Genomic DNA, 57671 nt, shown 5'->3' on the forward strand with positions numbered 1-57671 from the left:
CCCCCCCCCCCCCCCCCCCCCCCCCCCCCCACTACCGGTGCATTCAAAGTGGTGTGAAACGAATGGCTTGCCCACCGCCTGGTGCCAGCACCAGCGTCAGTGCATCGGCGCTGGTCACTTCGCGGGTTTCGCGCATGAACGCGAACGGATTGCTGCGGAAGTCCGCGCCCTCGCCATCGCGGTAGACGTCGGCGCGGTAGCGCACGCCCGGTTCCAGGAAGCCCAGCGATACCGGCAGCACACGGCCGTGCTCGTCGGTGATGCTGCCGAGGAACCAGTCGCGGCTGTTGCGGTCGCGGCGCACGATTGTCACGTAGTCACCCACTTCGCCATCGAGCACGCGGCTCTGCTCCCAGTCCACCGCCACGTCCTCGATGAAGCGGAACGCCTCGCGATGCTGCAGGTAGTGCTCGGGCAGGTCGGCGGCCATCTGGATCGGGCTGTACAGCACCACGTACAGCGCCAGCTGCCGTGCCAGCGTGCTGGGAATGGCCTGGCCGTGGCGGCCCTTCAGGCTGAGGATGCCGGGGGTGTAATCCATCGGCCCGGCCAGCATGCGGGTGAACACCAGGTTGACCTCGTGCTCCGGTGGGTTGGGCGGCTGGCCCCAGGCGTTGTACTCCATGCCGCGTGCGCCTTCGCGCGAGATCCAGTTGGGGTAGGTGCGGCGCAGGCCGGTGTCCTTGATCGGCTCATGCGGGTTCACCGACAGGTGCCGGCGCGCGGCCTCCTGCACCACCTTCAGGTGGTGGCGGGCCATGAATTGGCCGTCGTGCCACTCGCGCCACAGCGGGCCACCGGCCGGATTGCGGCGGTCGACCTGGCCGTCGTCGCAGACGTAGCCGGTCTTGAACTGGTCCACGCCCAGCCGCGCATACAGGTCCAGTGCGGCACCCAGCTGGTCATCGTAATGCTCGATGGCACAGCCGGTCTCGTGGTGGCCGATCAGATGCACACCCTTCTTCAGGCCATACGCTGACAGCGCTTCGATATCGAAGTCCGGCGTGGCGCGGGTGAAGTCGAAGTCGTAGCCGTTGCCGACCCAGTTGCCATCCCAGCCCGGGTTCCAGCCTTCCACCAGCACGCCACGGAAGCCATGCGCGGCGGCGAAGTCGATCACCCTCTTCGTTTTGGCGGTGGTGGCCGCATGCTTCGGCCCGGTCGCCCAGCTTTCGTTGTCCAGGTGCATCGACCACCACACGCCGAGGTACTTGGCCGGCTTCACCCAGCTCACATCGCCCAGCGCATTGGGTTCGTTGAGGTTGAGGATCAGGTCCGATTCGACCAGGCCACCGGCACGGTCGGCGATCTGCAGCGTGCGCCACGGCGTGGCGAAGGGCAGGGTGCGGCGCACCTTCCAGCCTTCGGCCGAGGGTGACAGCTGTGCGCGCAGGCGTTGTCCTTCTGTGCGCCGCAGCCACATGCCGGCGTAGTCCACCAGTGCGGCCTCGTGGATCGCCACGTGCAGGCCATCGCGGCTGCGCAGGGTCATCGGCGTATGCACCAGCGGCACCTCGCGCAGTGGCGTGCGCTGGTACAGGTATTCGTAGTGGATCGGTTCGCCGGCGGGAATCCACCAGGCGGTGGAATCCTGCGCGATGGCGAACTCGGTCAGTTCGTCATCGATGATGGCTTCGCGCAGGTTCGGCTGCTCGGGGAACACATAGCGGAAGCCAACGCCATCGTCGTAGACGCGGAACACCACATCCAGCCGGCGCTTGCTGCCGGTGGTCTCGGCCAGCTGCACGGTCAGCTCGTTGAAGTGGTTGCGGGTGAGCCGGCGCTCGCCCCACGGCTGCTCCCAACTGTCGTCGACGCTGCGCCGCTGCTGGCCAAGCACGGCGAAATCGCGGTCCAGGCGGCCATCGCGCAGGGCGAAGCCGAGCTTCGAATCCTCCACCACGGGCTCGCCGAAACGCTCGAGGCGGTAGCGGGCGGTGCCGCCGTCCAGCACGAGGCTGACCTTGAGCACCTTGCCCGGTGATTCGACGCTGGCGACCTGTGGCGCGGCCTGTGCCAGCGTGGCCCAGGCCAGCAGGGCCAGGCCGAGCAGGTGCGCGATTGCCGCGCGTACAGCAGTGGGTGACATCGGCAGTTCCCCTCCCAAGGCGCCGTTGGCAGACCCGGACCATAAGCCAGCGCAGCCGGCGCGCTACCGCACAGCGCCATGAATACGTATGCAGATGGACGCAGCCGACAGCCCCGCGTCTACCATGGGGCCAAGGCACCTTGAGGGAGGGGCCGCGCCCGTCCACCGGCAATGGTGGTGCGGACCTACAACGCGTGCAGAGAGGGAGGGAGGCCGACGGGCGCAAGCCGGTCCGCCGCTTCGATGCTGAAGATCATTTGCCTGACCGCTGCCCTGGGGGCAGCGCTGGGATCGACCGCGCAGGCGGCCGACCTGCAATTCGACGGCCGTCATGCGCGTGCCGAAGCCGCTGCCAAGGGCAGCTTCGTGCTGCATGCGCCGAAAGGTGAGGTGCATATCGCGCCCATGCCGATGCGCAGCCAGAGCGGCAGCGTGATGTTCGATGCGTTGTTCGCGCTGGCCCAGCAGGAGATGGACCAGGACCGCGTGGACGCGATCCGCGATCCGTCGTTTGACGAAGGCCGGCCGGTGCCGTGCGAATGCTTCCAGACCGGCGCGCGCTGGCCCTACGTGTGGACCCGCGATGTCAGCTTCGCCGCCGATCTGGCGCTGGCGCGGCTGGACCCGCAACGCACGCGGCAGTCGCTGCAGTTCAAGCTGTCGGCGGCGCGCGACGGGCACACGCCCGGCTTGTTCGTGGCGCAGGACACTGGTTCCGGTGGCAGCTGGCCGATCAGCAGCGACCGCGTGGTGTGGTTCCTGGCGGCGCGTCACCTGCTGGAGGATCGCGCGTTTTCCGATCAGGTCTGGCAGGCACTGCAGGGCACGCTGGCGCAGGATCGCGCGATGGTCTTCGATGAGCAGATGGGCCTCTATCGCGGCGAGACCTCGTTCCTGGACTGGCGCGAGCAGACCTATCCGGACTGGACCCGTGAGGACGTGCGCTTCATCGGCGATTCCTACGCACTATCCACCAACGTGCTGCACTATCAGGCACTGCGCCTGGCCGAACGCCTGGCAGGCCAGCGCGGCGATGCCCGCGTGGCCGACTACAAGGCATGGGCCGATGCGTTGGCACGGCAGATCGACGCGCGCTTCTGGCGCGAGGACATCGGTCAGTACATGAGCTACATCGGCGAAGCGGCGCACCCGGTGCCGTATGCCAAGGTCGATCTGCTCGGCCTGTCGCTGGGCGTACTGGCCGAGGTGCTGCCCCCGGAACGCGCGCGCCGTGCGCTGGCCGCCTACCCGATGGGACCGGCCGGCAGCCCGGTGGTCTGGCCGCAGGAGGCGCAACAGCCGATCTACCACAATCGCGCGATCTGGCCGTTCGTCAGTGCGTACTCGCTGCGCGCGGCGCGGCAGCTGGATGATGCGCCGCGCATCGCCGCCGAAATCCGCTCGTTGATGCAGGGCGCCGCGCTGGCCGGCTCCAACATGGAGAACTACGAGCTGGTCAGCCAGGCCGTGCATGTGGAGGAGGGCGCACTGAGCGGCCCGGTGGTCAATTCCGAACGCCAGCTGTGGTCGGTGGCTGGCTATCTGTCGATGGTGGTCGAAGGCGTATTCGGCGTGCAGGACGATGGCCGCGTGCAGCCCAAGCTGCCGGCCGTACTGGTGCCGGAACTGTTCGGCACGCACCCCCGCATCACTTTGGAAGCCAACGGCAAGCGCTATGTGCTGGAGCGCCCGCAGAACCTGGGCGATGGCCTGCTGGTGGCCGGCAGAACCACCACGCGTGGCGCGACCACCACGGTGCAGCTGGTCGCGGCCCCGGCAGCAGCCGGTTTCGCTGCCACGACTGCGGATGCCAACGCGCGTGCGCCGGCAACACCGGCGGCGCCGCAGGCCCTGCGCAATGGCGCGGGCTGGAACGTTCCAGTGGCAGCCGAGCAGGTGCTGTGGATGGACGGCACGGTTGTCGCCGCCAGCAACGGCCAGGCGCACATCAGTGACGATGGCCTGCAGCATTGCCTCAGCCTGACCCGGCGCGACAGCGCATTGGAATCGCTGCACAGCCCGACGGTCTGCGTCGGTCCGCAGCAGGTGCTGAAGGGCGAGGATCGCTGGCAGTTCACCTCGGCCAAGGCCGGGCAGGTGCGCCTGCGCCTGCAATACAGCAACCCGAATGGGCCGATCAACACCGGCGTCACCGCTTCGGTGAAGCAGCTGGTGCTGCAGTGCCCGGGCCAGCCGTTGCAGCGGCATACGGTTACGCTGCCGCACAGCGTGGCGGTGCAGGACTCGACCTCGGCAACGTTCGCTGTGCCCAAGGGCCGGTGCACGGTCGCGCTTGAAGAAGGCTTCAACATGAGCGCGCTGCAGCACTTCGCGCACTACACCGGGGGCAAGGGCGGGCGCGATGGCGTGCTCAACCAGGCCCAGGTGCAGGCGCTGACGGTAGCACCCGTGGCGATGGCAGAGGGCGCACGATGAATCGCACGGCAAAACCGCAGCTGTCGTTCTGGCAGATCTGGAACATGTGCTTCGGCTTCCTCGGCATCCAGTTCGGATTCGCCCTGCAGAACGCCAATGCCAGCCGCATCTTCGAGACACTGGGCGCGGACATCGACGCGGTACCAGGATTGTGGATCGCCGCGCCGCTGACCGGCCTGCTGGTGCAGCCGGTAATCGGCTACCTGTCCGACCGCACCTGGACGCGCTGGGGGCGCCGCCGTCCGTACTTCATGATCGGTGCGGTGCTGACCACGCTGGCGCTGCTGGTGATGCCGAATTCGCCGACGCTGTGGATCGCGGCCGGCACGCTGTGGGTACTGGATGCCTCGATCAACGTATCGATGGAGCCGTTCCGTGCCTTCGTCGGTGACCAGCTGGCGCCACGCCAGCGTCCGGCCGGCTACGCGATGCAGAGCTTCTTCATCGGCGTGGGCGCCATCGTCGCCAGCTTCCTGCCCTTCATCCTGGCCCACTTCGGGGTCGCCAATACGGCCGCCGCAGGTGAAGTCCCGGACACCGTGCGCTATGCGTTCTACTTCGGCGCGGTGGTGCTGCTGGCCGCGATCACCTGGACCGTAGTCAGCACCCGCGAGTACTCACCGGTGGAACTGGCCGGCTTCGATGATGCAGAGCCGCCGGCGCATCACGCGGCGGCCGCGATCAACGGCCCGGCACCGTGGGCGCAGGTGGCCGTATGGCTGGGGCTGGGCGTGCTGCTGGCGCTGCTGATCGCGTGGCGGCAGGGCGACCGGATGCTGTACGTGCTGGCCGGCCTGTGCGCCGGCTACGGCCTGCTGCTGGCGGCCGCGCGCGCGCTACCGGCCACGCATATGCTGGCCGCCATCGTCGGCGACCTGCGCGCGATGCCGGTCACCATGCGCCGCCTGGCGTGGGTGCAGTTCTTCTCGTGGTTCGCGCTGTTCGCCATGTGGATCTACACCACCGCTGCGGTGGCCGGTACCCACTTCGGTTCGACCGATCCACAGTCGGCCGCCTACAACGAAGGTGCCAACTGGGTGGGCGTGCTGTTTGGCGCCTACAACGGCTTCGCTGCGCTGGCGGCGGTGCTGATTCCGCCGATGGTGCGTGCGATCGGCCTGCGCTGGAGCCACCTGGTCAACCTGTGGCTGGGCGGCGCCGGCCTGGTCTCGCTGATGTTCATCCGCGACCCGCACTGGCTGCTGCTGTCGATGGTTGGTGTGGGCTTTGCCTGGGCTTCGATCCTGTCGTTGCCGTATGCACTGCTGTCCGACAGCGTGCCGGCGTCGAAGATGGGTGTGTACATGGGCATCTTCAATTTCTTCATCGTGATCCCGCAGCTGGTGGCGGCCAGTGCGCTTGGCTTTGCCCTGCGCGCATGGCTGGGTGGCCAGCCGATGCATGTGCTGGTGCTGGGCGGCTGCAGCCTGTTCCTGGCCGGCCTGTGCGTGCTGCGGGTTCCGTCCCGTCCGGAGGTGGTGTGATGCGCGGTGTGCTGTCTGTTGCTGTTTCCCTGGTACTGCTGGCCGGCCATGCGGCGGCCGCGCCACGCCCGGACTATGTGGGTACCACCGAACCGTTCGCCAGCGATGCGGTGTACTTCGTGGTCACCGACCGCTTCGTCAACGGCGATCCGTCCAACGATCACCGCGACCAGGGCGGCAAGCACCGTACCTTCGACATCCCGGTGCCGTGCCCGGACAAGGTGGACGGCAACATCGGCTACCTCGGTGGTGATTTCCGCGGCGTGCTCGATAACGCGCAGTACATCCGCAACCTCGGTTTCGGCGCGGTATGGATCACGCCGATCGTGGACAATCCGGACGAGGCGTTCACCGGCAGCAAGCCGATCAGCTGCACCAGCACACTGACCGACCGCGGCAAGACCGGCTACCACGGGTACTGGGGTATCAACTTCTACAAACTTGATGAGCACCTGCCCAGCAAAGACCTGGATTTCGCCGGGTTGACCAAGGGCCTGCACGGTGCTGGCTTGAAGGTGGTGCTGGATATCGTGGGCAACCACGGCTCGCCGGCCTGGACCATGCCGACGCGACAGCCGCAGTTCGGCCAGATCTTCGACAAGGACGGAAAACTGATCGCCGACCACCAGAACCTGCCGCCGCAGAAACTGGATCCGAAGCACAACCCGCTGCACGCGTTCTACAACAACATTGGACCGGTCGACAGCAAGGATGGCTCGATCTTCGATGGCAACCTGGCTGAGCTGTCCGACTTCAACCAGGACAATCCGGCGGTGATGGACTACCTGGTCGGTGCCTACCTGCAATGGACCGCGCAGGGCGTGGACGCGTTGCGCATCGACACCATCGGCTGGCTGCCGCACCCGTGGTGGCATGCCTTCGTCAAGCGCATCCGTGCCGAGCACCCGGGCATGTTCATGTTTGGCGAAGCGTTCGACTACGATGCCGCGCGCATCGCCGAGCACACCTTGCCCGCCAACGCCAATGTCAGCGTGCTCGATTTCCCATTGCGCGGCGCGCTGGAGCAGACCTTCGGCACCGCCGGCAAGGGCTTTGAGACACTGGCCGAGCCGCTGCACCTGAGCGGCGGACCGTACGCCAACCCGTACGAGCTGATGAGCTTCTACGACAACCACGACATGCCGCGCCTGCAGGCCAGCGACGATGGCTTCATCGATGCGCACAACTGGCTGTTCACCGCGCGCGGCATTCCGGTGGTCTATTACGGTTCGGAGACGGGCTTCATGCGTGGCCGTGCCGAGCATGCCGGCAATCGCGCGTACTTCGGCCAGCCACGTGTGGATGCTGCGCCGAAGAGTCCGATCTTCGCGCCGCTGCAGCGTATCGCCCGGTTGCGTGAAGCCACCCCGGCGCTGCAGCGGGGCCTGCAGGTGAACGAGCGCCTGCAGGGTGACGAGGCGGCGTTCTTCCGCGTGCTGCAGCACGGCGACGTGGCGCAGACCGCGCTGGTGCTGCTGAACAAAGGTGACCAGGCGAGGACCTTCACCGTGGCGCGTTACGTCCAGTCCGGCCGCTGGCGCGATGCACTGGACGGCGGTTCGTTGCAGGTGGATGCCTCCCTGAAGGCCGAAGTGCCCGCGCACGGGGTGAAGGTGTATGTGCTGGATGCCGCCGTGCAGCAGCCGGCGCTGCAGGCCGAGCTGAACAAGGCGATGGCTGACCAGAGGGTGCGGGACCAGCGTCTGGGGCGCTGAGGGCGCCGCCGGGCATGGCCCGGCGCTTCCGCTCTGGTGGGTGCCAACCTTGGTTGGCACTCCCGCTCTGGTAGGTGCCAACCTTGGTTGGCACGCTCTTCGAGCAGTCGAGCAAGCTCGACTCTACAATAGGCACCCCTCACGCCCTGCCGTACCCCTATGACCGACCTCGCCCCGCAGACCCCGATCGAAACCCTGCTGAAGGCGGCGATGGACGGGGCGGTGCCGATCCGCGCTTTCATGGAGGCCTTCGTCGCCTCCGAGGTGGTGCTGCTGACCGGCAGCCTGGTCACCCCCGACGGCAGTGGCTTCGACCCGCTGCTGTTCGACAAGCAGGGCACCCTGCACGTGGCCGTGTTCACCGACCCGTCGCGGGTGGGCGTCTACAGCCAGCAGGCCGAACACCAGATCCGCTGGCTGATGCTGGACGTGCTGCGCCGCGTGCCGGGTGGCTACGGTGTCGTGATCAACCCGGGTACGCCACTGGGCTTCGAGATCTCGCCCAGCGGCGTCGGCGAGATCCTGAAGGACTTCGCGCAGGGCTGAGTTGCCGCCTGCGGTTCCTGTAGAGTCGAGCCATGCTCGACTGCCTTTCGCGCATGGCCTGATGAGTCGAGCATGGCTCGACTCCACAGAGGGCTTCCCTTCGAGCGCCGTCCGTGATCCTCTTGGGCAATCTCGGGATCAAGGCATTGCCATGGAATTCAAGGTATTACCCGCTGGCGCACCGGAACGGCAGCAACTGGCCGAGTGGTACCACGCACAATGGGGCCAGGACGCGGGCCTGTCGCTGGAACAGGAACTGCAGCGGCTCAATCCGCCGCAGGACGCCGGAGGTTTCCCGCACCTGATCGCCGCCTTCGATGGAGACCAGTTGGTTGGTGCCGTGCAGCTCAAGCGCAGGGAGATGCAGGCATTCCCGCAGTATGAGCACTGGCTGGGCAGCGTGTTCGTGGCCGATAGCCATCGGGGCCGCGGGCTGGCCAGTGGGCTGGTCGAGCAGGCAGCGGCGCAGGCGGTTCGGATGGGCGTTTCCGAGTTGTATCTACAGACCGAAGCGCTGGATGGCGGCCTGTACGCTCGGCTGGGCTGGAAGCCACTGCAGGAAGCCGACAACCGCAGCTATCGCGTGTTGGTGATGGTGCGCAGGTTGGCCGCATGAACGCATCCACATCGCGTCATTCCCACTCTGCGCTGATCTTCCTGATCGCGGCGATCGTTGCCGCGCTGGTGTCCATGCCCGTGCTGCGCGCGGTGGGCATGGTGCTGTGGCCGGTGTTCGTCGTTGCCTGGCTGATCAACCTGGGCGCGGCTTGGCATCTGGCCCAGTGGGCACGCCAGCAGGGCCGGTCAGCGTGGGCATTCGGGTTGCCGGCAGCGCTTGGCACCGTCGCCTCGATCGTGGTCTATGTGCTGCTGGCGTTGCTGGGGCCTAAGGCCCCCGTGCGCTGAACCTTCGCGGCTGTCGTGGACAATGTGCCGAGCATGGCTCGGCATTACAGTAGGGCGAGCCAAGCCAACCCTGCACGTGTTGCGTGGAGCGCCGGCGCATAGGCCGGCGCCCCGTTACCTCACATCGTCACCTTGCGCCTGTTGTCATCGCTCACCCGGTCGATCAGCTTGTTGTAGGGATCGAAGCCTGCTTCGTCCGGCTTTTCATCCACCGCCACCGTGATCTCCGGATCGGCGCTGGTGATGTGGTGGCGCTGCAGGTACAGCACCTTCTGGTCGCGCTCCTTGCCCGACGGCCCATTGGCGAACACGCCGATCTCCACCCAGTCATCCATCTTGCCGGCGGTCTCCTTGCCCTTGCCATCGGCATACTGCTTGCTGGCATGCAGGTCCAGGGTCACGTCGTAGCGACCGTCAGCACGCTTGCGGGCGCTGGCGGCCATCACGCGGTTGTCGTAGAAGCTGATCTTCTCGAACAGGTCAGTGACCAGCTGCTGGCGGTCGGCCGGGGTCTCGGCACGGATGTAGCCCAGCAGTTCGCGTGAGGTGGTGTACGGCGGCTGCTGGTAGCCCTTGTCCTGCAGGAAGCGCTTCAACGCACGGTTCAGGGCCACTTCGCCGATCTCTTCACGCAGCCGGTAGAACACCAGCGAACCCTTCTGGTAGTGGATGTACTGCTGGTTTTCCACGCGCTCCAGCGGCTGTTCCTCGATGGCCTCGCCGCCGCGGCCGGACAGGTAGCCGTCCAGTTCGCGCTTGAGGAACTGACGCATGTGCTGGCGGCCGTACTCCTGCTCCATCACCATCAGTGCCGAATACTGCGACAACGATTCGGACAGCACCGTGGTGCCCTGCACGTTGGCACCGATCACCTGGTGCGCCCACCACTGGTGCGCGATCTCGTGCGCGGTCACGTAGAACACGTAGTCCACCTTGTCCGGGTCACGCAGGTCGGCGATGAAACCGATGGCCTCGGAGTAGGGGATGGTATTGGCGAACGACTGCGCGAAGCGGGCATAGCCCGGGAACTCGATGATGCGTACCTGCCGGTGCTGGTAGGGCGTGAAGTTCGCTTCGTAGTAGGCCAGCGACTTCTGCACCGCTTCGATCATCCGGTCCACGTTGTAGCCGTGCGCCGGATCGAAGTAGACCTCGATCGGGATGTCCTTGTACTTTGCCTTGCGCACCTCCCAGCGCGCCGACAGATAGGCGTAGAAGTTCAGCATCGGTCGATCCATGGCATAGCTGAAGCAGCGCCGGCCATTGACCGTGCTCTCATGCTGCAGATAGCCCGGGGCCAGCGCCACCTGGTCGGGTGCCGTGCAGATCGTGGTGCGGAAGTCGAGCCAGTCGGCATCGTTGGCTATGTACGTGTTGGCACGCGCGGCTTCGTCTTCCAGCTTGGGCATGCGCCGCGGCTCACCCACGTCGCGCTTGCGCCGCTCGTTGCGGTCGGTGATCTCCGCGCCCTCGTTGTAGCCGAACGACGGCAGTACGCGGCTGTTGAAGAACGTGCCGTTGCCCACGATGTTGCTCGGCGCCTGGCCGGCGGTGATGCCATTGGATTTCTGCACCACCCGGAAATGGACACGTCGGCTTTCGCCCGGTTGCAGAGGCTTGTCCAGCCGGTAGATGCGATACCCCAGGTCCTTGTCATGGAAGGCCATCGTCTGTCCGCCAAGATCGGCGGCTACCAGCTGTTTGTCATCACCCATCGAGACATGCAGTTCCGGGATCGGCTGCGCGTGGAGATTGCGGATCGTCCAGTTCGCATCGATCACCATCGACTGCGATTCGGGGGACAGGTCCACGCGGTTGTCCACCGCCACGATGCGGGGCTGCGGCAGGTTGCGGTACTTCGACAGCTCGCGCTCGTAGCGGGCCTGCAGGTCCAGCTGCTGGTCGGGCGAGACGAACTCGTTGCGGATGTTGGTGCTCCAGTACAGCCAGCCGCCCACGGCGACAAAGGCCAGGGCGGCCACTGCGGCGAAGGCACCGGTCGGGCCGCGCAGGCGACGGCCGGCCAAGGCCAGGCGCTGGCGCAGGCCTTGGCTGACACCTCGTACCCAGAAGGCCGACGCCAGGCACATCAAAGTCAGCAGGAACAGCGCCCAGTAGCCCTGGAACGCCAGTTGCCCGGTGAGGAAGTGGCCGTAGCCGTTCATGTCCGAATAGGGCGCGTTGGGCCAGCTGCCGAAGTTGTACAGGTTCTGCGTGTAGTCGAGCAGGCCGAGCACGCCCTGGCCGATCATCACCACGATCAGCAGCGCATAACCGACGAACTTGTTGTTGGTGAGCACCTGCAGCACCAGCGCCAGGCCGCCCATCAGGATGTAGACCACCGAATCCAGCGCCAGGCTGCGCAGGTACAGCAGCGGCTCCAGATGCGTGTAGCCCTTGGCCAGCTGCACGCCCATTGCCGCCAGCGCGCCGGCCGCCTGGAAGCAGACGATCACCGCCAGCAGTGCGGTGAACTTGGCCAGCAGCGGCACCCAGTTCGGCACCGGCATGGCATCGGTCACTTCATTGATGCGCGCACTGCGTTCCTTCCAGACCAGCTCACCGGCGAAGAACAGCACAATGATCACCAGCAGCCAGCTGAAGGCACCCTGCAGGCCCATGATCATCTGCGAGGTGACCGGCCAGATCGAGGTGCCGTACAGGGTCTGCCGGAACAGCGCGCTGGGCAGGAAGTTGGCCAGGCCCAGCACCAGCAGCACGATGAACGGCACGCTGCGCAGGACGCCGCGTGTATCGAAGCGGACCTGGCGCAGGAACTGCTGCCACGCGGTAGTGGCGGTGAATGCCGGAATCACGCGCGGCAGTGTTGCGCGGCTCGGGCGGACGCCGGTGGCATCGGCAACCGGTTGCACCTGCCTGCGGCCCCAGCGCCGACGACCGCTGCCGCTGCGTTCGGTGCGGAACAGCGCGAAGGTGGCGGCGAACAGCGCGGCAGCTACGCCCAACCACAGGGCGCGATTGGCCAGCAGGTAACCGGCCAGCTCGGGAATCCCGTTGTTGCGTTCGGCGGTGGACCAGTAGCGGATGGTACGGCCGAGTGCGCGCATGCCCAGCGGTTCGCTCAGCACCGCGATCCACGTATTGTCGATGTCGCGCAGCAGGGCCGCGCTGGCGCCGTACAAGACCAGGTAGGCCACCAGGCCGATGTAGACCCACAGGATCGAGCGGGTCAGCGCTGCCAGCAGCGACAGCAGTGCGGTGGTGAACAACAGGTTCGGAATGATGATGACCGCGAACGTCCACGCATAGCCCTGCCAGCTGATCGGGCCCATGCGTTCGGGATCGACCCAGGGCATGAACGGCGCCAGCCATAGGCCAAACGCGATCAGCACGTAGACCAGCAGGCCGGCCGCCAGGGCGGCAGCGATGCGCCCGGCCAGATAGTCGCGGCGCTTCACCGGGCTGGCGAAGATCAGTTCGGCGGTGCCGAGCTCGAAGTCACGCAGCAGCGCATTGCTGACGAACAGCGCGGTGACCAGCATGCCGAGCAGGGTGAAGATGCCCAGCATCTGCGCGATCACGGTGGGCGCGTTGCTGTGCACGTTGCCGGCGCCGCCACCGATCTGCACGGCGTCGCTGGAGGCGGCGGCGAAGGCAAGCAGGGCGAACAGCCCGGCCAGCAGCCACAGCAGTGGGGAACGCAGCTGCTCGCGCAGCTCGAAGCGGAAGAAGTTGAGGATCATGGGGTGCTCCGCTCAGGCCGCCGCGCGGGCACGGGCCTGCAGGCGCAGGCGCTGGAAGTACACGTCCTCGAGGTCGGGAGCCACGGCCGCGAAGCCGTCGCCGGGGTCGTTGGCGCTGTGCACGTGGATCACCGGGCGGCCACCGACCAGGCGGGTGGACAGCACCACGTAGCGTGCCTCGTGGTCGGCCAGTTCCGAAGGATCGACCTGCTTGCGCCAGACCTGGTGCTGCAGGGCGTCGATCGCTTCGCTGGGGCGGCCGGTCAGCAGCACCTGGCCCTTGTTCATGATCGCCATCGTCGGGCACAGATCGGTCACGTCCTCGACGATGTGGGTGGACAGGATCACCGCCACGTTCTCGCCGATGGCCGCCAGCAGGTTGAGGAAGCGGTTGCGTTCTTCCGGGTCGAGGCCGGCGGTGGGCTCATCGACGATCACCAGCCGCGGGTCTCCCAGCAGCGCCTGGGCGATGCCGAAGCGCTGGCGCATGCCCCCGGAGTAGGTGCCCAGCTTGCGCTTGCGGGCGTCCCACAGGTTCACCTGCTGCAGCAGCCCATCGACCACCTCGCGGCGCTGCGCGCGCTGGGTCAGGCCCTTGAGTGCGGCGAAGTGTTCCAGCAGGTCCAGCGCGCTGACTTTCGGGTACACGCCGAAATCCTGCGGCAGGTAGCCCAGCCGGCGGCGCACCGCGTCCTTGTCGCGCAGCACGTCGATCGGCGCCTCGCTTGGAATGCTGAGCGTCGCCGTGCCGCTGTCGGCTTCCTGCAGGGTGGACAGCGTGCGCATCAGCGACGACTTGCCGGCGCCGTTGGGGCCGAGCAGGCCGAACATGCCCCGCGGGATGTCCAGGTTGACGTTGTTGAGGGCATGCACGCCGTTGGCGTACGTCTTGGACAGCGAATCGATCTTCAGCATGCGACGTACACCTTTCCATGGGCGATGTCTGCGCGTTATCCGCGCATCGGCTTCCGTGCGCATCCGCCGTTGGTCATGGGGGAAGAATTCCGCCGTCGCACGTTGAGGCGTGGCGTAAGGCCTGGTGGCGCTTACCGGCGCAGCGACGATTCCCGCACCACCAGCTTCACCGGGATGCTCTGGCTCTGCACCGGCTGTCGGCCGATCAACGCCAGCAGGCGCTCCACCAGCAGCTGGCCGGCCTGCTTGGTGTCCTGCTGCACCGTGGTCAGCGCCGGGGACACCGAGGCCGCCAGCGGGATGTCGTCGAAGCCGGTCACCGCCACGTCCTGCGGCACCCGTAGCCCGGCCTCGCGCAGGGCGCGCATCGCACCGATTGCGATCAGGTCGCTGGCGGCGCAGATCGCATCGATCGGCTCGCCACGCGCCAGCAGCGCCTGGCAGGCCTCCTGGCCGGAAGCCTCGGTGGTGATCGCATCGTGCTGCAGCGCCGGTTCGGCGGCCAGGCCGTGGTCCTGCAGGGCCGCGACGTGGCCGCGGTAGCGTTCCTGGAATTCGGGGTAATGGCTGGAGGCATGGCCGAGGAAGGCGATGCGGCGGCAGCCCTGCTGCAGCAGGTGGGTGGTGATGTCATGCCCGCCCTGGAAGTTGTCGCTGCCGATCGACACGCCCGGCTGGCCGGGCAGGGCGGCGCCCCAGCGCACGAAGTGCGTGCCCTGTTCGACCAGCCGCTGCAGGCGGTCGCGCGATTCGTGGTAGTCGCCGTAGCCGAGCAGGATGATGCCGTCGGCCTTGTTGCTGTCCTCGTAATCGGCCTGCCAGTCGGTGGACAGCTGCTGGAACGAGACCAGCAGGTCCTGCCCATGCAGGGCGCAGGCACGGGTGATCGAGCCCAGCATCGAGTGGAAGAACGGGTTGATCAGCGAGTCGTCGTTGGTCGGGTCCTCGAAGAACAGCAGGGCCAGCGTGCCGGCGTTGCGCAGGCGCAGGCTGGAGGCGTTCTTGTCGACCTTGTAGTTCAGTTCGCGGGCGATGCGCAGGATGCGCTCGCGGGTCTCGGCGTTGACCATCGGGCTGCCCCGCAGGGCCCGCGACACGGTCGGCTGGGAGACCCCGGCCAGGTGGGCGATGTCCAGGGAGGTGGCTTTGCCTTTGATCGTCATGGGCACGCGGAGGGGGCAGGGGAAAGGTGCCCGGGCATGATGCCATGGGTAGACGCGAATGCCCCTCCGGATGTCCACCGAAGCGAGGGTAAGTCATTGCCGGACAAGGAAATCAGTTCAATCCTCCAGCGCGGCCGGGGTCTTCTGGCCGGGCGGATGGCGGCGGCAATGCTAAGATGCATCGTTCTCGCATTCCCCCAAATTTCAACAGGGGCGGCCCCGCCTACTGCACCCCCGCCCGGGGCTGTGCTATCACTGGCGGTCTGCCCTTGGACAACGGACGAAGGTACCTATGGCGCGCGGCATCAACAAAGTCATCCTGGTCGGCAATCTCGGCAACGACCCGGACGTGAAGTACACCCAGGGCGGCATGGCGATCACCCGCATCAGCCTGGCCACCACCAGCGTCCGCAAGGACAAGGATGGCAACCAGCAGGAGCGCACCGAATGGCACCGCGTGGTGTTCTTCGGCAAGCTCGGCGAGATCGCCGGCGAGTACCTGCGCAAGGGCAGCTCGGTCTACGTTGAAGGCAGCCTGCGCTATGACAAGTACACCGGCCAGGACGGCGTGGAGAAGTACTCCACCGACATCATCGCCGATGAAATGCAGATGCTGGGCGGCCGCGGTGAAGGCGGCGGTGGCGGTGGCGGCAACTACGGCGGCGATCGCCCGCAGCGCCAGCAGGCTCCGCGCCAGGAGTACGGCGGCGGTGGCGGCGGCCAGCGTGGCGGCCAGGGCGGTGGCTATGGCAACCAGGGCGGCAACCAGGGCGGTGGTTACGGCAACCAGGGTGGCAACCAGCGTCCGCAGCCGCAGCAGGCTCCGCCGATGGACGACTTCGCTGACGACGATATTCCGTTCTAAGCCACGATCCCGATCTGCTTGTGCATCTACCCGATGGCAGGGAACTCCGGTTCCCTGCCATTTTTCTGCCCGCAGTGCGTTGATGGAAACCCGTTGGGCACTCGCGCGTATCGCTTGACGGCCTTCCGCAGGATGCTCGATCCCGCTTCAACGGTGGCTTCGGCAGCGGCTGGATTCCGCCCTCCTGAACACTCTTGACAAGGGCATTGGCCCCCCCCCAATCTCCCGCTCCGGGGATGCGCTCAACGGAAGCAGCGCACGGGAACGTTATGCCACAGGGAGACGCGGCACCTATGGTGCCGGGGGACGAAGGGGCGCACGAACACCAGGACCTTGCACTGCGGGGGCTGGTGCTGCTTGCTCAATTCCATGGCATTGCCGCTGACGCGGGTCAGCTGGCGCATGATGCTGGAGTGGGCAGTGCGGCAATGGACGAGACGACGCTGGTCCTCGCCGCGCGCAAGCTGGGCCTGAAGGCCAGAGTGAGTTCGACAGCGCTGGCTCGCCTGGCGATGACCAGCCTTCCGGCGCTGGCATTGGGTGACAACGGCGACGCCTTCATCATTGCCCGAATCACCGGCGACCAGGCGCTGATCCACGACCTTACCCAGCGGCGTCCACGCACCATCGACATGCCCGCGCTGCAGCAGCGCTATCGCGGGCGACTTCTGCAGGTGGCCTCGCGGGCGTCGGTGCTTGGCGAACTGGCCCGCTTTGATTTCAGCTGGTTCATTCCTGCGGTCATCAAGTACCGGAAGATGCTGCTGGAGGTCTTTGTCGTCTCCTTCTTCATCCAGCTGTTTGCCCTGGTAACTCCCCTGTTCTACCAGGTGGTGATGGACAAGGTGCTGGTGCATCAAGGCCTTACCACGCTGGACGTGATCGCGATCGGCCTGGTGTCGATCGCCGTATTCGACGTTGTCCTGAGCGGACTGCGTACCTATGTATTCGCCCACACCACCAGCAAGATCGATGTCGAACTTGGTGCGCGCCTGTTCCGCCATGTGCTGGCATTGCCGCTGGCCTATTTCGAGTCCCGCCGCGTGGGTGACACCATCGCCCGCGTGCGCGAACTGGAGAACATACGCAGTTTCCTGACCGGGCAGGCCCTGACATCGGTACTCGACCTGTTCTTTACCGTGGTCTTCCTCGCCGTGATGTTCTACTACAGCGGTTGGCTGACACTGATCGTGGTGATGTCACTGCCGGTCTACGCGCTGATTTCCGCCGGTATCACGCCGGTGCTGCGCAAGCGGCTGGACGAGAAGTTCGCACGCGGTGCCGACAACCAGTCCTTCCTTGTCGAGACGATCAGCGGTATCGGTACGGTCAAGGCCAGCGCGGTCGATCCGCGGGTGACGCGCACCTGGGACAATCAGTTGGCCGGCTATGTGAATGCCGGTTTCGCGGTCACCCGGATTGCCACTGTTGGCCAGCAGAGCGTGCAGCTGGTGCAGAAGCTGGTCAGTGTCGCCATCCTGTTCTGGGGCGCGAAGCTGGTGATCGACGGCAGGCTGTCACTGGGCCAGCTTATCGCGTTCAACATGCTGTCCGGGCAGGTGGCTGCACCGATCATCCGGCTGGCACAGTTGTGGCAGGAGTTCCAGCAGGTCGGCATCTCGGTCCAGCGCCTGGGCGACATTCTCAACACGCGTACCGAACTGCCGGGCAGCCGCATGGCACTGCCGCCGATCCGGGGTGACATCACGTTTGAACAGGTCGGATTCCGCTATCGAACGGATACACCCGAGATCCTGGCTGGCATTGACCTGCACATCCCGGCCGGGCAGGTCATCGGCATCGTCGGGCGTTCCGGCTCAGGCAAGAGCACACTGACCAAGCTGGTCCAGCGCCTGTACACGCCCGAGCGCGGCCGTGTGCTGGTGGATGGGCATGACCTGGCCCTGGCCGACCCCGCCTGGCTGCGGCGGCAGCTGGGCGTGGTGCTGCAGGAGAATTTCCTGTTCAACCGCAGCGTGCGCGACAACATCGCGCTGAGCGATCCCGGCATGCCGCTGGATCGGGTGATCCAAGCAGCCACCCTTGCGGGTGCGCATGAGTTCATCTCCGCACTGCCCGAAGGCTATGACACGCGGGTGGGAGAGCATGGTGCTGGTCTTTCCGGCGGACAGCGGCAGCGGGTGGCGATCGCGCGTGCGCTCATCACCGATCCGCGCATCCTGATCCTGGACGAAGCGACCAGCGCGCTCGACTACGAGTCCGAACATGCGGTGATGGCCAACATGCGCCAGATCTGCAAGGGTCGCACCGTCATCATCATCGCCCATCGCCTGTCCACCGTGCGCAGGGCCAACCGCATCGTCGTGGTCGATCGCGGCCGCATTGTCGAAAGTGGAACCCATGAGGAGCTGCTGGCCGGGGCCGGTGGCCACTATGCCCAGCTGCACCGCCTGCAGCAGGGGGCCGCATGAAGCACATCCGCGACGGCCTGGGTGATTTCGCCACACGCTATGTCGCTGTGTTAAAGGCGGCCTGGCGCAATCGCCACGCACTGGATCCGCTGCCGCGCGATGCCGATGAGCGTGCGTTTCTGCCTGCGCACCTGGAGCTGGTCGAAACGCCGACCTCGCCGGCCGCACGCTGGACCCTGCGCATCATCATGGCGCTGTTCTGCGTGGCGTTGCTCTGGTCCACCCTCGGCAAGCTCGATATTGTCGCGGTAGCGCCAGGCAGGACCGTCATCGACTCGCGCACCAAGGTGGTGCAGCCGGTGGAAACCGGCGTGGTGCGGCGCATCCTGGTGCGCGACGGGCAGGTGGTGAAGGCAGGGCAGGTGCTGATCGAGCTTGACCCGACCGCAACGGCGGCCGATGTGGTCAAATCCGGCGACGCCTTGCTGAATGCACGGATGACCGCGATGCGCCTGCGGGCACTGGACATGGCCGTGCAGGCGGGTGAAGTGCCAGTGATCCGTGCGGAGCCGGACCTGCCGGCCGACCGCGTCCTGGCCGAGCAGATGCTGGCGCGTAGCCAGTACGAGGCACTGCAGGCCAAGCAGCATAATCTGCAGGCTGTGATCTCACAGCGTCGCGCCGAATGGAAAACCGCCCAGGCCGCGGTCAAGCCATTGGCGGAGTCGGCACGAATCTCTACGTTGCGGGCGGATGACTATCGCCGCCTGCTGGAAGGCAACTACGTCGGCCGCCATGACTATCTGCTTCGCGAGCAGGAGCGCATCGCGGGCGAGCGTGACCTGCTGGCGCAACGCAACCGCCTGCGGGAGATCCGGTCCGCCCAGCAGGCTGCCGAGGAAGAGTTGCGCGTGCTGATGGCGGATTTCCGCCAACAGACGCTGGACGGCCTGCGCGCCGCGCAGGAGCAGGTCGGCCAGATGACACCCGAAGTCTCGCGCACGGGCCAGCGTGACCAGCAGAAGATCCTGCGCGCCCCGGTCGATGGCACCGTGCAGCAGTTGGCCGTGCATACCGTGGGCGGCGTGGTCACTCCGGCGCAGCCGCTATTGGCCGTGGTGCCCAGCGGGGAAGCGCTGGAAGTGGAGGCCAGCATCCTCAACAAGGATGTCGGTTTTGTCCGCAATGGCCAGCCGGTGACTGTGAAAGTCGAGAGCTTCCCGTACACGCGCTATGGATACCTGACGGGCAGGGTGGTGAGCGTTTCGCATGACGCCTTGCAGGACGAAAAGCTTGGCCTGGTGTTTCCGGTGCGGATACGCCTGGACAGCGCAATGCTGGAGATCGATGGCGTCCGCGTGCGGATGACGGCTGGCATGAACCTGAATGCGGAGATCAAGACTGGCAAGCGGCGGGTGATCGACTACCTGTTGAGCCCGTTGCGCCAGCATGCGGGCGAAGCGATGCGTGAGCGATAGTCTCGTTCATATAGTTGCACCGACGAGGTGAAGGCCGGCAGCAGGCGACCTCTGCACGCCGGCGCCGATTGGCAGGCCAGGGTCGGTCACGCAACAAGCGCGAGGGCCGCCGAGGCTGGGCTGAGGTGAGGGCTAAACCCTGTGACGCTCGCCGGGATACGGGTAGTGGGAGCCCTGACGTTGGAGCAGGGTCCCGGACCCTATCTGCCACCGGGATGATCCTGGTCGCTACCCCTTCTGTATCCCCTCCAGGAACTGAGTCATGAGCGAACCGAACCACATCGTCGGAACCGACAGCTTTGACAATCTTTACGGAACAGACGATGACGATGTTCTCGAGGGACTGGATGGTTACGACCTTCTGTATGGACGAGGTGGTAACGACGTTCTGCTGGGCGGCTACGCGGGGGACAGGCTCTATGGCGGTACTGGAAACGATCTGCTGATAGGTGGTCCAGGCGACGACTTCCTGAGTGGCGATGAGGGAGACGATGTCTATCGTTTCGATAACGGCTTCGGCAACGACGAGATCGCATCATGGGGGCAGTCCGGCAGCGATGTGGTTGAGTTCACCGGCACCTTGGTGCTGTCCGCTTTCAGCTTCACGTTCACGGATGGAGGCCTGGTGCTTGAGGCATTTGGCAACAGCCTTAGGCTGTCGGACTTTTCTCTTGATGCTGCCTATCCGATACATGAATTTCGTTTTGCTGACGGCGTCGTAATGACGGCAGGTCAGCTTTACGATTGGGCAATGAGGCCAACGGATGCCGGCCAGAGCCTTGCAGGCACCGAAGGCGACGACGTAGTACATGGCGGCGGTGGCAACGATTGGTTGATCGGAAATGGAGGCGACGACACCCTCTGGGGGGATGATGGCAACGACTCACTCCAAGGAAGTGACGGCAATGACGTCCTTCATGGCGGCTCTGGCGACGACGACCTCTATGGGGACAGCGGAGACGATGTTCTTATCGGCGGTAGTGGCGCCGATCGCCTTTCCGGGGGCGATGGCAGCGATACATATCGGTTCGAGGTCGGCTTCGGTGCCGACGAGATCGATGAGCCTGCATCGGGTAACGCGGCCGACCTTGATTTCATCGAGTTCAGCAATGGAATCCAGACCTCCAGCGTTCTGCTCTTCCGCGAAGCTGACGACCTTCTGCTGAAGCTGGCGGGCAATACAACGGACAGCATCCGCGTCCGGAACTTCTACATCGCGTCCGAGCCGGGGGTGGAAGGCATCGACGGTGTGAAGTTTGCCGATGGCACTTACTGGAGCGCGGCCGAGCTTCGCCAGCGTGTGCTGACACCTAATGATACGGCCCAGCTGATGATCGGCACCGAGCTCGCCGATGTGCTGGATGGTGGCGGTGGGAATGACACGTTGGAGGGAGGCGGTGGTGATGACGAACTCATTGGCGGGTCCGGCCAAGATGTCCTGCGCGGCGGGACCGGCAACGACCTCCTGAAGGGGGGCAGCGGAAACGACGAACTTGACGGTGGTGACGGTGATGACCGACTGGTTGGTGGTACAGGCAATGATCGCCTGTCAGGCGGGGCGGGCACCAATACCTATGTCTTTGCGCGTGGAGACGGGGGAGACACCATCAGCGCCGCCGGCTCGGAGGGGCTGGATGTGCTCGAGCTGGGCGTGGGACTGGGGCGCGCCGAACTTGCCTTCGTGCGGCAGGACGACGGGCTGCGAATCGATGTGATCGGCAGCGCGGACAGCATCTTCGTCGAGAATGCGTTCAATGGCGGGGCCCTGTCGCGTTTGCGCTTCGCTGATGGCAGCGTGCTGGAATCCGCGCAGATGCGCGAGCTGGCCCTGCTCGAGCATCGCGGCGGTGGCCTTGCGGACACGCTGGCTGGAGGCCTTGCGAATGACTATCTGCTTGGCCTGGATGGCAATGACATCTTGAACGGCGGCGCCGGCGATGACCTCCTGGAAGGCGGCCGTGGCAGCGATACCCTTGACGGTGGGACCGGCAACGACACCTACGTGTTCGCGCCCGGATGGGGGCAGGATGTCATCCTGAACCTGGACGTGCATGCCGATGGACTGGATACGGATCGTATCGTGTTCGTTGGCGGTATCCGCGCGGAAGACGTGGAGGTATCCAGTGCCGGGCATGATCTGGTGCTTCGGCACAAGACCACGGCGGACCGGGTGACGGTGAGTGGCTTCTTCGTCGATGCGGTGGGACAGGATCGCCAGATCGATGAAGTGCAGTTCAGCGATGGCAGTATCTGGACACTGGCCGATCTCTATCAGGCCCAGCAGATCGGGACATCTGCAGCCCAGACGATGCATGGCGGAGCGCTCGCCGACCTGCTCGATGCTGGTGGCGGGAACGACTGGCTGTATGGGCACGATGGCGACGATACGCTGGTCGGCGGAGCCGGTCATGATGTGCTGGTCGGTGGCCGCGGCAGCGATACCTACCGCTTCGACCTCGGCTGGGGCACCGACATCATCGATAACAGTGCGGCAGGTGATACCGCGTCGGATATCGACCGGGTCGTCTTCGGCACCAGTGTGGCGGTCCAGGATATCCGCGTGTCGAGCCGCCTGGATGATCTGGTGCTCCAGCATGCCAACGGCGACTCGGTAACATTGCAGAACTTCTTCGGCCCGGGTGATCAGGTCCAGGAGGTGGTGTTTGCCGATGGGACGCGCTGGATGCAGTCTGATCTGCTGCAGATGCAGCTGCCCGGCGACGCCAGCGATCAGTATCTGTACGGCACCGCACTCAATGATCTGATCCAGGGACTGGACGGCAACGACCAGTTGTACGGCAATGCCGGTGCTGACACCCTGGAGGGCGGTGCCGGAGATGACGTGCTGGATGGCGGTACCGGCAACGACATCCTGGATGGCGGCGAAGGCAACGACATCTTTGTATTCGCGCGTGGCAGCGGGCATGACCGCATCATCAGCCAGGATCCGGACGGCGCCTTCTGGGATGTCCTGCAGATGGGGACAGGCATCGCCGCAGGCGACGTCACGCTCAGCAGGAGTGGCAGAGATGTGGTGCTCACCCTCGACGGTGGCAACGACAGCGTAACCCTGGTTGACTTCCTGCCTGCCGTGGAAGGTGATTGGCCCACCGCACTGGATGAAATCTGGTTTGCCGACGGCACCGTATGGGATGCTCCTGGCATCGTTTCGGCATTGCCGGTGCAGGCTTCCGCCCATGGCGCCGAGGTCGGAAAGCTGGTTGCTGCGATGGCAATGTCGGCTACCGAAAGTAGCCGTTTCCTGCAGCCACATGCGGACCGCTCGGAGGCGGGTACGCAGCTGTTCGCCGTGCACACGCTGCTGCGATGAGCTCGTCGCCCGTGTCGGCGATTCCGGAGGCGGTGGTATTCCCGTTGGGAGGATTGCACCTCGGTGACCTGCTGATGGCGCTGCCGGCGATTGCCGCAGCGCGCCGTTTCGCCACGCCGGTTATATCGGGGCTGCAGCCGCGGCATTTTGCCGCGGTGTCGGCGCTACCCCTGCTATTCCGGCAGAACGGTCCGCCGGCGGCACGGACGCTGTTGCCGGTGTGGCGGAGCGGCGAGCACCGAACCGATGGCTGGCTGGCCACGCTCGGTACCGGCGTGGAGCCTGAGCGGATGGCGATCCCGGTGCGTGGCCTGGCGCAGGCACGCGGCGCATTGCCGGGACCGGGCTGGGCATTGCTCAGCGCTTGGGCGGACCATCCGCCCAAGCGCTGGCACGCGCAGGGCTGGCGGCAGGTGGCTGCGCACCTGCGCGGGCGTGGATACCGGATCGCCCTGATTGGCCCCAGGTCTTCGGCGGCGCTCGTCTCACAGATTGGCGCAGCCACAGATTGCGTGCTGGTCGGCATGGATTCGCCGACAACCTGGCCGGCACTGCTGACCCGTGCCGACATCGTGGTCAGTCCGGATACGGGCTGCGTGCATATGGCCGATGCCCTGGGCGTGCCGGTGGTGGGGTTGTATGGCCCGACCTCTGCTGCCGAGTATGGTCCGTACTGGCAACGCGATTTCTGTGCGAGTGCACCGGACATGGCGTCGCTGCGGGCAGATACGGTCTGCGAGAGGATTGATGGCCTGCTGTCCGGGCTTGGACGGCAGAGGCAGGATCGCGCCGCGCCCTAAACTGTTCTGCGCACCCCTGGATAACTGGAGAAGGAGCCGACGGAGAGCCGCGGCTGTTCACCAATTCGAGGGCGAGTGATGGCCGCAGTGATTTCAGGGAATGGTCTGGGTCTGTTCAACAGTTCTTTGCAGGCCGGCCTGGGGCTGGGCAGCGACGCACGCCTCGGCGCGCAAGGCAGCACTCGCCAGTATGTGAACATCGCCAACGGCAACCTCGTGCTGCAGGGCCAGGATGAACAGCTCCTGTTCCGCGGCATGTCGATCGGGCAGCTGCGTACCTACAACAGCCAGGGACTGCCCAGCCAGGTGGGCGCGGACGGATGGCTGACCGGCTTCGAGCGCCGGGTCGAGCTCCTTGCCGGAACGGTGAACAGCGCAGGCAGCATCATGCGCCTGCACACAGGGGATGGCGCCTTCCAGGACTTTGCCTACGCTGGGAATGGCAGCTACCAGTCCACCTCCGGCGATGGTGCGCATGATTCCCTGACTTACGCCTCCGCAACGCGTTCGTGGACGTATGTGGAAGGCAGTACGCGGCGCGAGGAAACCTACGCGGATCACGCCAATGCGACCTTGAAGGGGCGGCTGACGCGCCTGCGCGATCTGCGTGGCGACGCAGCCAATCCAACCACCTGGGACGTTCTCTACGATGGTGCAGGGCGTATCACGCAGATCCGCAGCAAGGACATCGCGGCTGGCGCAACGCCGGATGGAATGGTGTTCAGTTATGACGCCGCGGGACGGCTCTCGGGCATATCGACCCGCGAAAACGGCGTGCTGCTCGGCCAGGTCGGCTACGGGTATGACAGCGTTGGCCGCCTCACGTCCGTACTGGTGGACCTTACGCCGCGCGACGGGGTGAACGACCGCGACAGCTGGGATGCGGGAAGCGCTGCCGCGAACGATGGCTACCTGTTCCGTACCACCTACAGCTATGTCGATGCAACCAGCCTTCAGATCAGCCAGGTGCGCCAGAGCGATGGCTTGCTGGTCAGCTATACCTACGATACTGCCGGCCGGATCCGCTCGGTAACCAGTGGCGATGCCAACGCCGACGACAGCGATGGCGTGGGGCAGACCCTGTTCTACAGCTATGACACCAACAACCGCCGTACCGACATCAGCGATGCCAGCGGCCGGACCTGGACCTATGGCTACGACGCGGCCGGCCAGCTGATCGAAGTGCAGGGGCCGGCCAGCGACGGCCTGCGCGACGTCAGCCAGTACGCCTACGACGCCGATGGCAACCTGGTGCAGAGCGTGACCCGTCGTGCGGGACAGGTACTGGCCCAGGCCGACTTCGAGTACGACGCGCAGGGCAACCTCACCTGGCAGTGGAACCGGGTCGAGGGCGGTGCATCCGCCGCCGCCTCGGCGATCCACCGAACCTACACGGCAGGCAATCAGCTGGCGTCGGAAACCGTGTTCGCCGGGCTGGATGCGGATGGCGCAGGCAGTGCCGCGGCTCCCAGCGGCGGTGCCACCACCCACTATCTGTATGACGCGCAGAATCGCCTGCGCTTCACCATCAACCCCGTTGGCGAGGTAAGCGAGTCCCGCTATGCCAGTGCAGGCAATGGGATCGGGCAGCTGGCGTCCACGCGTCGCTACCTCGGCGCTACCTTCAGCGGTACGTTCACCACCACGGATCTGGAGACCTGGGCGGCCGGACAGCTCGCGCAGAGTGGTCTCACTGAATACGCCTATGACCTCCGGGGTCGCCTGAGCCAGACCCGCGCGTATGCCCAGGTCGATGGCGCCGGAAATGGCGTGCAGGACGATGGCCTCGAGATCATCGACTACGTGCACGACGCGCAGGGACTGCTGCGTGAGAAGGCGGTGACCCGCTATGCCGGTGGCAGGGACGGCGGCGTTGCCAGCCAGCGTGAGGTGGCAAGCTACACCTACGATGGCATGGGCCGGCTGTTGAGCGAGATCGTCCAGCAGCACGCACTGGACGGGGCATCGGATGTACTGATCCTGCGCACCAGTACCTGGATCTACCAGGACTCCGGCAGCACCGTGCGCACGGTGCTGCAGGGCGGTGGTGGCGATGCCGGCGATCTGCTGCGCACCGAAGTGCGTGATGCAGCCGGACGCCTGCTGGTGGTGACCGAATCGGCAGCGGCCGGGACCGGCGGGGTGCGCAGCACGCAGAACATCTACGATGCACTGGGCCAGCTGCGTGCAGTCCAGGACGCAAACGGCGGACGGACCTACTTCTTCTACGACGCCGAAGGACTGCTGGTAGGCCAGGTCGATGCGACCGGTGCGGTCGTGGAGTACGTGCGCGACCCGCTGGGGCGCGCCATCAGTAGCATCGCCTACGCCACCCGGGTGGATACCGGCAACTGGTTGGCCGGCGGTGCCGTGGTCCCGGGTGAACTGGCCAATGTACGGCCGCCCACTGGCAGTGATGATCGCCGCACGTACGTCACGTACGACGCGCTTGGGCACAAGCTCAGCGAGACCGATGCCGAAGGCGGCATCGTCACCTACCTGTACGACGGTGCAGGACGCCTGCTGCAGACCACTGCAACCGATGCCGCCGGCGCTGCCGACACCGCGCGGGTGCAGCGCTATTTCTACGACGCGGCGGGCCGCGAGCGCGCGAGGCTCGACGCCAATGGCTACCTGACCGAGTTCCAGCGTGACGCGGGTGGCCGACTGGTTCGAACCTCCGCCTATGCCACGGTGGTTCCGGTGGCACTGCGTGGCGCTGGCGATCTGGACGCGTTGCGACCGGCGTCGGCTGTGGCTGATGCGGTCACCCGGTACTTCCACGATGGGCGCGGCAATCTGGTTGGCCAGCTCGATGCGGAGGGCTACCTCACCGAGTATGTCTACGACGAAGCACGCAACCAGCGCGCGGTGAAGGTCTACGCCCTGCGCCTTGATGCGGCCGACCCGGCCCTGGGGTTCAATGGCCTGCGTACGTTGGCGCAGGCCGGCGCCGCGCGGACCACCCAGCGCAGCTACGACGCGGCTGGACGGCTGGTGGTGGAAGTCACCCCGGAAGGCAGGGTGACGCGTTTCAGCTACGACGCACAGGGCCGGTTGCTGGGCACCACCTCGGCCGCCGGGACCGATGAGCAGCGTCAGAGCGTGCGTCGCTACGATGCGTTCGGCAACCTGATCGGTGAACTGAACGCGGAAGGGTCGGCGCTGTACACCTCGTCGATGAGCGCCTCCGAGCTGGACGCGCTGTACGCGCAGTATGGAGTACGGCACAGCTATGACCTGCTGGGCCGGCGGATCCAGAGCACCGATGCGGCGGGATTCCAGACCTGGTACTTCCATGATGCTGCTGGTCGGGTCACCCACACCGTGTATGGCACGCAGGATGCCAACGGGCGGCTCAATGCGGAAGGTGAAGTCGAGGAAGCCCGGTACGACGCCTTCGGCCAGGTCCGGGAGACGATCCGCTATACCGGGCGCATCCAGATCGACGTGCCATTCGGTTGGGAGCAGGCCTCGGCAGCGGTAAGGGTGCTGCAGTACGTTGCCGCCATCGACAGCAGGCAGCAGTATCGCTATGACCGCCGGGGGCTTCTTGCAGAACTGACCCGTGCGGAGGGATACAGGACGCTGTACACGCACAACGCCTTTGGTGACCTGGTCGAGCAGCGCGACCAGGTTGACGGCAGCCAGTGGCGGGTCACGCGCAGCAGCTACGACAGGCTCGGCCAGCGCACCGAACTGCTGGAAGACGCCGATGGGCTGCAGCGTGCAACCTCAAGCGCGTTCGATGCCTTCGGTCGCATCATCCGAAGCAGCGATGGCCGTGGCAACACCACCGCCTACGAGTATGACCGGCTGGGGCGGCAGGTCGCCGTCACCCGGATGGTCGGCGGTCAGCTGGAGAGCGTGCAGACGACCTACGACGCCTACGGCCGTACACTCAGCCAGACCGATGCGCTCGGACGTACCACGCAGTTCCTGCACGATGACACCGACAGGACGCTGACGATGATCACGTCGGAGGGCGTGCAGGTGATCACGCGGTACAACCTGCATGGGCAGACCGTGGAGATCCTGCGTGGCGATGGTTCATCACAGGTCTTTGCCTATGACGCCGACGGGCGCCTTGTCGAGGAGTCCATCGGCGCAGGCTACACTGTCTCACAGACCACTTACCGCTATGACGTCCGTGGCAAGCTGGCCGGGCAGTCGGACGGTACAGGACGCGAGGTGACCTTCCAGTACGACGCACGGGGCCGGATCCTCGAGCGTCGTCAGGAACTGCAGTACGCCCTGCAGGATGCGGTGGTCACCCGCTACACCTACGACGGACAGGGACGGCAGCTCAGCATCACTGACGCCAGTGGGCGTAGCACGGTCATGGAATATGATCGCGAGGGGCGCCTGCTTGCGTCCATCGTGGATCCCGATGGACTGTCGTTGCGCACGACCTTCAGCTGGGATGCGCTGGGTCGACGGCTTTCGGTAACGGAGGGCGCAGGCACCGCGGATGCGCGGAGCACCACATACAGCTATGACGGATTGGGGCGTCGTACGGCCCAGGTCGTGGCGGCGGGTGCGCTCAATCTGCTGACCCGCTTCAGCTACGACGCCAACGACAACCTGGTGGCCAGCCAGGACCCCGAAACCCGAATCACCCGCTACGTGTACGACGACGCCAATCGCCTGCGCTTCACCGTCAACCCGCAAGGCGGCGTGACCGAGCAGCGTTACGATCCGGCCGGCCAGCGCGTATCCGTGCGGCAGTATGCCGGCCAGATCAACCTGGCAGGGTTGCCGGAGCAGGCCACCCTCGCCGAGGTGCAGCAGCGCCTGCAGGCCGACGATGGCAAGGACCTGCAGACCTATCTGCTGTATGACCGCGATGGACGGCAGACGCTCAGCATTGATGCCGCAGGTGCGGTGACCCAGCAATTGTTTGATCGGGCTGGCAATGTCGTGCAGACGCGTCGGTATGCGACCGCCTATCCGCTGGATGCGGGCCGGCGCGGTCTTCTGGCCGCGGGGCAGGGCCTTCAGGACGCCGTGCTGGCAGAGCTTGTGCCCAGCGATGCCGACCGTGTCGACTCCTATGTGCATGACGCCGCAGGACGCGTGCGCTTCCATCTGAACAGTGACCGCGCCGTGGTCGAGACGAACTACGACCTTGCCGGCAGGGTGGTCGATCGTCGCGAGTACAACGACTTCCCGCCGACGATCACACATGCGGCGATTGCTGTTGGGATGGTGACCGCGGAAGACATCACGGCGGATATGTCGGAGCTGAGCGGGACAGTCTGGGATCTCATGCGTCGCGTGAGCTATGTCTACGATGGCGCTGGCAGGATTTCGTTCACGCTTACCCGAGTGCATGACGCAACACGGTGGTGGTACCGGGATGGGGTGAATGCCATCCTGGTCCAGCGCAATATCTACGATGGCTCCGGGAACATCGTATCCAACGTTACCTACACATATGGATTGGAAGCGACCCCGGACACGGCTGCCTACAGCAGCGAGGTGGCTGTCATTGCTGCGCTGTTCAGTGAGTCCGGAGAACCACAGGGCCCGCAAATGGTTGCGGAGCGGAGTAACCATCACGTCTACGATCAGGCCGGGCGTGAGCGCTTTTCCGTAAGTCCGGACGGGGCCGTGACCGAGTATCTCTATGACGCTACGGGGCAGCGCATCGAAACGCGGCGCTATGGTGAGGCGGTCGAGTCTCGTCGTTGGGGCGAGGCGGAACTGGCCGCGACGGTTGCCAGAATTGGTTCCGTGCGGATCAGCCGTCAGGACTACGATTCTGCAGGCCGCGTCATCTCCAGGACCGATCCGTTGATGGCGGTAGAGCGTTACCAGTACGACGGCGCGGGTCAGCTGCTTGCCTATACCGACAAGAACCAGGCGGTCTGGACCTATCAGTACGATGCTGCCGGTCGCAGGATACTGGAAGCCAGCCCGGTGGTCATCGTCTCGATCGCCGCTGCAGACGGGACCCTGTCCACGGTGGCCCGCTCGATTTCGACACTGACCGAGTACGATGCGTTGGGCAACGTGACCCGCCGTATCGAGGACGCGGGTACGCCGACGGCGCGGGCGACCGAGTATGAGTACGACAGCCGCGGACTGCAGATCCGCACGCGCTTCCCAGACGCGGGGCGCATGAACGTCGATGGGCAACTGGTTGCCACCGGCGAGCGCCCAACGGTCGAAGTGACCTACAACGCGCTTGGTCAGGCCGTGATGCAGAAGGACGTGTTGGGCTACTACAGCTACAACACCTACGACGCGGCGGGCAGGCTTCAGTTCGAGGTCGATGCGGAGGGCTACGTCAGCGCATACGGATACGATGCATTCGGCAAGCAGACCCTGCTTCAGCGCTACGCCAACCCCATCGCACTGCCTTCGGGCCAGATGGCAAAGGGATCCGACGTTGCCGCACTGTTGGTGCCTGCAACATATCAAGATCGAATCCAGCGCAAAGAGTACGACGTGGCTGGCAGGCTGCTGCGAACCTACGAAACGCGAGTTGTGAAGAACGAGTGGGATGCCGAGGCGCATGAAGAGCTGGGGGGCGGTACCAAGGCGGAGTACGACCTGCTTGGCAACATGGTCAGCGAGGGCCGGATGGTCAGCGCGCACGAGTGGGCTCCCGCCGGCTCGCAGTACGTCAAGTGGAGCGAGGTCGAGTATCAATACGACATTGCCGGACGTCGAATCTCCAGTATCGATGATTTGGGATACCTTACTACCTGGAAGTACAACGCCAATGGTGAAGTGGTGCAGGAGTGGCAGACTGCACGTTCGGTGTTGGAGCCGCTGCAACCGACGTTGGTAAGATCGAATTGGCTGGACGGAACCGCAGTGGAGGAGGCGCAGCCCGATGGTGGCACGGCGTTGCTGGGCTTTGATCGTGTTACCGAGTGGCAGTACGACGCCCTCGGCCGCAAGATTTCCGAGCGTGTGAGCCGCGGCAATCCGTATGATGGAAACTTCTTCGAGTCAGAGACGGCCTATGATGCGTCTGGGCGGGTGACCCAGACCACCGTTGATGGCCAGGCCAGCAAGACCTTCTACGATGCCCTCGGCAGGGTCACGGCGATTCGCGAAAGCGAGCGCGACGTGGTCAATGGCAATGCAGACATCCAGCTGGCCTCAACCGGGGTTGGCTTGGGTGCGACGTCTCTGTACCGGCGTGCATCGCCCTACAGCAGCATGGCCTACGACGCTTTCGGGAACGTCGTGCAGGTGCGGCGCTATGCCGAAGGGGCCGAGCCGGGCCAGGCGCCGTCGGCGTCTTCGCAGGACCAGGTACAGAGCACAGTCTACGACTGGCAGGGCCGTGGCGTGCTCGAGCGCGATGCGCTGGGTTCCGTCACTGCCCGCACCTACGATGCTGCCGACCGGTTGCTTGCCACGCGGTCGCGTCTTGACGGCAACGCAGGGCGATGGTCCCTGGTGGTCAACCAGGCCACCTACGACAAGGTAGGGCGCCAACTGACCAGCGTGGTGTCCCGCGAGCTGTACCAAACCGGCAGCATCGCGCCCTCGCGCACCGAAGTGGATAGCACCTCCCAGGTCCGCTACAACGCATTCGGCGAGATCATCGCAAAGGACAGCCGGCTCGATGCGTCGCTGGCCACCGACAGCTTTGCGGTGCGTTACGTCTACGACCAGAACGGGCGGGTGAGTTCCACCAATGCCGAAGGCGGTGTCTGGCGCAACTTCGCCTATGACCTGTCCGGGCATGTGATTGCCGAATGGCATTCGGTTCGTGACTCCACCGGCAACTTGATCAATGTCGAAACCCGGATGGAGCTGGACACCCGGGGCAACGTTCTGGAGCAGCACCTGCCAACCAGTAACGACGATCCGTTTGATCAGGCCAGGATCATCCGGACCTATGACCGCTGGGGCAATGTCCTGTCGATGACCGATCCGCGAGGCGGCACCACCACCTACGAGTACAACCAGCGCAATCAGCTGGTGCGCGAGATCAAGCCCGAAGTCCGGGTTCTGGATGCCAATGGCACGGCGCGGTCGGTTCGCCCGGAAACGCTGTGGGAATACGACGTGATGGGGCGCAACACCGGGGTGCGCGACGCCAATGGCAACTGGCAGCGCACCGGCTACGACGGAGCCGGCCGGCAGATATACACCGAGACCGCCACCGGCAACCGCACGTTGATCGCCTACGACGCGTTCGGCCAGAAGCGCTACACCCAGGATCCGCTGGGTTACGTGACCTTCCTGGAGTATGACCGGGGTGGGCGCGTGGTTGCGCAGGGTGACTTCCTTCGCGAAGCCGATGGGGCAACCCGGCAGCGTGCCACCCGCGAGCGCTACACCCTCAACCAGAATGGCAACCGTGTCCGGGTCAATGACGCGCTCGGCTACGCCAGCACCTACGACTATGACAGTCGTGGGCTGGTCATACGCAGCCACACTGCGGCCGGAGTGGGCATGTCCTATGCCTACGACGCGCAGGGCAACAAGATCCGCGAGACCAATGCGCTGTCCGATCCCAGCCTCGCGGCGGATGGCCAGCCGGTCTTCAATGGTGGCCTGGTCGAGAACCAGTATGGTGTGGTGGGCCAGGTCTTCAGTCACACCCTCGGCGCCGGCGCCTTCAGCATCGTGGGTGGCGAAATTCCCGGCCTGTCGGTGCGGGTGGAGTACTGGGATGCCACCTTGAATGTGTACCGGGATGCCCCGGGCTTCAGCTACGACCCGCAGACCCGCGTACTGAGCGGCACGCCGGCACAGACCGGGCCGTATCGCATTACCTACACCGCTACCAGCAGCAACGGAAAATCCGCCAGCATCACCGCCAGCCTATATTCGGTCACCCAGGCGGCGTATGACAGCTACTACGCAGGAGCGCCGAAGGCCAACACGGGACTGTTCAATCGCTCGGTCGGGGTGAACCAGGCCTTCAGCTACCAGGTTCCGCTCGGCACGTTCACTGCCGCGTCGGGGCAGGGTATCTCCTATTCGGCGCAGGTCTACGCGCTGGTCGAAACCTTCGACTACGAAATACGCCAGCACGTGCGTGAGTACCAGTGGGTGACCCTGGGATCGGCCGAGGATGATTCCGGATTCAGCTTCGACGCTGCCACCGCAACCCTGTCGGGAACACCGGCAGCGCGTGGGACGTGGCAGGTGCAGATCGTAGCAACCGGAGCCAATGGCCGCAGTTCCGCGCTTGGATTGACCGTCGAGGCGCGGCAGGCAGACGGCCGCCGCACCGTGACCGATGCCGAGGGCGACGTCCTGTATCTGGACGAGAACACCTGGAAATATGACTACTTTGGTCGATTGATCGACCACAACGACCTCAGTGGCGCCGACTACAACTACAGCTACGATGCCCTGACCGGTCAGCTGCTCGGCGAGAACAGCAAGTGGACCGAGCAGGGTCGCCAGTACTCGACCCCGGCCACCGATTACTGGTACGACCGGGACTGGCGGCAGTACGGCCTGGATTCGGAGCTGGTCGGCCTGGACCTGCCTGATCCGGTCCTGCTGAACGACCCCGCGCGCAGCTACAGCTACTACAAGTCCGGCGCGCTCAAGGAGCTGCGCGAGGGCAACAACTGGTTCCGCTACCAGTACGATGCCGCCGGAAACCGTACCTCCGAGGAGGCGTATACCTACGATGCGGACGGTCAGCTGTTGCACGTGCTGACCAAGGTCGCCTACGACGCACATGGCCGGATCACCAAGGTCATCCAGCAGGACGTGAGTGCGGGTCGCCGCCTGCTCGAGCTCAACTACGACTATGACGCGGTGGGCAACCGCCGTCGCGTGCTGGCTCGCTCTGCGTACGACGCGGACTCGCCGGGCATCGATATCAACGGCATCACCAATCCCGATTTCGAAGATGGTGACTTCGGCTGGAAGCGGGGGGATGGCTGGACCATCGTGCCAGGCGGAGAGAATGGCAGCACGCAGCGCGCCCAGTTCCACATGGACGGCACGTCGAAGCTGATGAACATCCAGCGCGTGCAGGTGCTGCCGAACGAGACAATCACTGCTGCAGTCCGCGTCGACCAGGGTGCATCGAGCGCGGGCAAGGCAGGTGCGGCAGTCATCATCGAGTGGTATGACGCCTCCGGTGCGCTGATCTCGACCTCCGAGGGCAACATGGTCGATTCGGCCTCCGGTGGGGCCATCTACGAATCACGCGTGACCGCCCGTGTTCCGTGGAACGCGGTGTTCATGTCAATCGGTGCCCGTGCTTTCCGCGACGGCGACAATGACGAGCTTTTCGTCGACAACTTCAGCTGGGGCTCGATGCCCGACGACGGTACGCTGGATCGCGGGTATTCCTGGAACTTCGGAGATCGCTGGTCGCCAACAGGCTGGTCATGGAGCAGCGAGTACGGCGGATCGGCACAGTTTGACTTGACCGGCGAAGGGCGCATGGTCAGCTACAGCCGCCTGGATGTGCGCCCAGGCAGCCAGGTCAGCGCTCGCGTCAATGTGCAGCAGGGTGCGTCCAGTGCGGGGGAGGCGTGGGGCGCGGTGTTCCTGCGCTTCTTTGATGCCAATGGCAGCATCATCGCCGATGTCGAGGGAAATCGCGTTGACAGCGGGTCAGGGGGGGAATGGCATGAGTCGGTGCTCAGTACGAAGGTGCCGCCGGGTGCGGTGAGCATGACCATTGGTGCTGTCGCCGGGCGCAATGGAGGATCGGATCCGCTTTGGGTGGACGACTTCAGCTGGAATTACGAGCGCGATGGCGAGCTGGATCCGACCGGGAACTATGTCGATCCCGATCCCAGCGATCCGTACAACATGGCCGAGCCCTTCAAGGTCTACTGGTACGACTACGACGCGCAGAATCGGGTCAAGGTGGCCAATGGCCGCCTGGTCAACAACCAGATCGTGCTGGGCAACGCCGACGTCAGCTATGCGCTGGACTACGACGAGGCTGGCCGCGCCGTACGCCGCCGTTACCTGTCCGGGCTTACCGAGGTTTCCGAAACCACCCAGTACGATGACCGCGGCCAGCGCCTGAAGGTGTTCCAGGCCGTTGGCCTGGACAGTACCGCGCCGGTATCGCTGAAGGACAGCTACAGCTATGACGCCATGGGCCGGGTGATCGAGCAGCGCACCTACTTCGAGGCTGGCAGCGCCCGCAACGGCATCGACATTGGCGGTTGGCTCAAGCATGCCGAGACCTTCAGCTACGATGCCGATGGCCGCATTCTGCGGCAGAGCATCCAGGGACGGGAGCTGGGCTGGACCGCCACTGCCCAGAACGATGGTGGCGCCGCACAGGTAACCCAGCTGGGCATACTGCAGAACCTGGCATGGATCGATTATTCCGCCTATGGCTATGACGCCGCGGGGCGCCTGCGTGGCTATACCTACCAGTACTCCCTGCATGAAGAGAGCAGCGGTGCGCTGCCAGGCGATCCCAAGGGCTATACCCACCGTTACACCTATTCCTACGAGGCGCGTGACAGCTACCTGGAGTCGCGCATCTACGGACAGAGCAGCAACCAGAACTTCCGCGCCTCTACCAGCTACAGCAGCTACGATGCCTGGGGGCGTCGTGTCGCAGTGCGCGAACAGACGCCGCTGAGCAGCGACCTGGGCAAGCTGGACGACCGTATCCGCTATTTCAGCTATGACGGTACTGGCAGCATCCTGCGTCGCCGCGAGGGGTCGTTGGCCGGCGGTGTGTTCACCCAGAGCGCCGCCCAGAAGACCCAGACCCAGCTGTACGCCTATGTCGGTGGTCAACTTGTGGCGTCGGGCAAACGTAACGGCGAGGTCGACGTGGTTGGCCGGCTGACGGCTTACCAGAGCAACAACGCCGCCGGCAGTTCACGGACCACGATGCAGGCGGGCGAGACCCTGCGGGGTATCGCGCAGCGCGTCTACGGCAATGCCAATCTCTGGTACGTGTTGGCAGAGGCCAACGCCATCGCCGATGACAGTGGCCTGACCGCCGGTACCACCCTGGTGGTGCCGGAGGTGAAGGTCACCGCCAACGACGCGAGCACGTTCAAGCCGTTCAATCCGCAGGAAGCGATCGGCAATACATCCCCGTCGCTGCCTTACATCGAACCGCCGCCGAAGGAGCATTGCAACGGCATCGCCATGGTGCTGATGGTCATCGTGGCCGTCGTCGCAACCGTGTTCACCGCGGGTGCCGCTGCCCTGGCATTCGGCGCGGTTGCTGGTACCGGCGCTTTCGCCGCAGGCACCGCGGTATTGACCGGAACGGCCATGGCCGCGGCAAGCGGCTTTGCAGCGACCGCTGCGGTAGCCGGCGCGGCCTTCGTTGGAGGAATGGCGGGCAGTATTGCCGGCCAGGCGGTCGGCAAGGCGATGGGCGTGGTCGACAGCTTCAGCCTGAGAAGTGTGGTCGGCAGCGGATTGGGCGCTGCGGCCGGCGCCGGTATCATGGGTGCCATTGGTGGTGGCGCCCAGGTGAGTGAGCTGATCCAGGCCGGAAGCTATGGCCGGGTTGCTGCGATTGGCGCAGCCAATGCAACTGCCGGCTACGCAGCAGGCAAGATCGCCGGCGTCGCTGACACGCACTTCAGCTGGCGAGCCATCGCAGCGAATGCGGTGAGTTCGGTGGTGGGCGGAAAGATCAACCAGAAGCTTGGCACCTCGGTCTCGCCCTATATCGGCAATGGCATCGTCAATGACACCATCGGAGGCATGGTGGGTGGTGTGGTGAGCCTGCACGCACGCCGGACCTTTGGACTGGCCGATGACATCAACTACGGAGCGATAGCGGCCGACGCGTTTGGGAATGCTCTGGCGAACAATCTGAAGGTCAGGCTCGAGTTCAACATGGGCGACTTGGACCCAGCGCGAGGATCTTCGTCTCAGAATTCCTCACCATCGCACGCTCCTAACGCGGGCCCGCTGATGGAGGAAAGTGCCGCACGTAGTGAGGTAATCGACGGTCCTGCTACGCCCGGCTCAATGGGAATATCCGCTGCGAAGACGAGGGAATACACGGAAGTGTACTCCCCGGATCCTTCCGTGAAGACGCTGCCTACCATCCGCGTACTCCCCGATGACGCAGTCAATCGCGACTATATGGGGCTTTGGAGCTGGTCGATAGAGCATGGCATGCCTGCGCTTCAAGGCAGTGGTCAGGATTATCTGAATGGCTATCGAAGTGCAATGACCGACTACACAAGGTCCTCCTACAACATGTGGGCGCAGACACAGAATGACTTCTACAGCGGGCAAACGGCAGTGCAGGAGGTACGTGCTGCCTATCGCGCGGCACGGTACATTCCGAGCACAAATGAGATCAATGCGATGCGCGGGGATATGGCGTTCCTGGGCGCGGCTGCGACTGTGGCGAGCATCGGTGTCATGGGTGGAGTAGCAGCCGTGAGTCCAGTGATCGGGGCCGGAATGTCGGCATGGGGCGTGGGCCAAGGCGCGCAGGAGATCGCAGATGGAAATTATGTACGAGGTGGTTTCGTTGTTGGTCTGAGCCTTCTGGGAGGGGGCGTTGCCGCGCGAGATATCCGGGCGGCACAATCGCTACGGGAGGCCATGTACATGCCGCTCGGCCCGGCAGGCCAGGCAAGGACGCTCTCATCTGTCGAAGATCCACTTCCTGTGCCGGAGCTCGTCGCCGAGGTGGGTTCCCAAGGGACCTCGAGGCTGTCGTTCGCCGAGCTGAGGGCTCTGCGCTACGCCGGTCTCTCTAGAAGCGAGATCACACGTAGTGTTGAAATGAATGGGGACGTCCTGCTCTTCCGCGGGACGAGCAATGGATGGTCCGGCTCGCCAGGGGCTCAAGCAAGCGCAACATCTGCGTCTACAGATCCTTACATTGCAACGATCTTTGGCCTCGAGGCCCGGGGGCAGGGTGGTCAAAGTGTCCTGCACCTGGGTAGCCGTGCTGAACTTGGCACCTATTCCAGGGGGAACTGGATGGCTGCCCAGGAACGCGAGGTGGCGATGGCGATCGATGCACATGGATTCGCCGGAAGCGCATCACGTAGTATTCCGATCGATCAGGCAAGAGCCGCTCTCAAGAAGGTTGGTATGCCCGATCTCCCGCACTCCATCACGTTGCGAACCGACAGAAGTGACCTTATCAACGCGGCACCGAAGATGACACCAGAACAGATTGCAGAATTCGTTCGTATCACAAGGAGTGGAAACTAGACATGAGTTCGAACGTAGAGTTCTTCGTTGAGGCGATTACCAAGGATCGCACTGGGAGGCAGGTGTACGTTGGGTTCGTCGTCACTGGACGTCCGATACGCGTCGGTGACCTCTTTGTTTCAATGTATGACGTGCCAAGAACACTGGAGGACGCTCAACTGGAGCGCCCGCGCGCCGCGCCGGTCAATGTCCGCACCGTTTGTATTCGAGTGGATGCAATAGACGTAGGCAGGACGCGAGTGGAGGAGCTCCCGGATGGCGTGACAGGGGCGCTCTATCTATCCGGCGAGGATGTAGGTGGTATCGGAGTTCGGACACATTTGAGTACTTAGCGCGTGTTTCATCAGCGCTTCCCTTGTTGGCAGGCTTCCGCGGAAGCAGTGAGCAACGGTCGCCTGGGTGGAGTTTTGCCCTGAGGGCCTTGCTGCGATTGCGCAGGCGACGCAAAAGTCATGTTGCCTGTCAGCAATGCGGGAGATCATTGTTGATGAGTGTGTCTGAATAGGACATTCTTGACGCGGTTTCAGGTGCCCCGCGGTAGCGCGGACAGAGCTTGCCAGGAGACATTGGATGGATTACCAAAAGCTGGGCATGGAAGAGCTACTCCGCTTGTCGATCGATGCGATCGCGGGCAACCGCCAGGCCGACGCGCTGGTGCTGCTCAAAACCGCGCTCGAACGCGAACCGGAGCACGTCCACGCGACCTACCTGCTGGCAGCCCAGCACGCCCAGCTGGGCCTGGTGGACCGGGCCGAGGTGGGTTTCCGCAAGGTGGTCGTGGCCGCCCCTGACCTGGCAATCGCACGCTTCCAGTACGCGCAGTTGCTGATGGGGCAGGGCAGGGCCGAAGAGGCGCGACAGATGCTGGCGCCGGTGCTGGCCCAGGTCGACGCGCTGGGGGCGTATGCCCGGGCCCTCGATGCCGCGGCTGACCAGCGCATGGACGACGCCCTGCGTGAACTGGATGAGGGCCTGGCCCAGCCGCAGGCACTGCCGGCGCTGGCCATCGACATGCGCCGTCTGCGTGACCAGCTGGCGGGTTCGGTGCCTGCGTCGTTGACCGAGGTGACAGCGCGCATCGATACGCCTGCACCGATCTTCCTGACCGGGTATGGTCGCACCAACTAGCTGTTGGCCGCAGGTACTGCATGCCGATTGATCGGACCTCCCTACCAACGCCGTTGATCGCCATGATGCGCGCCGAGCTCAGCCGGCGCGGCGAGCGGGCGCGTGCGGGGAACTCCGGCGCGCCCGCTTCGGCGCCCCCGCCGTCGTCGCCCCGCTCGCTGCGTGCCGAAGTGGCCGGCCTGGTGCGCGGCGTGGATACCCAGGACCCGGTGGCGATGCGCGCCGCACGCCGCCGGGTGATACGTGCTGTCCTGCTCGCTGAACTGGGTACGGAGCTGCGTGAGTACAGCCAATGGCAGCCGATGCTGGACACCCTGGTGGACAGCCTTGAGGCCAACGAGGAACACCGCGAAGCGTTCCAGACGCTCATCCGTTCTGTGACCTGATCTCAGGATTTCAACAATCCCTTGACGCCCTATTGACACCCGCGATTGCACAGCTGTAGTTTCACCCAGCGCTCACGGCTCGGGGGAAACGACCGGGGTGCAGAAGGGAATGTCGAGCAAAGGGGCTGGCGTACGTTCGTGCGCTGGAGATGCAATCAGACACGTCAGGAATCGTGCCACTCATGGAAGGCGACGGTGTGCGTGTGGCGCGCCTGCGAGGGTATCTCGCAGCGGATTCAGGTAACTCGGAACTTGCGTGTGAACTGCTGGATCTGCTGCTGGCCCAAGGCGCGGTCGGCGAAGCTGATGGCGTGCTTTCAGAGCTGCCCGCCAGCACGCTCGGGCACCCGGCGGTAGCATTCCGGCAGGCACGCTGCGCACTGGCCAGTGGCCGTTACGCACAGGCTGCGCAGCAGTTGCAGGGCCTGATCGAAGCCGGGGCGGATGCGCCGGGTATCGCCCACGATCTCGCCTTCTGCCAGCTGTGCCTGCGCCAACCAGAGCGCGCCCAGGCGACCGTGTCGCAGGCGATCACCACGCATGGCGCGTCGGCATCGTTGCTGATTCTTGCGGCCCGGATCGCCCTGATGCAGGCCGACCATGACCAGGCATTGGCCCACGCTGACGGCGCCTTGATCCTTGACCCCGAGGACGCGCAGGCGTTGGGGGTGCGGGCACTGGCACTGTTCGATGGCAACCATCTGGAGCCGGCCGCAGTGGCTGCCGATGCAGGCCTTCGCCGCGATCCGGACCAGCATGAGTCGCTGCTGGTGGCGGCCACGCTTGCGCTGTGGCGCCGCGACGCGGCTGCTGCCGAGCGGATGTATGAGCGCGCACTGCAGCGCCACCCCAACTCCGGGCGTGCCCTGTCCGGTCAAGGCCAGTGCGCGATGATGGCCAACGACCTGCCGCGTGCCCGTAGCATCCTGGAGCATGCTGTGCAGGCCATGCCGGGGCATATCGGTACGTGGCACGCATTGGCCTGGACCCAGTTGCTGCAGGGCCAGCGTGAGGCCGCGCGGGGCAGCTACCAGCAGGCCTATGCGATCGACCGCAATTTTGGCGATACCCACGGTGGGCTGGCACTGGTCGCGGTGCTTGCGGGCGAGCATGACGAGGCGGAGCAGTCGATCCAGAAGGCATTGCGGCTTGCACCTGGCTCGATCACCGCGCGCTACGCGCGCAGCCTGTTGCTGGAGGCGCAGGGCGATGCCCAGGGCGCGCAGGCATTGCTGTCTGAGCTGCTCGAAGGCTCTGGCGTGACAACGCTGCCCGTCGCCGAGTTCTCCCGGCGCCTGCACCGCACACTCGTTCCCCACTGACCAGGGCGAAGCATTCAGATGGATTCTGATTTCGCCATGCGCCTGCTGATCGACACCCTTATCGCCGCACTGAAAATGTCGGCGCCGGTGCTGCTGTCCACGCTGGTCATCGGCTTGTTGATCTCGATCGTGCAGGTGGTCACCCAGGTGCAGGAAATGACCCTCACCTTCGTTCCCAAGATCATCGTGGTCGGCGTGGTCTGCGTGGCCATGGGCGGCTGGATGCTGTCGATCGCGGTCGAACTTGCCAAGCGCATGTTCGAAGCGGCGGCGGGAATGTAGCCCATGGATGCCCTGCACCAGTTTGCCGGCAGCTTTCTGCTGGCAATGATCCGCTACCTGCCTGCCACAGCGATGACATCGTTGACGCCGCTGCGCTGGGCGCCGCCGATGGTGCGCATCGTGCTGGCGATGGTGCTGGCGTGGCTGACCGTGCAGGCGCAGCCGCTGCAGGCGACCCTGCCGCAGGGCGGAGCGTTCGGCTGGGTGGTGGCGGCGGTGGGTGAGCTGATGCTGGGCCTGGCGTTCGGCCTGGCGGTGATGTTGCCGCAGGCCGCGTTGCACATGGGTGGCTGGTTGATCGACATCCAGGCCGGTGCCAGCGCAGCGGTGCTGTTCAATCCGGCCGCACAGGGCGAGACCCAGTCACTGCTGGGCACGTTGCTGATGCTGGTCGGTACGGTGCTGTTCTTCACTCTGGATCTGCACCTGGACCTGTACCGCATGCTGGTATCCACTGCGCAGGTACTTCCGCTCGGGCAGGGCGGTCGCCTGCATGCCGACGGGCTGTTCGGCATGCTGGGCAGCAGCTTCCTGGTGGGCCTGGTGATGGTGGCGCCGGTGGTGCTGGCATTGCTTGCCGTGGACATCGGTGCTGCATATGCCACGCGCTCGATGCCGCAGGCCAACGTGTACTTTCTGGTGCTGCCGGTGAAGATGATCGTGGCGCTGCTGATGCTGATGGCAACGCTGCCGTTCGTGCCGGCGTTGTTCGAGCGCCTGTATCGCGATGCCTTCCAGCGCATCCCGTCGTTGCTGGGGGGCGCATGAGCCAGCCCGATCAGGACAAGACCGAGCAGCCGACCCCGCACCACCTTGAGCAGGCGCGACAGCGCGGTGAGGTCGCCAAGAGCGCGGACGTGTCGGGCAGCCTGGTGCTGGTGGTATTCGCCGCAGCGCTGGCCATGACCGTGGGAGGCATCGCGATGGCATTGGCCGACGCGACCCGTCGTCTGCTAGCATTGGCGGGCAACGCGCCGGAGCTCAATGCGGCGTTTGCGCATTGGACCGTGCGTGCCTATGGCCCGGTCGGGCAGGCCGTGCTGCCGCTGGTGCTGGCGCTGCTGGTCACCGGCGTGCTTGGCAACCTGCTGCAGACCGGCCCGATGTTCACCACCCAGCCGTTGAAGCCCGACTTCAAGCGGATGAACCCAGCCAATGCGCTGCGCCGCATCTTTTCGATGCGGACCCTGTGGGAGCTCGGCAAGATGACCGCCAAGTTCCTGTTGCTGGGCGCCGTATGCGCGGTATTCGCCTGGAAGGCGCGGGGCCTGGCGGAAGCCGTGATCCAGGTGCTGCCGCAGCGCGTGGGCGCACTGTTCCGCGACATGTTCGTGCAGACATCGCTGTACGTGCTGCTGGTGTTGGGCCTGGTGGCGGTTGCCGACCTGCTGTTCACCCGCCGCGAGTACATGCGCAAGATGCGCATGAGCCGGCGCGAGGTGCGCGACGAAGTGCGCCGCCGCGACGGCGATCCCGCCATCAAGTCCAAGCGCCGCCAGCAATCGCGCGAGCTGCTGCGCAAGACCCGTGCACTGGCGCGCGTGCACGAGGCCGACGTGGTACTGACCAACCCGACCCATGTGGCGGTGGCACTCCGCTATCGCCCGGGCAAGATGCTGGGGCCGGTGGTCATTGCCAAGGGCGCTGGTTCGCTGGCGGCCATCATCCGCCGCCTGGCCGGCCGCCATCAGGTCCCGGTGATGCGCCTGCCCGTGTTGGCACGCGCACTCTACAAGGAGTGCGACATCGACCACACCGTGCCCGAGGCACTGTACGGCGAGCTGGCGCCGGTGTACCGGACGCTGTGGAAGCGAAAGGGAGCATCCGCATGAAGCTGCTGCTCAGCCAGATGTGGGGCGGCCGCCGTGACCTGGCGCTGGTGGCGCTGGTGATCGGTGTGCTGGTGGTGCTGTTCGTGCCGATTCCGCCGGTGCTGCTGGACTTCCTGCTGGTGGTGAACATCAGCATGGCCATGCTGATCCTGCTGGTGACGTTCTTCACCGACACGCCGCTGAAATTTTCCACGTTCCCGACCATCCTGCTGTTGTCCACGCTGTTCCGGTTGTCGCTGAACGTCTCGGCCACGCGCCTGATCCTGGAAGGTGGCGATGCGGGCCGGGTGATCAACGCGATCGGCGAGTTCGTGATTGGCGGCAATTACATCGTCGGCATCGTGGTGTTCCTGATCCTGGTGGTCGTGCAGTACGTGGTGGTCACTTCAGGCGCACAGCGCGTGGCGGAGGTTGCCGCACGCTTCACTCTGGATTCGATGCCCGGCAAGCAGATGAGCATTGATGCCGACATGAACATGGGGCTGATCGATGAGCACGAGGCGCGTCTGCGCCGTGCTCAGATCGAGAAGGAGGCCAACTTCTATGGTGCGATGGACGGCGCCACCAAGTTCGTCAAGGGTGACGCGATCGCGGGCATCATCATCATCCTGACCAACATCATTGGTGGTCTGGCCATTGGCATCGCCCAGCTGGGATTGCCCTGGGGCGAGGCGGTGCAGCACTTCACGCTGATGACCATCGGCGATGGCATCGTCACCCAGATCCCGTCGCTGGTCATCGCGGTGGCCACCGGCATCATCATCACCCGCGCTGCCGCCGACGCGCAGCTGGGCACGGAGATTCCCAAGCAGGTGATGGCCAACCCAAAGGCGTTGGCGATCGTGGCCATGGTGCTTCTGCTGGTGCTGTTGTTGCCGGGTTTCCCGAAACTACCGGTAATCGCGGTCCTGCTGGTACTCGGCGGCCTGGGCTGGGCGGCGATGCGTGCCCGTGCTGGTGATGTGGCCGAGCTGGCGCAGGGCATCGCCGTAGCCAAGGCAGATGCCAAGGCTGGGGAAGGTGCCAGTGACTGGATGCGCATCGAGCCGATCGAGATCCAGTTGGGCGCCGAGCTCGCCGATGCCTTCCTTGGCGCCGATGGCGACCTGGCCGATCGCATCGCGCATGTGCGCCGGCAGTTTGCGCAGGACATGGGCTTCCTGGTGCCGCGCGTACACACCAGCCGGCGATCGGAGCTGCGCGGCAACGCCTATGAGATCCACTTCCAGGGCACGCGGGCGGGGCAGGGTGAGCTGACGATCGACCGCGTGCTGGCCATCAACCCGGGCGGCAGCCGTGCGCGCCTGGAGGGACCGGAGACCCGGGATCCGGCGTATGGGCTGCCCGCGCAGTGGATCAGCAAGGAGCAGCGCCAGCACGCGCGCAGCGCCGGCTACACCCTGGTGGATGCCGATACTGTAGTGATCACCCATCTGAGTGAGCTGATCAAGCGCCATTGCGCAGATCTGCTGACCCGCGCCGAGGCCGAACGAATGGTCAACCGCTTGCGCGAGCAGCAGGGCTCGCTGGTCGAGGAACTGGTGCCCGGCGTCCTGACCTATTCGGAGATCCAGAAGGTATTGCAGCACCTGCTGCGCGAGCAGGTCAGCATCCGCCATCTGGAGGCGATCCTGGAAGTGCTGGTTGATGCCGGCCGCACCACAAAGCAACCCGATGAACTGGCCGAGCGGGTGCGTGAACGGTTGGGCGCGGCGATCTGCCAGAGCCTGCGCGATGCGCAGGGCGACCTGCATGTGATGACCCTGTCGCCGGAACTCGAGCGCACCCTGCTGGCCAACCTGCGCCCCGTTGACGGTCGCGCCGGCTCGCTGTTCGGTGACATGGCACAGCTTGATGGCTTCATGAAGAACCTGGCCAGTCAGGCCGAATCGATGATGGGCCGCAGCCTAGTGCCGGTGCTGCTGTGTCCCTCGCCGGCGCGACGCTCGCTGCGGGCGTTGCTGGCGCGTTCGATGCCGTATCTGGCGGTGCTAGGCCTGAACGAAGTGCCGGCCACGCTGCCGGTCCGCTCCTTCGCCGCGATCCAGTCCCACTGAGGCCTGCATGACCGACACCCTCGAAGCGATCAGCCGCAGCCTTGCTGCCGAAGTCAGGACCCTGGCCACCATCAGCCAGAACGTGGCCAACGCGCATACACCCGGCTACCGCGCCTTGCGCACCGCTCCGGATTTCGCCGCCCAGGCCGGGCTGCGCACCGTGGCCGACCAGCGTGATGGTGGGCTTGCACAGACCGGCCGGGCGCTTGACCTTGCCTTGCGCGGCGAGGGCTTTTTCGTAGTGGAGCGCGAGGGGCGGGCCATGCTGGCGCGCTCGGGCGCCCTGCGCATCGGCGAGGCCGGGCAGCTGATGACAACGAACGGGGAAGCTGTGGTCGGCAGCGCGGGACCGATCGTGATTCCGGGGGGCCAGGCCGCCAGCGTTCGCGTGGACGGTGACGGGCGCCTGTGGGTGGAAGAGCAGGAAGTGGACCAGTTGCGCCTGGTGGCAACAGCCGATCCGGCCGCGGTGTCGCCGCTGGGCGCAGGAACCTATGACTACAGCGGCGAACTGCATCCGTGGGAAGGCAAGGTGGTGCAGGGGGCTCTTGAGCGCGCCAATGTCGAGGCGGCCGACGAAATGCTGCGCTTGATGGAAACCACCCGCCACATCGATTCGGTTCGCCGCGCCATCAGCACCTACGACCAGATGCTGGATCGGGGCATCAACAACCTTGGCAACAACTGAGTACGGAGCGACCCAGATGATCGATGCCCTCTACATCGCCGCCAGCGGCTTGCGCAGCGAGCAGAAACAGATCGACGTGATCTCCAACAACGTCGCCAACATGCAGACTCCGGGCTTCAAGCGCAGCCGGGTCAACTTCGCCGACGTGGCCGGTGCCGCGATGCCACCGGCCCTCGATGCCACGTTGCCGGCAGCACCCGCGCAGGCGATGCCGGGTGGCACCCGGATCAGCGCCACTCTCGCCGAGTTCGAGACCGGTGATATCCGCGCGACCGGTAATCCGCTGGATCTGGCGATCAACGGCTCCGGGCTGTTCGAGCTGGAGCTTGACGACGGCAGCGTTGCCTACACCCGCGACGGCCAGTTCAGGCTTGACGCCGAAGGCAGCCTGCGCACCCTGCAGGGCGCCCGCCTGGCAAACGCCCCGCAGATCCCGCTCGATGCGACCAAGCTGGAGGTATCCAGCGCTGGCGAGGTCTCGGTGCTGATGCCGGGCGAGACCCAGCGCACCGTGCTGGGCGAGATCGAGCTGGCAGTGTTCGGTGCCACCGATGCCCTGCAGTCGGTGGGCGACAACCGCTTTACCGCCACCGTTGCCGCCGGCTCGCCCGGCTACGCGGTACCCGGTGAGGCCGGCAGCGGCAAGCTGCAGCAGGGCTATGTGGAAATGGCCAACGTCCAGATGATCGAAGAGATGTCCAGCCTGGTGATGGCACAACGCGCCTATCAGCTCAATGCGCGTGTGCTGCAGGCCGCAGATCAGGTCCTGGAAACCATCAACAACCTGCGTCGCTGATCATGCACTCCTTGATGCTGATGGTTGCCCTGGCGTCGCTGGTGCCCGCCCACTCCTCGCCTGCGCCGTTGCCAGGCCAGTACCTCGCTGCCCGCGTGGTGGAGACAGTGCAGGCTCGCCTGCAGGCACAGGGCAGTACCGCGATCGTGTCGGTGCTGGGCCGAGTGGCGGACGTCACAGGTGTCGGTGCTGATCCCGAGGTCGAGGTCGGTACGGTTGCCGGGCGCTGGCCACGTGCGCGCGCCTCGGTCCCGGTGCGCCTAACCGATTCGAGGGGCACGCGCCGCCTTGTCACGGTATGGCTTGCAGCGAGCGACCTGCGCGAAGTGCTGGCCTACAGCAACGACTATCCGGCGATGGTTCCGGGGGAGAAGCTGCAGGCAACGCCCGTCCGCATCGACATGGCCTGTTGCGAAGGGCCCGCGATTGCCACACTGGCCGACCTGCGAGGCAAGCGACTGCGGCGCGCGGTGCATGCCGGGAGTCCGGTGCTGGCCGAGGATCTTGCGGCTGCACCCGAAGTTGCGGCACAGCAGCAGGTGACCCTGGCGGTGGAGCGCGGCGCCGTCCGCATCGTAGTGGCGGGAACGGCACTGGCCAGTGGACGGCTGGGTGAGCGCATCCAGGTCCGTCCGCTGGGATCGCAGCGGGCAGTGCAGGCACGGGTCAGCGCTCCGGCAGAGGTGGTGGTCGATGAATAAACAGGCTGCTGCCACCCTGCTGGGCGCTTTGCTGGCTACCCAGGCCGCTCAGGCACAGAGCTTGGTTGAACCCGAACGGTACCGCGCGCTGGCGGCGGACCATCGGGCCTATCGCCTGGGTGACGTCATTACTGTGTACGTCGCGGAAGCAACCCGGGCCAAATCGCAAGCCGCCACCGATGCGTCGAGCAGGCTCGATCTTGGTGCCGGGCTGCGCTCCCCCAGTACCGATTTCAACGCCGATGTTGGCCTGAGCGGCAGTAACTCAGGTGGCGCACAGACCACACGCGTTGGCGAGCTAAGGACGCAGGTTTCGGTGCAGGTGGTGGCGTTGGAGCCCGATGGCAGCCTGCGTATCGAGGGTGCTCAGACGCTCACCGTCAATGGCGAGAACCAGCGCATCCGCTTGAAAGGCCTCGTGCGCCCGCAGGACGTGTCTGCACAGAACACGGTGTGGTCCAACCGTATCGCGAACGCCGAACTGGAGCTGGATGGCGTGGGTATCGTCAGTGAGTCCCAGCGCCAGAGTGTGATCTACCGATTCTTCAAGTGGCTGAGGTTGATGTGAGGATCTCGATCGCGGTTCTACTCCTGGCCACACTTTTCCACGCCGGCGCGGCCCACGCCGGCGCAGTGAAGGTGAAGGACATCGCGCGAGTCGCGGGTGTCCGCGAGAACCAGCTGACAGGCTACGGTCTGGTGTTCGGGCTCTCCGGTTCCGGTGACTCCCAGCGCAACCGCGCCACCGTTCAGTCGGTGGCCAACACGCTGCGCAACTTCGGCGTCAACGTGGTCGAGGACGATATTGCCAGCCGCAATGTGGCGGCGGTGATCGTCACCGCCAAGTTGCCTGCGTTTGCCGAGCCGGGACAGATGGTGGATGTGCAGGTCGCCTCGTCGGGTGATGCCCGTAGCCTGACCGGTGGCACGTTGATGCTGACGCCGTTGATGGCTGCTGACGGTCGACTGTATGCAATGGCGCAGGGCGCCATCTCTGTGGGTGGTTACCAGTTTCAGGGGGTCACCGCATCTCTGCAGAAGAACCACCCCACGGTGGGCTGGATTCCGTCCGGAGCCAGCATCGAACGGGCATCACCATTGCCTGTTGCCGGAGACGGGCATGAGCTGAGCATCCTGCTCAACGAGCCCGACTTCACCAATGCCAGCCGCATCGCCAGCGTGATCCGCAGTGCAGAGCCGACATCGACGGTGCGTGCGACGCACGCAGGCAAGGTCACGGTGTCTTTCGCCGCGCCACCCGCAGACCTGGTGGAGCGCATCGCGCGCTTGGAGAATCTGTCGGTGGTTCAGGACAGGCCGGCGCGGGTAGTGGTCAATGAGCGTACCGGTACGGTCGTCGCCGGCGGCGATGTGCGGCTGGGCCAGGTGGGCATTTCCCATGCGGGCCTGCGCGTGGAGATCCGCACCGAGTACCAGGTATCACAGCCTGATGGGATCTATTACCGCCCTGGGCACAGCATTGCCACGGCGGTGGTGCCCAGCACCACGATCAAGGCCGAAGATCCAGAGGCGCCGCTCGTACGCATTCCTGAAGGCGCCACCGTCGCTGACCTGATCTCGGCGCTGCGCGCAGTGCATCTGAGCACGCGCGACGTCATTGCCGTACTTCAATCGATCAAGGCTGCCGGTTCGCTCGACGGCGAACTCGTCATCCAATGAATGCACACAGGAGCGCTGATGATGTCCAGCAGTGAGACCACCATCGACGCGATCCGGCTGGCGCTGGGCATGTACCAGAGCCGCGCCGAGATCGCCAATTCCAACATCGCCAATGCTTCGATGCCTGGTGCATTGGCGCTGCGTGCGGACTTCTCGCAGTATCAGGTGATGCTCGATGCGGCCGTGGAGGGCCGCAGTGATGGGCTGCGGCAGGCCATCGCCCACGTGCGTGAGCCGGATATCCGTCCGTTGGAAACGCCGCTGAACCTGGATGTGCAGGTCAGTGAACTAGTGGGGGTAGGCGTCGGCTTCCAGTCACTGACCGAAGCGCTGAACCGGCAGTTCGGCTTGATGCGTCTGGCCGTAGTCGGGAGGAACTGAGCATGCCGATCGATTCAGTACTGGATGTGGCGCGTGACGGCCTGAACTACGAGCGCCTGCGCCTGGATGCGGCCAGTCGCAATATCGCGGCCGCCAACCTCGCGGTGCCTGCCGGTCAGGAGGTGACGCTGTGGCAGGTCGGCAATGGCAGCTCGTTCGGCCGCTGGTTGGGGCAGGGTGGCACGCTGCAGCAGACCCCGGCGGCTACCCGTGTGGTCCATGACCCGGGCAATCCGTTGGCCGACAGCAATGGCCAGGTACGTTTTCCCCAAGTCGACCTGGTGCAGGAAATGACCACCCTGATGACGGCCAGCCGTGGCTATGAGGCCAACGTACGTTCCTTCAACCTGCTGCGCAGCATGATGCTGCGTTCGCTTGAAATCGGGGCCAAGTGATGAGCATCGAGGCAATCAGCCCAATCGGGCTGGAACAGGGACAGAGTCTGGCCATATCGGCGCCGGCCACCCCTGCGGCGGACTTCTCCGGATGGCTTGCCAGTGGAGTTGGGCATGTCGAGCACAGCCTGGATGTAGCCGAGACCGGGGTCCGCGCACTCGCCGCCGGACGTGATGTGCCGGTGCACGAAGTGATGATCGCACTGGAACAGGCACGCCTGGATCTCAGCCTGGCTACCGAAGTGCGCAACCGCCTGGTAGAGGCCTATCAGGAACTGGCGCGGATCCAGCTGTAAGCCACTGCTCCCTCTCATCTATCAAGCCGAGTCCATGGATCCCAGGAATTTCTATCTTTCGTTGCAGCGCCCGGCGCGGATTGGCCTGATCATCGGCATCGTCGCGCTGCTGGCGCTGACCATTGCGACCCTGTGGTGGGTGATGACGCCCCGGCAGCAGCTGCTGTTCGGCAACATGAATGAACGCGATGCTGCCGAGGTGGTCGCGTCGCTCAACGAATGGAAGGTGCCACACACCATCACCGACGGCGGCGCCGGCATCACCGTAGCGGCCGATCAGGTGTATGACACCCGCATGCGGTTGGTTTCGGCCGGGGTGCCGCGTGGGGGGCATGTCGGCTTCGAGCTGTTCGACGATTCGGACTTCGGTGTCACCGAGTTCGCGCAGCGGGTCAATTACCAACGCGCCCTGCAGGGCGAGATCGAACGTACCATCGCCGCGCTTCCCGGTGTCACCAGTGCGCGCGTGCACCTCACCATCCGCCGTCCTGGCCTGTTCGCCGATCAGCATGATGACTCGAAGGCGTCTGTCGCACTGGCACTGGAGCCGGGCCAGCGCCTGACCCGCAAGCAGATCAATGGTGTACGCAGCCTGGTGGCCGCATCGGTGGAGGGCCTGGCGCCGACCCAGGTCTCGGTGCTGGATTCCGATGGTGGTCTGCTTGCAGCCGCAAGCGCGGATGGCGCCAACGATGCCGATCTGCAGGGGCATGCCGAAGAAGACCAGCGGCTGGAGAACCGCCTGCAGGCGCGCATCGTGGATCTGCTGGGGCAGGTCCTGCATGACGAAGAATTCCGTGTGTCGGTGGAGGCCACCCTCAACTTCGACGCGGTTCGTGAAGTGAGCGAACGGCCGCTGGCGCAGGGGGGCGATGGCAACGGCCTGCTTGCCAACAAGCGGGTCAGCCACTCGGGCGGCAGCGAGGGCGGGCAGAACCAGAACGAGGAGGAGTCCACCTTCGTGCACGGTACCGCGCGCCAGGAGATCGCCCGCGCGCCGGGCCGGATCGAGACGCTGTCCGTGGCGGTCATCCTGCCGCCGAACCTGGACGACAGCGAGGTCGAGCGGATCCGTGCGCTGGTCGCCGCCGCAGCCGGCATCAACGAGGTGCGGGGAGATCGCCTGGCGGTATCGCGGCTTGGCCGCGGCCAGCGCTGGGATGCCTCACCCGGCGCGGCCCGTGCCGTCACTGCGCTGGGTGCAACGCAGACCCCACCACCCTCCCAGCCGGCATCGCCGGTGAAGAAGACGGTGGCATCGACCCCCTGGATCCGTTGGGCCCTGATCGCCGTTGCCGGTGCCTTGCTGGGCGGGATTGTGATCCTGGCTACGCAACGACGCCCAAAGCGATTGAGCCGCACCGAACGGGACGCCGTTCTGGCCAGGATGCGTGGCTGGTTGGCCGAGGGGGGCGCGCCATGAACAGTTCGCGCGGCGAACGCAAGTGCGCCCTGATGCTGGCCACGCTGGCGGCGTCTGACCGGCGCCAGCTGCTTGCCCAGTTGCCACCGGCCGCAGCATCCCGAATCAAGCGACTGGTGGGTGAGCTGCAGGCGTTGCGCCTGCCCATCGCCGAGCTTGCCCAGGCGCTGCTGGCCGACGAAGTGGTTGGACTCACCAGCGAAACGTCGCTGGATGTAGAGCAGTTGATGGGACTGGCGGCGCACCTGCCGGATGCCTGGTACGCACGCGTACTGGCGGCCTGGGGGGAGCTGGATCGATCGTTCTGCGTGTCGCTGCTGGAGCCGTCACGTGGTGCGGCGGTGGCGCGCGAGCTGGGCAGGGTGCCCGCGCTGCCGCCGCGCCTGGCCCATGCACTCAAGGCAGAGGCGATGCAGTTGGCCGCGGTGGGGCGCGCCGCATGATCCAGCGACTGCCTGCTGATGAGCCGAGGGTGGTAGGGCTAGGGACGTTGTTCGCGCCCGCCGAAGCGATGGCGTCGCCTGTGATCGGTATCGATCCGGAGCAGGAGCGCCTGCAGCGGTTGCAGGAAGCACGCGAAGCCGGCCATGCCGAAGGCATGCGCCAGGCCGATGCGCAGATCCGTGATGCGGTGGCTGCTGCGGAACTGGCTTGCCAGCAGCGTCACGCCCAGGCCCTGGCGGAACTGCAGGATGAGCGTGCACGACTGGCGCAGTGGTCGCTGCAGCTGCCCACGCAGCTCGCTGAACTGGAACGCGCCACGCTGGCAACGGCGGCACAACTGGCTTATGTCGCCATGCTTCGCGTGCTGGATACGCTGCCTGCCGAAGAGCGTATTGCACAGGCCTGCCGGCAGGCGCTGGCCGAGCAGAAGCAGCGCCCGTTGCGGCTGCGACTGCCTCCGCTGGACGTGCCGTTCGCGCAGGCCCTGGCAAGCGCGGAGATCCTCATCGAAGCAGACGCGCGCCTGCAGCCGGGCCAGTGCCGGATCGAAAGTCCACTGGGGATCGACGATGCGGGGCTGGATGTGCGTCTGGATGCGTTGCGTACCGCCTTCCTGCAGGGACTGGCCAGCGCAGGGGCTGCGCAATGACGGCTGCCTGCGCCCCCCTGCTTGAAGCCATTGCCGCGGCGCCGATGGTGCGTCGCCTCGGCCAGGTGGCGTCCTACAACGGCTTGGTGATCGAGGCGCTTGGCCCCGAGGTCGGTGTAGGCGAGTTGTGCCGTATCGACCGCGACGGGCGTGCACCGATCCTGGCCGAGGTGGTCGGGTTTCGCCAGGGGCGCACCCAGCTGATGCCGTTCGGCGAGATCGACGGCCTGGCTCCGGGGCAGGAGATCCGTGCCTGCGAGCGTACCTTGGAAGTGCCGGTCGGCGACGCCCTGCTTGGCCGCGTGGTGAATGCACTCTGCGAGCCGATCGACGGTCGTCCACTACAGTGCACGCAACGCTACGCGCTGCGCCGGGCGCCGATCAATCCCCTGCACCGAGCGCCGATCGATACGCCGTTGGCCACGGGCATCCGTGCGGTCGACACCCTGTTGACCCTGGGTGAAGGCCAGCGGATCGGCGTCTTCGCCGGCAGCGGTGTTGGCAAAAGCACATTGCTGGGGGCACTTGCACGGGAGGTACAAGCTGACGTGACCGTGCTTGCCCTGATCGGCGAGCGCGGGCGCGAGGTGGGCGACTTCCTGCGCCACTCCCTGGGCGATACCGGACTGCGCCGGTCGGTGGTGATGGTGGCGACCGCCGATGAGACGGCCGTGACCCGCGTGCATGCGGCGCACGCTGCCCACGCCGTCGCCGAGTACTTCCGCGACAGCGGCCGTTCGGTGCTGCTGGTGGTCGATTCGATGACCCGCTTTGCGATGGCGCAGCGTGAGATCGGCCTGGCGGTCGGCGAGCCCCCCACGTTCCGTGGCTACACGCCATCGGTGTTCGCGCAGCTGCCACGGATGCTCGAGCGCTGCGGAAAACTGCAGGCGGGTGGCTCGATCACAGGCATCTACAGCGTGCTGGTGGAAGGCGATGACATGAATGAGCCAGTGACCGACCATATGCGCGCCATCCTCGACGGCCACGTCGTGCTGTCGCGGGACCTGGCCGCGCGCGGACACCATCCGGCCATCGATGTGCTGCACAGTGCCAGCCGGGTGATGGATGCGGTGGCCAGCGGCGATGAGCTGGCACTGGCGCGTGAAGCGCGACGCCACCTGGCGCTGTATGAAGCATCGCGCGACCTGATCGAGCTGGGGGCACACCAGAAGGGCGCCAATCCGGCGCTGGACCGGGTCATCGAGCAGCGGCCGCATCTTGAAGCCGTGCTGCAACAGCCGCCCAGCGAGGCGACCCCGCGCGAAGCGGCCTACCGCCGCCTGGCAGCCGCATTGCAGGGGGCGGCATGAGCGTCCCGCGCAGCAAGGGCCTGCATGCGCTGCAGCGCTGGCGCAGTTTCGGTGAAGACCGCGCTGCGCTGGCCCGCCAACTGGCGCTGCGCGCGGTTGCGGAGGCGACTGCGGCGGTCGCGGTCGTTCAGGACCGTGCGCAGGCGGCCAGCGAGCAGCGCCGGGGGCTACTGCAGAGTCCACTGCTGGATCTGGCGCGCTTGACCGCGAGTGCGGGCATGGAGGACGCCGCATGGCGGGACGTGCAGGTGTGCCAACAGCGCCTGCAGCACGCCGAGGATGATGCCCTGGTCGCGCGCGAGCAGCACGAAACGGCGCACCGTATGGCCCGCGCGGTAGCGCACCGCGCAACGCGTGTGGTTGCGATCGAACGTGATGCGGCCGAGAAGCATGTCTTTGATTCGCTGGTGGAGTTGCGTGGCCGCCTGCGCGGAGGCCCGCATGATTGAACGCATGCCAGCGGGCATGGGGGCACGCGAGCCCGATGCGGTGCCGCGCCCCGTCCGCCCCTCCGCGGCCAGCCCTGCGCGTGATTTCCGCGAGTCCGTGGACGGCAGTCCACCGCGTCCAGATCCTGAAACCACTGGGGACGCTGGGCCCATTGCGCGCGACATCGCGGCTTCCGACGAGCATGGCGCTGGCCAGGCCATGCTGCTGGCGTGGCAGCTGCTGCCCAACAATGCCTTGTCGCAGATGCTTGCCGGCACACGAGTGGCTGCAGAAGCGATGCAGTCCTCGCGCATGCCTCTCGGGGCATACCCCGGTTCCTCCGCAGATGGCCGGGGCATGGCCGCTGCCAACCCCGCGCCGGCGGTGGCTGCCATGTCCGGCAAGAGCGCGGCCGCTGCCGTCGCCGTCGCCGCTCCGAACGCACGGCTCACCGCAGCCTCTACCGCTGCCGATGCCGTGGATGCCAGCGCTGCGCTGTCTGCCCTGGGCGAGCGATGGCAGGCGCGCCTGCTGCGCTGGGGCAGGACCGCAGGCGAGGGGCTGAGCATTCGCATCCGCGATTACCGCCTGGATGCGCAGGATGCGCAGGTGCTTGCAGAGCGGTTGCTGGCATTCGCAGGACAACACGGTCTGCAGCTGCAGCGGATCGTCATCAATGCACGCGAGCTTTGGCGTGCAACCCCCACCTATCCTCAACCGACCGGAGATATGCATGGCCGTTGATGCAATCGGAAGCTCACTGGGCACCCAGCAGAACTCCGCACTGGCACAGAGCAGTACGATCGACCAGGAAGATTTCATCCGCCTGTTTCTTGCACAGCTGCAGTTCCAGGACCCGCTGGAGCCGGTCGACAACCGCGAGTTCCTGGCCCAGCTGGCGCAGTTCTCCGCACTGGAACAATCCCGTCAACTCAGCGAGAACACCGCGTCGATGCTGGCGATGAGTGCCTCCGACCAGGCCGTGGGCCTGCTCAATCGCCAGGTGGACCTGACCAATCTTGGCGTGGCCCGCTCGGGCACGGTGGTGGCGGTGCAGTTTGGCAGCGCCGGTCCGGAGCTGAGCGTGCGCGACGCCACCGGATCAGTCAGCACAGGCATCCGCCTGTCGCAGATCTCCCTCGTCAAACCCTGACCCAGGCGGACCTCCATGTTCCAAGCCCTGTTCAACAGTCTTTCCGGCATGTTCAGCTTCTCGCGAAGCCTGGATACGGTGTCCAACAACGTATCCAACATGAATACACCTGGGTTTCGTGGCAGTGATGCGTTCTTCACCAACGTGGAAGGTGGCTATGGCTCGCGCATCACCGGTGACGACATGCGAACCAACCCCGGCGACATCCGCCAGACGGAGAACGCCACCGACCTGGCGGTGAACGGCAACGGCTACTTCGTGCTGCGCGACCCCGCTGGCGACCTGCATTACACCCGCGCCGGCCAGTTCCGCTTCGACGAGCACAGCCTTCTGGTGGACAGCGTCAATGGCTACCAGGTGATGGGCCTGGATGGCAGCGGCAACATGGTCGCGATCGACCTGGACAGCTATCGCAACATTCCAGCTGTGGGGACCAGCCAGGTGCGCGTCACCGGCAACATCGCGCCGTCCTCGACCACCACCAACATCAATGCGGTGACTGTGTTCGACGCCTCCGGTGCGTCACGCGTGCTTTCGGTCAAGTTCACCAACAACACCGCCAACACGCCGGGCAGCTTCCTGGTGACCGTGACCGATTCCTCGGGAAAGGCCGTGGGCAGCGGCGAAGTGCGCTTCCGTACCGACGGCACGCCATTGACCGGGTACGCAGGGATGGACGTGGTACTGCAGGGGCCGGGCGGCGCGCAGGCGATCCGGCTGGATTTCGGTACCCCCGCAACATTGACCGGCATGACCTCGCTGAGCGGAACCACCAGCAGCCTGTCGGCCAAGGTGACCGATGGCCACGGCATTCTGGCCGTCAACGGCATCACCTTCGATGACAAGGGCGTGATGCAGTTGACCTACTCCGAAACGGAAAAGCGCAGTGGTCCGCAGGTCGCACTGGCGTTGTTCCCGAACGAAAGCGCATTGCACCTGGAGGGCGGGCGCCTGATCGCAGGCGCCAGCGTGCAGGAACGCGATATCGGGCGCCCGGGCGATACCGGCTTTGGCCGCATCCGCGGCTTCAGCCTGGAGATGTCCAATGTGGACCTGACCCGGGAGTTCGCCGACATGATCGTGATCCAGCGCGGCTACCAGGCCAGCTCGCGGGTGATGACGGTCAGCAATGAAATGATTGAACAGCTGTACAACAGCACGCGGGGCGGGTGATGACGGTCCTTCCGTTCCGGCGGCATGGCGTGAGGCGTGTTGCGCAGATCGAAGCAGCATTGCAGCAGCGGCTGGACCATTGGCGCGCCCAGTGGGCCGCCGAGCCTGGCCATTGCGAGGTGCAGGTGGCGGACGTTGCGCTGCCAGCATCACCGGGGCAGTGGTGGCACTGCACGGGAACCAGCGCCTTCGCGCACCTTGGCAACAATGGCCTGGAGCGGATTGCTGCCGCTCTGGGCGCAGTCCCTGGCCGGGAGTCCAGCCCCATCGCGGCAGGAATCGGCCGCCGTGCCTTTGCCGATCTGTTGCGTGAACTGGTGCCATCGGCTGCAGAGGTGATCGCAGGCGCTGCGCCGATGGCGGCCTTGTGCGATGCGCGTCATGGCGTGCTGTGCTTCAGCGTGTCGCTGCCAGGCGCAGAGGCCCTGCTGTATCTGCCGCTGGCTGCCTGCGATGCACTCGTGCCGATCCCGGCCGGCGTCTCCCGGCCCGTGCTGGCATCGCGTCGCAGCGCGTTGCTGGCATCCACCGTGAGCCTGTACGCCACCCTAGAGCTGGGCAGTGCCGATCTGGATGTTGCCAGCACCCTCAGGCCCGGTGAAACCCTGCGCACCTCGCGTATCGCCGATGCCGTGGTCAAGCTGCAGTCGGCCGACGGCCACACCGTGTTCAGCGCAAGCCTGCATTCGTCCGAGGGCCGCAAGGCACTTCGCTGTATCAATGACACAACCCAGCCAGGAATGAAGTAATGGAACGTACATCGGTGTTGGAAGCGGTGCGCGCCGAGCCGGCGCAGGTGGAACAGGGCGATGCGGCTGAGCGCAGCATCGCGCTGATCCGGCATGTGCAGGTGGCGCTGAGCGCGCAGATCGGCACGGTCGATATGAGCGTGGACCGACTGTTCGGCCTGAAGGCAGGGGATGAGGTGGTATTGAACGAGCAGCTGGAAGCACCGGTGACGCTGCTGCTCAATGGCAAGGCGGTTGCACGCGCGGAGCTGGTGGCGATTGATGACCACTTCGGCGTGCGGATCCTGGAGATCGCATGACCGCTGCGCTGTTCGTTCTGGCCGCGGCGCCCATCCGCTTCAAGAGCGAAGCGGGCAGCGTTGGCACGACACTGGTGGGGCCGCTGATCATTGCAAGCCTGCTGCTTGCGCTCGCCATCGCGGCTCTCTACGTCGCGCGCCGGAAAGGCTGGTTGCGGCGTTGGAGC

General features: G+C 65.4%; 42 protein-coding genes and 1 pseudogene (1 of these 43 running past the window's edge). 38 read left to right on the plus strand and 5 right to left on the minus strand.

Features of this window, described 5'->3' with window-relative positions:
* Window positions 1-43: 43 nt before the first annotated feature.
* The gene (locus R1H25_RS01830) at window positions 44-2095 is read right to left on the minus strand and encodes a glycoside hydrolase family 97 protein (RefSeq protein ID WP_317222680.1); all 2052 of its coding nucleotides are present in this window, start codon (window positions 2093-2095) and stop codon (window positions 44-46) included.
* A 237-nt stretch (window positions 2096-2332) separates the two neighbouring features.
* Here R1H25_RS01830 and R1H25_RS01835 point away from each other — a divergent pair, with 237 nt between their 5' ends.
* From R1H25_RS01835 to R1H25_RS01860, 6 genes are all read left to right on the plus strand, one after another.
* Window positions 2333-4525: a Six-hairpin glycosidase-like protein gene (locus R1H25_RS01835; RefSeq protein WP_317222467.1), complete on the plus strand. Its 2193-nt coding sequence runs from the start codon at window positions 2333-2335 to the stop codon at window positions 4523-4525.
* Complete coding sequence (locus R1H25_RS01840; RefSeq protein WP_049446061.1) at window positions 4522-6009, plus strand: MFS transporter; 1488 nt, start codon at window positions 4522-4524, stop codon at window positions 6007-6009. Before R1H25_RS01835 ends, R1H25_RS01840 begins: the two co-directional genes overlap by 4 nt.
* On the plus strand, window positions 6009-7724 hold the full coding sequence (locus R1H25_RS01845; protein ID WP_317222468.1) for an alpha-amylase family glycosyl hydrolase: 1716 nt from the start codon (window positions 6009-6011) through the stop codon (window positions 7722-7724). The genes R1H25_RS01840 and R1H25_RS01845 overlap by 1 nt, the downstream gene beginning before the upstream one ends.
* 159 nt (window positions 7725-7883) lie before the next feature.
* On the plus strand, window positions 7884-8270 hold the full coding sequence (locus tag R1H25_RS01850; RefSeq protein WP_317222469.1) for an SseB family protein: 387 nt from the start codon (window positions 7884-7886) through the stop codon (window positions 8268-8270).
* A 151-nt stretch (window positions 8271-8421) separates the two neighbouring features.
* Complete coding sequence (locus R1H25_RS01855; RefSeq protein WP_317222470.1) at window positions 8422-8886, plus strand: GNAT family N-acetyltransferase; 465 nt, start codon at window positions 8422-8424, stop codon at window positions 8884-8886.
* Entirely contained in the window at window positions 8883-9176 is a 294-nt protein-coding gene (locus tag R1H25_RS01860) for a hypothetical protein (protein ID WP_317222471.1), read from the plus strand. The genes R1H25_RS01855 and R1H25_RS01860 overlap by 4 nt, the downstream gene beginning before the upstream one ends.
* Window positions 9177-9295: 119 nt before the next feature.
* Here the strand turns inward: R1H25_RS01860 and R1H25_RS01865 are convergent, their stop codons facing one another.
* From R1H25_RS01865 to R1H25_RS01875, 3 genes are all read right to left on the minus strand, one after another.
* A complete protein-coding gene (locus R1H25_RS01865; RefSeq protein WP_317222472.1) occupies window positions 9296-12880 on the minus strand; it encodes an ABC transporter permease subunit in 3585 nt (1194 codons plus the stop codon).
* Window positions 12881-12892: 12 nt separating this feature from the next.
* On the minus strand, window positions 12893-13795 hold the full coding sequence (locus R1H25_RS01870) for an ABC transporter ATP-binding protein (protein ID WP_317222473.1): 903 nt from the start codon (window positions 13793-13795) through the stop codon (window positions 12893-12895).
* Window positions 13796-13926: 131 nt separating this feature from the next.
* Window positions 13927-14958, minus strand: coding sequence for a LacI family DNA-binding transcriptional regulator (locus tag R1H25_RS01875; RefSeq protein WP_019659374.1), 1032 nt, complete (start codon window positions 14956-14958; stop codon window positions 13927-13929).
* A 292-nt stretch (window positions 14959-15250) separates the two neighbouring features.
* Between R1H25_RS01875 and R1H25_RS01880 the strand changes: the two genes are divergently transcribed.
* From R1H25_RS01880 to R1H25_RS20340, 5 genes and pseudogenes are all read left to right on the plus strand, one after another.
* Window positions 15251-15823, plus strand: a complete 573-nt coding sequence (locus R1H25_RS01880; RefSeq protein ID WP_043034165.1) for a single-stranded DNA-binding protein — start codon at window positions 15251-15253, stop codon at window positions 15821-15823.
* Between the two features lie 269 nt (window positions 15824-16092).
* Window positions 16093-18255 (plus strand): type I secretion system permease/ATPase, encoded by a 2163-nt coding sequence (locus R1H25_RS01885; RefSeq protein WP_317222475.1) that lies wholly within the window; start codon window positions 16093-16095, stop codon window positions 18253-18255.
* Window positions 18252-19673, plus strand: a complete 1422-nt coding sequence (locus R1H25_RS01890) for an HlyD family type I secretion periplasmic adaptor subunit (RefSeq protein WP_317222476.1) — start codon at window positions 18252-18254, stop codon at window positions 19671-19673. The genes R1H25_RS01885 and R1H25_RS01890 overlap by 4 nt, the downstream gene beginning before the upstream one ends.
* A gap of 262 nt (window positions 19674-19935) precedes the next feature.
* Window positions 19936-23004 carry a calcium-binding protein gene (locus R1H25_RS01895; protein ID WP_317222477.1) on the plus strand — a complete coding sequence of 1023 codons (3069 nt, stop codon included), beginning with the start codon at window positions 19936-19938 and terminating at the stop codon, window positions 23002-23004.
* Window positions 23005-23294: 290 nt separating this feature from the next.
* Window positions 23295-23645: pseudogene (locus R1H25_RS20340) on the plus strand (glycosyltransferase family 9 protein); the annotation flags it as partial.
* A gap of 252 nt (window positions 23646-23897) precedes the next feature.
* Here the strand turns inward: R1H25_RS20340 and R1H25_RS01905 are convergent.
* Window positions 23898-24281, minus strand: coding sequence for a hypothetical protein (locus R1H25_RS01905; RefSeq protein ID WP_317222479.1), 384 nt, complete (start codon window positions 24279-24281; stop codon window positions 23898-23900).
* Between the two features lie 237 nt (window positions 24282-24518).
* On the opposite strand from R1H25_RS01905, the gene R1H25_RS01910 reads away from it, so the two are divergent.
* The 27 genes from R1H25_RS01910 to R1H25_RS02040 form a co-directional block, all read left to right on the plus strand.
* Window positions 24519-37928 (plus strand): hypothetical protein, encoded by a 13410-nt coding sequence (locus tag R1H25_RS01910; RefSeq protein ID WP_345784957.1) that lies wholly within the window; start codon window positions 24519-24521, stop codon window positions 37926-37928.
* A 570-nt stretch (window positions 37929-38498) separates the two neighbouring features.
* A complete protein-coding gene (locus R1H25_RS01915; protein WP_317222481.1) occupies window positions 38499-39056 on the plus strand; it encodes a hypothetical protein in 558 nt (185 codons plus the stop codon).
* A gap of 20 nt (window positions 39057-39076) precedes the next feature.
* Complete coding sequence (locus tag R1H25_RS01920) at window positions 39077-39442, plus strand: hypothetical protein (RefSeq protein ID WP_317222482.1); 366 nt, start codon at window positions 39077-39079, stop codon at window positions 39440-39442.
* Window positions 39443-39624: 182 nt separating this feature from the next.
* Window positions 39625-40764 carry a tetratricopeptide repeat protein gene (locus R1H25_RS01925; RefSeq protein WP_317222483.1) on the plus strand — a complete coding sequence of 380 codons (1140 nt, stop codon included), beginning with the start codon at window positions 39625-39627 and terminating at the stop codon, window positions 40762-40764.
* Window positions 40765-40782: 18 nt separating this feature from the next.
* Window positions 40783-41046 carry a flagellar biosynthetic protein FliQ gene (locus R1H25_RS01930; protein WP_057499772.1) on the plus strand — a complete coding sequence of 88 codons (264 nt, stop codon included), beginning with the start codon at window positions 40783-40785 and terminating at the stop codon, window positions 41044-41046.
* Window positions 41047-41049: 3 nt separating this feature from the next.
* A complete protein-coding gene (locus R1H25_RS01935) occupies window positions 41050-41814 on the plus strand; it encodes a flagellar biosynthetic protein FliR (RefSeq protein ID WP_317222485.1) in 765 nt (254 codons plus the stop codon).
* Window positions 41811-42878 carry an EscU/YscU/HrcU family type III secretion system export apparatus switch protein gene (locus tag R1H25_RS01940; RefSeq protein WP_317222486.1) on the plus strand — a complete coding sequence of 356 codons (1068 nt, stop codon included), beginning with the start codon at window positions 41811-41813 and terminating at the stop codon, window positions 42876-42878. The genes R1H25_RS01935 and R1H25_RS01940 overlap by 4 nt, the downstream gene beginning before the upstream one ends.
* Window positions 42875-44935 (plus strand): flagellar biosynthesis protein FlhA, encoded by a 2061-nt coding sequence (flhA, locus tag R1H25_RS01945; RefSeq protein ID WP_317222488.1) that lies wholly within the window; start codon window positions 42875-42877, stop codon window positions 44933-44935. Before R1H25_RS01940 ends, flhA begins: the two co-directional genes overlap by 4 nt.
* A gap of 7 nt (window positions 44936-44942) precedes the next feature.
* Window positions 44943-45623, plus strand: a complete 681-nt coding sequence (locus R1H25_RS01950) for a flagellar hook basal-body protein (RefSeq protein WP_317222489.1) — start codon at window positions 44943-44945, stop codon at window positions 45621-45623.
* A 16-nt stretch (window positions 45624-45639) separates the two neighbouring features.
* On the plus strand, window positions 45640-46419 hold the full coding sequence (locus R1H25_RS01955; RefSeq protein ID WP_317222490.1) for a flagellar hook-basal body complex protein: 780 nt from the start codon (window positions 45640-45642) through the stop codon (window positions 46417-46419).
* 14 nt (window positions 46420-46433) lie between these two features.
* On the plus strand, window positions 46434-47120 hold the full coding sequence (gene flgA / locus R1H25_RS01960; RefSeq protein WP_317222491.1) for a flagellar basal body P-ring formation chaperone FlgA: 687 nt from the start codon (window positions 46434-46436) through the stop codon (window positions 47118-47120).
* Window positions 47113-47688 carry a flagellar basal body L-ring protein FlgH gene (locus R1H25_RS01965; RefSeq protein ID WP_229301965.1) on the plus strand — a complete coding sequence of 192 codons (576 nt, stop codon included), beginning with the start codon at window positions 47113-47115 and terminating at the stop codon, window positions 47686-47688. The genes flgA and R1H25_RS01965 overlap by 8 nt, the downstream gene beginning before the upstream one ends.
* Entirely contained in the window at window positions 47670-48800 is a 1131-nt protein-coding gene (locus R1H25_RS01970; RefSeq protein WP_232015467.1) for a flagellar basal body P-ring protein FlgI, read from the plus strand. The genes R1H25_RS01965 and R1H25_RS01970 overlap by 19 nt, the downstream gene beginning before the upstream one ends.
* Window positions 48801-48821: 21 nt before the next feature.
* Entirely contained in the window at window positions 48822-49181 is a 360-nt protein-coding gene (locus R1H25_RS01975; protein ID WP_317222494.1) for a hypothetical protein, read from the plus strand.
* 2 nt (window positions 49182-49183) lie between these two features.
* On the plus strand, window positions 49184-49576 hold the full coding sequence (locus R1H25_RS01980; RefSeq protein WP_164143907.1) for a flagellar basal body rod C-terminal domain-containing protein: 393 nt from the start codon (window positions 49184-49186) through the stop codon (window positions 49574-49576).
* Window positions 49576-49872, plus strand: coding sequence for a flagellar hook-basal body complex protein FliE (gene fliE, locus R1H25_RS01985; RefSeq protein WP_057499763.1), 297 nt, complete (start codon window positions 49576-49578; stop codon window positions 49870-49872). The genes R1H25_RS01980 and fliE overlap by 1 nt, the downstream gene beginning before the upstream one ends.
* Before the next feature lie 34 nt (window positions 49873-49906).
* Window positions 49907-51295, plus strand: coding sequence for a flagellar basal-body MS-ring/collar protein FliF (gene fliF, locus R1H25_RS01990; protein WP_317222497.1), 1389 nt, complete (start codon window positions 49907-49909; stop codon window positions 51293-51295).
* Window positions 51292-51738 (plus strand): hypothetical protein, encoded by a 447-nt coding sequence (locus tag R1H25_RS01995; protein WP_064237849.1) that lies wholly within the window; start codon window positions 51292-51294, stop codon window positions 51736-51738. Before fliF ends, R1H25_RS01995 begins: the two co-directional genes overlap by 4 nt.
* 47 nt (window positions 51739-51785) lie before the next feature.
* The gene (locus R1H25_RS02000) at window positions 51786-52388 is read left to right on the plus strand and encodes a FliH/SctL family protein (protein WP_064237850.1); all 603 of its coding nucleotides are present in this window, start codon (window positions 51786-51788) and stop codon (window positions 52386-52388) included.
* Window positions 52385-53701: a FliI/YscN family ATPase gene (locus R1H25_RS02005; RefSeq protein ID WP_317222498.1), complete on the plus strand. Its 1317-nt coding sequence runs from the start codon at window positions 52385-52387 to the stop codon at window positions 53699-53701. Before R1H25_RS02000 ends, R1H25_RS02005 begins: the two co-directional genes overlap by 4 nt.
* On the plus strand, window positions 53698-54150 hold the full coding sequence (locus tag R1H25_RS02010) for a hypothetical protein (protein WP_317222499.1): 453 nt from the start codon (window positions 53698-53700) through the stop codon (window positions 54148-54150). The genes R1H25_RS02005 and R1H25_RS02010 overlap by 4 nt, the downstream gene beginning before the upstream one ends.
* Window positions 54151-54487: 337 nt before the next feature.
* On the plus strand, window positions 54488-54874 hold the full coding sequence (locus R1H25_RS02015) for a hypothetical protein (RefSeq protein ID WP_317222501.1): 387 nt from the start codon (window positions 54488-54490) through the stop codon (window positions 54872-54874).
* Complete coding sequence (locus R1H25_RS02020) at window positions 54864-55283, plus strand: flagellar hook capping FlgD N-terminal domain-containing protein (protein ID WP_317222502.1); 420 nt, start codon at window positions 54864-54866, stop codon at window positions 55281-55283. The genes R1H25_RS02015 and R1H25_RS02020 overlap by 11 nt, the downstream gene beginning before the upstream one ends.
* Before the next feature lie 15 nt (window positions 55284-55298).
* Window positions 55299-56456, plus strand: a complete 1158-nt coding sequence (gene flgF / locus R1H25_RS02025) for a flagellar basal-body rod protein FlgF (protein WP_317222503.1) — start codon at window positions 55299-55301, stop codon at window positions 56454-56456.
* A gap of 29 nt (window positions 56457-56485) precedes the next feature.
* The gene (locus R1H25_RS02030; RefSeq protein ID WP_317222505.1) at window positions 56486-57205 is read left to right on the plus strand and encodes a hypothetical protein; all 720 of its coding nucleotides are present in this window, start codon (window positions 56486-56488) and stop codon (window positions 57203-57205) included.
* Window positions 57205-57504, plus strand: a complete 300-nt coding sequence (locus R1H25_RS02035; protein ID WP_117309241.1) for a FliM/FliN family flagellar motor C-terminal domain-containing protein — start codon at window positions 57205-57207, stop codon at window positions 57502-57504. The genes R1H25_RS02030 and R1H25_RS02035 overlap by 1 nt, the downstream gene beginning before the upstream one ends.
* On the plus strand, window positions 57501-57671 hold the start of the coding sequence (locus R1H25_RS02040; RefSeq protein ID WP_317222507.1) for a hypothetical protein. 189 nt of this gene lie beyond the right edge of the window; the window shows 171 of its 360 coding nt (coding positions 1-171); the start codon lies at window positions 57501-57503; the stop codon falls past the right edge of the window. The genes R1H25_RS02035 and R1H25_RS02040 overlap by 4 nt, the downstream gene beginning before the upstream one ends.

Origin of the sequence: Stenotrophomonas veracruzanensis (assembly GCF_032911525.1) — a bacterium.
Taxonomy (GTDB): domain Bacteria; phylum Pseudomonadota; class Gammaproteobacteria; order Xanthomonadales; family Xanthomonadaceae; genus Stenotrophomonas; species Stenotrophomonas africana.

Excerpts from the sequence above, each read along its gene's own strand:
- R1H25_RS01835 (WP_317222467.1), top strand. The coding sequence starts at position 2,333 with ATGCTGAAGATCATTTGCCTGACCGCTGCCCTGGGGGCAGCGCTGGGA.
- R1H25_RS01840 (WP_049446061.1), top strand. The coding sequence starts at position 4,522 with ATGAATCGCACGGCAAAACCGCAGCTGTCGTTCTGGCAGATCTGGAAC.
- R1H25_RS01845 (WP_317222468.1), top strand. The coding sequence starts at position 6,009 with ATGCGCGGTGTGCTGTCTGTTGCTGTTTCCCTGGTACTGCTGGCCGGC.
- R1H25_RS01850 (WP_317222469.1), top strand. The coding sequence starts at position 7,884 with ATGACCGACCTCGCCCCGCAGACCCCGATCGAAACCCTGCTGAAGGCG.
- R1H25_RS01855 (WP_317222470.1), top strand. The coding sequence starts at position 8,422 with ATGGAATTCAAGGTATTACCCGCTGGCGCACCGGAACGGCAGCAACTG.
- R1H25_RS01860 (WP_317222471.1), top strand. The coding sequence starts at position 8,883 with ATGAACGCATCCACATCGCGTCATTCCCACTCTGCGCTGATCTTCCTG.
- R1H25_RS01865 (WP_317222472.1), bottom strand. The coding sequence starts at position 12,880 with ATGATCCTCAACTTCTTCCGCTTCGAGCTGCGCGAGCAGCTGCGTTCC.
- R1H25_RS01870 (WP_317222473.1), bottom strand. The coding sequence starts at position 13,795 with ATGCTGAAGATCGATTCGCTGTCCAAGACGTACGCCAACGGCGTGCAT.
- R1H25_RS01875 (WP_019659374.1), bottom strand. The coding sequence starts at position 14,958 with ATGACGATCAAAGGCAAAGCCACCTCCCTGGACATCGCCCACCTGGCC.
- R1H25_RS01880 (WP_043034165.1), top strand. The coding sequence starts at position 15,251 with ATGGCGCGCGGCATCAACAAAGTCATCCTGGTCGGCAATCTCGGCAAC.
- R1H25_RS01885 (WP_317222475.1), top strand. The coding sequence starts at position 16,093 with ATGCCACAGGGAGACGCGGCACCTATGGTGCCGGGGGACGAAGGGGCG.
- R1H25_RS01890 (WP_317222476.1), top strand. The coding sequence starts at position 18,252 with ATGAAGCACATCCGCGACGGCCTGGGTGATTTCGCCACACGCTATGTC.
- R1H25_RS01895 (WP_317222477.1), top strand. The coding sequence starts at position 19,936 with ATGAGCGAACCGAACCACATCGTCGGAACCGACAGCTTTGACAATCTT.
- R1H25_RS01905 (WP_317222479.1), bottom strand. The coding sequence starts at position 24,281 with ATGCGCACCATCGCCGGAGGTGGACTGGTAGCTGCCATTCCCAGCGTA.
- R1H25_RS01910 (WP_345784957.1), top strand. The coding sequence starts at position 24,519 with ATGGTGTTCAGTTATGACGCCGCGGGACGGCTCTCGGGCATATCGACC.
- R1H25_RS01915 (WP_317222481.1), top strand. The coding sequence starts at position 38,499 with ATGGATTACCAAAAGCTGGGCATGGAAGAGCTACTCCGCTTGTCGATC.
- R1H25_RS01920 (WP_317222482.1), top strand. The coding sequence starts at position 39,077 with ATGCCGATTGATCGGACCTCCCTACCAACGCCGTTGATCGCCATGATG.
- R1H25_RS01925 (WP_317222483.1), top strand. The coding sequence starts at position 39,625 with ATGGAAGGCGACGGTGTGCGTGTGGCGCGCCTGCGAGGGTATCTCGCA.
- R1H25_RS01930 (WP_057499772.1), top strand. The coding sequence starts at position 40,783 with ATGGATTCTGATTTCGCCATGCGCCTGCTGATCGACACCCTTATCGCC.
- R1H25_RS01935 (WP_317222485.1), top strand. The coding sequence starts at position 41,050 with ATGGATGCCCTGCACCAGTTTGCCGGCAGCTTTCTGCTGGCAATGATC.
- R1H25_RS01940 (WP_317222486.1), top strand. The coding sequence starts at position 41,811 with ATGAGCCAGCCCGATCAGGACAAGACCGAGCAGCCGACCCCGCACCAC.
- flhA (WP_317222488.1), top strand. The coding sequence starts at position 42,875 with ATGAAGCTGCTGCTCAGCCAGATGTGGGGCGGCCGCCGTGACCTGGCG.
- R1H25_RS01950 (WP_317222489.1), top strand. The coding sequence starts at position 44,943 with ATGACCGACACCCTCGAAGCGATCAGCCGCAGCCTTGCTGCCGAAGTC.
- R1H25_RS01955 (WP_317222490.1), top strand. The coding sequence starts at position 45,640 with ATGATCGATGCCCTCTACATCGCCGCCAGCGGCTTGCGCAGCGAGCAG.
- flgA (WP_317222491.1), top strand. The coding sequence starts at position 46,434 with ATGCTGATGGTTGCCCTGGCGTCGCTGGTGCCCGCCCACTCCTCGCCT.
- R1H25_RS01965 (WP_229301965.1), top strand. The coding sequence starts at position 47,113 with ATGAATAAACAGGCTGCTGCCACCCTGCTGGGCGCTTTGCTGGCTACC.
- R1H25_RS01975 (WP_317222494.1), top strand. The coding sequence starts at position 48,822 with ATGTCCAGCAGTGAGACCACCATCGACGCGATCCGGCTGGCGCTGGGC.
- R1H25_RS01980 (WP_164143907.1), top strand. The coding sequence starts at position 49,184 with ATGCCGATCGATTCAGTACTGGATGTGGCGCGTGACGGCCTGAACTAC.
- fliE (WP_057499763.1), top strand. The coding sequence starts at position 49,576 with ATGAGCATCGAGGCAATCAGCCCAATCGGGCTGGAACAGGGACAGAGT.
- fliF (WP_317222497.1), top strand. The coding sequence starts at position 49,907 with ATGGATCCCAGGAATTTCTATCTTTCGTTGCAGCGCCCGGCGCGGATT.
- R1H25_RS01995 (WP_064237849.1), top strand. The coding sequence starts at position 51,292 with ATGAACAGTTCGCGCGGCGAACGCAAGTGCGCCCTGATGCTGGCCACG.
- R1H25_RS02005 (WP_317222498.1), top strand. The coding sequence starts at position 52,385 with ATGACGGCTGCCTGCGCCCCCCTGCTTGAAGCCATTGCCGCGGCGCCG.
- R1H25_RS02010 (WP_317222499.1), top strand. The coding sequence starts at position 53,698 with ATGAGCGTCCCGCGCAGCAAGGGCCTGCATGCGCTGCAGCGCTGGCGC.
- R1H25_RS02015 (WP_317222501.1), top strand. The coding sequence starts at position 54,488 with ATGGCCGCTGCCAACCCCGCGCCGGCGGTGGCTGCCATGTCCGGCAAG.
- R1H25_RS02020 (WP_317222502.1), top strand. The coding sequence starts at position 54,864 with ATGGCCGTTGATGCAATCGGAAGCTCACTGGGCACCCAGCAGAACTCC.
- flgF (WP_317222503.1), top strand. The coding sequence starts at position 55,299 with ATGTTCCAAGCCCTGTTCAACAGTCTTTCCGGCATGTTCAGCTTCTCG.
- R1H25_RS02035 (WP_117309241.1), top strand. The coding sequence starts at position 57,205 with ATGGAACGTACATCGGTGTTGGAAGCGGTGCGCGCCGAGCCGGCGCAG.